Origin of the sequence: Palleniella muris (assembly GCF_004792655.1) — a bacterium.
GTDB classification, from domain to species: Bacteria; Bacteroidota; Bacteroidia; order Bacteroidales; family Bacteroidaceae; genus Prevotella; species Prevotella muris_A.
In genome coordinates this window covers 115,343-163,423 of record NZ_SRZC01000005.1, presented here as the reverse complement: position 1 = coordinate 163,423, position 48,081 = coordinate 115,343, and the positions used below count along the sequence as shown (strand labels likewise).

Genomic DNA, 48,081 nt, shown 5'->3' with positions numbered 1-48,081 from the left:
AATAATATAATAAACCTTTTGGAAAATACGCTGTATTTTTTGTATTTTAGCGAATAATTAACGAATATAAATTAGTTTGAACAAGTTCATTTTATATTATAAGAACCACAAAGAATGTTGTGGTAAAGCCCACGAGAAAGCCTGTGCATATCTCGGAGAGGGTGTGCAGACGGAGCAGCATTCGTGCTGTTCCGAGCAGTCCGGCGATGATTATCAGCACGGAGAGCCACCATATTGCGTTGAATCCGAATATGAAGGAGAATGCCGCCACGCCACCTGTCATGCCGCCTATTGCCGCCATGTGTGTGGAAACTTTCAGCCAGTTGTTGAACATAGCGCAGACAACCTGCACGAAGAGTGCCGCCACGATGATGGCAGACATGAAGTGCGGGAAATGCATCCACCGCATTATGTGGTAGCAGGCGAGATAGGAGAGTATGGAGATGATGTAGGGTATCATGCGCTTCTCCCGCTTTCCGAGGTGGTAGAGTGACCATCCGTGGTACTTGCGGTAGGAGTGTATGAGCACCGTCGGCAGCAGTATGGTGAAGAAATATGTTGTTATGATGACATACAGCTTATACTGCCACGGCAGGAGGCTGAGGTAGCTGAATGCGAACAGTGCTATCATTCCCACGATAGGAAGATAGAACGGTGTGAAAAGCAGTGACAGCATGCGTGCCACGGGTATTAGTTTCTTCTCTGTCATCTTGCTCTTTTTGGCGTGTGTGATGTATTGATGTTGCGTTTTGTTTCTTTATTCGTCGCGGTTGTAATCAGAGTTTTCCGCCTTTTTCCGGCAATTATTGCTTGTCCTCATCTGCTCCTTGACGAGTTCAACCTCCTTGGTAAGTTGCTCTGCGGTAGGCAGATAAAGGCGGTATTAGCTTGCAAGTATGGTCCTGTTGTCTTCCGGAAGGGTCATCTTCACTGCCGTATCGTTCTTTGCGGAACAGAGCAGTATGCCTATTGTCGGGTTTTCCTCAGGCAGTTTCTCTTTGCGGTCAAAGTAGTTGACGTACATTTGCAGTTGCCCGATGTCCTGGTGCGTGAGCTTTCCTGTCTTTATTTCAATGACGACAAAGCAGCGGAGGATTCTGTTATAGAGCACCAAATCGGCGAAGAACTCATCGTCTTCCAGCAACAAACGCTTTTGTCGAGCAACGAAAGTGAAGCCGTTTCCCATTTCGAGAAGGAACTGTTGGAGGTGGGTTATGATAGCGTTTTCCATGTCGCTCTCGTAATATTCCGCCTTGCGTTCCAGCCCGAGGAACTCCAGAATCATAGGATCTTTGATTATTTCTTGCGGCGTTTGTGGCACACGCTTTTTCCTTGCGACAGCCAGCACAGCTTCCTTGTCGTTGCTGAGCAGCAGGCGTTCATAGAGTTGTGAATGGATTTGGCGTTCCATTTCGCGTGCTGTCCATCCATTGTTGACTGCTTCAAGTTCATAATACTCCCGTTTGTCAGGGTCGTCCATTTGTATGAGCAGGCGATATTGTGTCCAGTTTAATTGCGAACGCACTGCGTTCACAATTGGGTAAAGCCTGTAGAATTGGCGGCAAAAGGCAAGTTGCCTATAAGAAAATCCGCTTCCATATTCCGGTTCAAGGCTCTTGGCAAGGTTTTTAATCAAGTAAGTGCCATAGTCGGCGCGCTCTTTCCCTTGCTGCTCCTCTTCAAAGATGCGCTGCCCGATATGCCAATACATCTGTACTCGGCAGTAGTCCACGCTCCGTACGGCATTATGGCGTGCGGAATTGATGATGTTTCTTATGTCTGTAAGGAATATTGGTTTTACAGGCAGTGCTTCTTTTCCCATGTTATAGATTATATGTAGAACTTTACTTGCTCCTATTATAATATGTATGCGTTTGCGACATAAAGTGAGAGGTATGAAAGCCTTATTTCCTCAGTCTTGCAGAAGGGATGCCCAGCTGTTCGCGGTACTTCGCTATCGTGCGGCGGGCGATAGGGTAGCCTTTCTCGGTCATGAGGGCGACAAGTTTCTCGTCGGAGAGAGGGCGTTTCTTGTCCTCGTTGTCAATGATTTCTTTCAGAGCCGCCTTGATTACCTTTGTCGCAGTCACTTCTCCGTCCTTTGTCTCGTAGCCTTCGGAGAAGAAATGCCTGAGGGGGAATGTGCCCCACGGTGTCTGCACGTATTTCTCACGGCTCACTCTTGAGATTGTGGAAATGTCAAGTCCTGTGCGTTCAGCCACGTTCTTCAGCACCATGGGTCGCAGGTCGTTCTCGTCTCCGCTAAGGAAATACGGGCGTTGCATCTTGATTATGGTCTCCATGGTGAGGACAAGGGTGCTGTTGCGTTGCCGCAGAGCCTCGATATACTGCCGTGCGCTCTCGACGTTGTTGCGTGTGAAGTCGTAAGCCTCCTTTTCCTCGCGCGTCATCTGTGTGCCACTCATCTCGTTCAGGAGTTCTTCGTCCTCCTTTACCACATGGAGTTGCGGCACGCGACCGTTGTTCAGCTCGAAAGAAATGTCACCTTCATAATCCACATGGACAATGAAATCCGGCGTAATCTGCTGCAAGGAACGCCCCTGAACCTCACCGAGAGCCGCGCCGGGCTTGGGGTTCAGCCGGTGGCGTATCTCACGCCTGATGTCCTCAGCCTGCTGTTCCGAAAGGCGGAGAGCCTTGGCTATGCGTTCCCAACGGTTGTTGCTGAAATCGTCATAGCATTCGTTGATGATGCGGTACATGAGCATTGTCTGCGGCGTTGCCGTCATTCTCTCCACCTGAACAAGGAGGCATTCCTTCAGGTTCCTTGTGCCTATGCCGGCGGGGTCAAACTCCTGAAGGCGTAGAAGGACAGCCTCTATCTCGTCAGGCTCCACGAACAGGTTCTCATATATGGCAAGCTCGTCGGCGATAGTCTGCAAATCCTTGCGCAGCAGTCCGTCGTCGTCGAGAGAACAGATGAGATATTCCATAATCCGGTGCTCTTCATCGGTAAGTTCCTCGAGGTTCATCTGCTCATTGAGGGTGTCGATGAACGACACCGTGTTCCCATCCTCCACCGTCCTTTCCTCACCATTGCCGCCATAAGGCAGCCTGTCGTCCTTGCCCATAAGGTCAAGAGCGTCGTTCAAGGCGTCCTCCCTCCGTTCCTCCTCGTCACTCTTTCCCGGTGTCTCGGAAGGCAGGTCCGCCGCCTCGCGGTCATCATAGTCCGGTTCGAGGGAAGGATTTGTGTCCAGTTCCCGCAGCACATTGTCCTCCAGTTGTGCAAGAGGCATCTCCAGCATCTTCACCACAAGCACTTGCTGTGCTGACAGATGCTGTTGCAGAAGCTGCCGTTGCTCCTGTTTCTGTATGTTGGAAAGGCTTTGTTTCATAGTGGTTGTTGGTTTGGGTTAGAGGTTGTTGCGGTTGTCATGATGCGGCATTACTTCATGATGAATCATGATGCAACATGATAAATCATGATGCAAAAAAACTTTAAGCCTCCCATTCACTTCCAGTAGCACTCCAGCTGCCGTGCCATGTTTGACAGTACGGTGGGGTCGTCATAAGCATATTTCTCCCAAATCTTCCTGCATGGCTCAAGCAAAGGGTCGTCGCAATCCTCCGGGTTCTGTACAAACGGGTCGCAACGGAGGTAGATTCCGAGGATATAGGCAACGTCCTCGGCGCGTATGTCAAGGAGTTTTGCCAGTTCTTTCACGTCAGGTGTCTCCGCAACCATTGTCGTCGGGATAAGCCGGAAGTAGAGGTCAAGAATCATGATGAGCATAACCGGAGTAATCAGCGGTCGTCCTGTGAGCTGCGCCGTGGGAGCGTTGACAGGGCGGAAATCCAGTTCGAAGGTCTCGTTCACCTTCACATCGTCATAGAATTCGCCGGCGTTTCCCATACCGTTCAGTGCGCGCAGCTTCCGGCAAGTCAGCGAAAGCCGTTTCGGGTTCCTGCCGACGGTCTCCATGAGCCTTTCCAGTGATGGTGGCAACTGCTGCCGCAGGGCGAACATCTTCTGGTAGATGACCTGCGGCGGTATGTGCAGTTCGAGAGCCAGTCGTACGGTGTCGCGCGAGTACATAGGCTTTATGCCTTCCGGTTTCTTCCGGTAAAGCTGTATCACGAGAGGCCAAAGTTCGTCTGTCCAAGTCATTTTCTGTGGGTTATGGGTTGTTTGTTTTTCTGACAAGTTGTCAAATAGTCAAGTTGCCAATTTCCCGAACTGCCTGTTATCCCTGCTGTGACAGGGCGAGTGCATACATTCGGATTTTCCTCACCATGGCGAGGAGACCGTTGGAGCGTGTAGGCGACAGATGGTCCTTAAGTCCTATGCGCTCGATGAAGTAAAGGTCGGCATCGAGTATCTCCTGCGGTGTGTGGTCGTTAAGGACACGGATGAGAAGGGCGATGATTCCCTTCACGATGAGTGCGTCGCTCTCCGCCTGAAGGTGGAGAAGTCCGTCGCGCATGTCCGCCTGCAGCCACACACGGCTCTGGCATCCGTCGATGAGATTGTCGTCGGTCTTGTACTTGTCGTCCAACGGTTCCTGCTCGTTGCCGAGGTCGATGAGCAGCTGGTATTTGTCCATCCAGTCGTCAAAGTCCTGGAATTCCTCGATTACTTCGTCTTGTATTTCGTTGATTGTCATGGTAGTTGGTGTTTTTTTTGTTGGGTCAGTAATGAAAATTTTGTCAATACTGACAGTATTGTCAGAGCTGTCATTGCTGACTGTACTGTCACAACTGACAAAATTGATGATGAAGATTCAGTGCTTTTTCAGCACAAAGAGCTTGTCGCTCGGGCGCACTTTCTCAGGCACGGGGATGCTCACGCGCTGACCTTTCTCCGCCTTTTCTACCGGTTGGAGGTCAAACCTTATCTCCTCACACTCGAAGCGCACGGCTCCCGTTGTGGGACCTGTGACGAGGAGAGTGTCACCGACGGCGATTTCCTGCGCCTCGACTTGGAACTCCGCCACACCGATTTTTGAGAAGTATTTTATGGTCTTCGCACTGTAGACCTTCCTCTCCGTAGCCTTGGAACCATAGGAATCGTTCCACTCGCCGAGGGTCTGTCCCTGATAGTAGCCGTCCCAAAAGCCACGGTTGAAGACACGCGCAAGACGCTCGTCCCACTCGTCTTTCCTTGCTTCGGAGAACTCCTTTGGGCAGTCTGTGCCGGCATTACGTTGGTCGGAGAGCACGGCATTTATCGCCTCGTTGTAGCATCGCACGACATTGTCCACATATTCCGGTCCGCGCGCCCTGCCCTCAATCTTGAACACCCGCACTCCGGCGTCCATCATACGGTCGATGAAACGGATGGTTTTGAGGTCTTTCGGCGACATGATGTACTTGTTGTCAATCTCCAGTTCGTTGCCCGTCTCGATGTCCGTCACACGGTAGCCGCGCCGGCAAATCTGCACACACTCGCCACGGTTGGCGGAGCGGTTGGCATTCTGCAGTGAGAGATAGCATTTTCCGGAGATAGCCATGCACAGCGCACCGTGGCAGAACATCTCGATGCGAAGCAAGTTTCCCGACGGGCCGCAGACATTCTGCTCCACAATCTGACGGTGGATTTCCGCCACCTGCTCCATGTTCAGCTCGCGCGCAAGCACGACAACATCGGCAAACTGCGCGTAGAATTTCGCCGCCTCGATGTTGGAAATGTTCAGCTGTGTGGACAGGTGCACCTCCTGTCCTATGGAGCGCGCGTAGGTCATGACAGCCACGTCGCTGGCGATGACGGCAGAAATCTTTGCCGCCTTTGCCGCATCGACTATGCGGTGCATGGTCTCGATGTCCTCGCCATAGATGACTGTGTTCACCGTAAGGTAGGATTTCAGCCCGTGCTCGTGGCAGGTCGCCGCGATTTCGTGCAGGTCGTCGATGGAAAAAGTCGACGCTGAATGCGCGCGCATGTTAAGTTGCCCTATGCCGAAATACACCGATTGTGCTCCGGCGTTTATGGCAGCGGCGAGGGACTCGCGCGAGCCTACGGGTGCCATTATCTCATATTTCATTCTGTTTTCGTTCATAATGCAAAGATACTATTTTTAATTGGAAATTAAAAAGAATAGTCTTGAAAAAATCATCCCCGGCACGTTTTTTTGCCTGTGCCTATGGCATGAAAAACCAAAGGTAACCTTTCATGGTGCGAATGGTTACCTTTTGCATGGTAAAAGGCAACACTTTACACTGCAAAACGTTACCTTTTGTCATGTGTTCTGTAATGTATTGTGTGCCAATGCTTTACCTGCGGTTTTTGTGCGGTGGCGTTTCTTTGGCGGAGAGTTCGGCTTCCTTTGTGCCGGACTTTATGGGAGAAACACACATTTCTCTTTATAAAAGCCTTGTTTTCACGGATTTTTAGTAAATTTGCAGGCAGAAAAGAACAAGTATTGGTACAAACACAACAATGTAAAGTGATTTGCACGTAGTTGCTTACCGTAAATTAATTCTCTACAGTCATTTACAAAGATGCGGGACATTTGGAATCCATGGCACGGCTGCATAAGGAAGAGCGAGGGCTGTGCGCATTGCTACATGTATGCCATTGACGGCTATCGCGGGCATGACGGCAGCGAGATTTATCGCACGAAGCAAGGCTTCGGCTACCCTGTCCAAAGGGACAGGAATGGGGCTTACAAGGTACGGAGCGGTGAGATGCTGCGTGTCTGCATGACCTCCGACTTCTTCCTGGAAGAGGCTGACGCGTGGCGTGGGGACGCATGGAGCATCATCCGCCAGCGCCCGGACGTGGTGTTCTTCCTTCTTACAAAACGCCCGGAGCGTGTGGCCGGCTGCCTGCCGCATGATTGGGGTGAGGGGTGGGAGAATGTTTTCTTCAACGTCACTTGCGAGAATCAGTTCCGCGCCGATGAGCGGATACCTATCCTCCACCGCCTGCCGTTCAAGCATAAGGGCATCATGTGCGCCCCGCTGATAGGCAGGATTGACATAGCGGACTATCTGCATGAAGGGCAGATAGAGCAAGTGCTGTGCGGCGGCGAGAACTACGAGGGCTCGCGCCCCTGCCATTATGAGTGGGTGGAACTGCTTAGCCGCCACTGCCGCAAGGCAAATGTCTCTTTTGTCTTCTGTGGCACAGGAAGCCGTTTTGTCAAGGACGGCAAGACTTACAGCATCCCTCGTGGCAGGCAGTCGGAGCAAGCCTTCCGCTCCGGCCTGTCGTTCGAGGGCAAGCCCTTGCGCTTTGACCTGCGCGACCCTTTGGGCTTTGCCATTCCGCAGCAGGACAGCCATAGCCCGCAATTCGGGAATCCCCGTTGCATCACCTGCGGGATGCACCTTGTCTGTGACGGATGTTCCGGCTGCGGACGCTGCAAGGCAGATGAATTGTAATAAAAGGTGACAGGAAAATGGCTGTGTCTGATTTCCGGGACTTTTGCCTGTCGTTGCCGGAAGGCGGAAGAGAGAATGCCTTTCCGAAACTTTGCTGCAGCATTTTTCTGCAAAGTAGTTCCTTTGTTTTATAGTTCAAGGTTAATGCAGTTTCAAAAGGATAACAGGACTCCTGCATGCCGTTATTTAATGACGAAAGTTACATTTTTTTCTGCATAAATTATTTGTCTCCAAATATTTTTAGTAAATTTGCAAGCAAAAGAAGACTATATATAATCTTATAAGGACAAACTAATTAATAATCTGAATATACTATGTCATTGTGGAGCAGACTCATAGGAGGCAGGAAAGCTGAAGATACGGAGAATTTCTTCAGCGACAATGCTGTATGTGTACAGCCCAATCCGGAAAATTATGCCATAATAGATATAGAAGTCGGCATAAAAGACCATAAAATCCATGACATAGGGGCACTGCGACATGACGGTGCGACATTTCATAGGGCTTCAAAAAGCGAATTGCTTGAATTCTTGAGGGATACGGATTACCTTTGTGGACATAACATCATACACCATGATGCCAAATACTTGTTTGGAGAAGGCAAGTGCGGATGGACATTGGTCGATACGCTCTACATCTCGCCATTGCTGTTTCCGGAACGCCCTTATCACAGGCTTGTCAAAGACGACAAACTGTTGGCGGAGCAGATGAACAATCCCGTCAACGACTGTGAGAAAGCGGAAATCCTTCTGCATGATGAGATTGCCCACTGGCATGCGTTGCCGGAGGAGAAGCGCATATTGTTCGCGTCACTGCTGAAGGGAAAGAAAGAGTTTGATGGTTTCCTGAGCATAGTCGGGGCGGAAGATGCTGGTGAAAGTCTCCCAGAACTCATAAAGCGACTGTATGCCGGAAAGATATGCCGGAATGCCGACATTGAATCCCTCGTAAAGGAGCATCCTTGCGGATTGGCTTATGCCTTGGCACTTGTCGACACGACGGACAGCCATTCTGTGACTCCGGGCTGGGTAATCCATAATTATCCGGAGGTGGAGTTTATCGTCAAAACCCTGCGTAACACGCATTGCAAGGAAGGCTGTGACTACTGTTCCACACAAATGGATATGCAGCACAACCTGAAAGTGTTTTTCGGCTATGACAAGTTCCGCGCCTATGAGGGTGAACCCTTGCAGGAAAGGGCAGCCAAGGCTGCTGTGGAGGGCAAGTCGTTGTTGGCTATATTCCCTACCGGCGGAGGCAAGTCGCTTACATTTCAGCTTCCGGCACTTATGGCAGGACATGCTGTCCATGGACTCACCATTGTCATTTCACCTTTGCAGTCCCTCATGAAAGACCAAGTCGACAACCTTGCCGACAGAGGCATTACGGACGCCGTGACGATTAACGGCATGTTGGACCCTATCACAAGGGCAAACGCCATACAAAGGGTGCAGGAAGGGGATGCTTCCCTGTTGTACATCTCTCCTGAAATGCTCCGCTCAAAAACCATTGAGCGGATTCTCATGATGCGTCATGTCGTAAGGTTTGTCATTGACGAAGCCCATTGTTTCTCTTCATGGGGACAGGATTTCAGGGTCGACTATTTGTATATAGGCACGTTCATAAAGGAATATCAGCAGAAAAAGCATTGCAAAGAGCCAATTCCGGTTTCTTGTTTTACGGCTACGGCGAAGCAAAAGGTCATACAAGACATTTGTGACTATTTCAAACAGACTCTGAATCTTGACTTGCAACTTTTCGCGTCCACCGCTTCAAGGACAAATCTTCAGTATTCTGTTATCCACGCCGACAATGATAATGACAAGTACCTCAAGTTGAGGGAGCTTGTGGCAAGCTCTGATTGCCCGACAATCGTTTATGTCTCACGTACGAAACGCACAAAAGACCTGGCTGCCAAATTGACCCGTGACGGTTACAAAGCATTGCCGTTCAATGGACAGATGGAGGCTGACAAGAAAATTGCCAATCAAGATGCTTTCATGACCGATAAGGTGCGGATTATTGTTGCGACATCTGCATTCGGCATGGGAGTGGACAAGAAGGATGTCGGTCTTGTCATCCATTACGACATTTCCGACTCTTTGGAGAATTATGTCCAGGAGGCCGGCAGGGCTGGGCGTGACCCAAGCCTTGACGCACGCTGCTATGTGCTTTACGGTGACAATGACTTGGACAAGCATTTCATACTCCTTAACCAAACGAAATTAAGCATCAGTGAAATACAGCAAGTATGGAAGGCTGTGAAAGTCCTTACCAAGCAACGCATGAATGTCAGTTGCTCGGCGCTTGAGATTGCACGTCAGGCAGGTTGGGATGATTCCGTTTCCGACATTGAGACGCGTGTCCGCACAGCATTGGCAGCACTGGAGCGAAGCGGATATTTGGTGAGAGGAAACAATGTGCCACATGTCTATGCCACAGGAATCACGGTGAAGAACATGGACGAAGCACGCAAGAGGATTTCGGAGTCACGGCTCTTTGACAGTGAGGAGATTGAGAAATCCGTCAGAATAATAAAGTCGCTGATTACACAAAAGCATATTGCCAAAGCCCAAGATTCGGAAGCCGAGTCGCGCATAGATTATCTTGCGGACATCCTCGGGCTAAGCAAAAGGGATGTAATCTCCGTTGTGGAGAGGATGAGGCTGGAGGGGATACTTGCCGACAGCAAGGACATATCAGCCTATCTGCTGGATGCCGGAGATACAGAACGAAAGTCACGGATGCTCCTTGAACGCTTTGCAAGGCTTGAACAATACATACTTGGCAGCATTCCTGACGAGTCATTGCGCATCTCATGTAAGCAACTGAATGACAATGCCGTGAATGCCGGCATAGGCACATCCAAAGAGAAAGATATCCGTACATTGCTCTATTTCCTTACAATCAAAGGCTATACACGCAAAAAGGAGGATGCTGCAAACAATATGGAGATACTACGCCTTGCCAATTCCGAAGCAACGATAAAGCGGTTTGAAAAGCGTTTGGAGATAAGCCGGTTTGCAATAGAATGGCTGTATGGCATTGCCTTGGAGAGGGAAAAGGGCGGTTCGGAAAACAAGTCCGTGCAATTTTCTGTCATAGAGCTTCTTGACAATATAAAGGAACATTCCTTGTCACTTTTTAATAGTTCTGACGAAATCCACCTTAAAGACGTTGAAGAGGCTCTCCTCTATTTGTCAAAAATCGGTGCTCTGAAACTGGACGGCGGTTTCCTTGTCCTTTACAATGCCATGAACATCAAAAGGATAAAAGACAACAAAGCCCGCTACAAGTTGGATGATTATAGGATGCTCAACGAGTTCTATAAACAGAAAATCCAACAAATACATATTGTCGGCGAATATGCGAACCTGATGGTAAGGGACTACGATGCTGCATTGCAGTATGTCAAGGACTATTTCCAGATGGATTACAGGAAATTCGTCTCAAAATACTTCAAAGGGGAAAGAGTAAGCGAGATACAGCGTAACCTGACACCGCAGAAATATGACCAGCTGTTCGGGCAGTTGTCCAAATGTCAAATGGAGATTATTTCTGACAAAGATTCACGGTGTATCGTTGTAGCGGCAGGTCCCGGAAGTGGGAAAACACGTGTGCTTGTCCATAAACTTGCCTCCCTGCTGCTTTTGGAGGATGTGAAGCATGAGCAACTCCTCATGCTGACATTTTCAAGGGCTGCCGCAACAGAATTCAAGCAGAGACTTATTGGATTGATAGGCAACGCCGCCCATTTTGTCGAGATAAAGACATTCCATTCCTATTGCTTTGACCTCTTAGGACGCATCGGCAATCTTGATGATGCAAAAGATGTGGTTGCGAAGGCTGCTGAGATGATTGCCCAGGGCGAAGTGGAGCCGAACAAAATTGGCAAGTCAGTGCTTGTCATTGATGAGGCTCAGGACATGAGTGTCGGGGAATATTCCTTGGTGAAAGCTTTGATGGACAACAACGAGGAAATGCGTGTCATAGCTGTCGGAGATGATGACCAGAACATTTATGAGTTCCGTGGTTCTGCATCTGAATATATGTACTGCCTGACCAAAGAGGACGGAAGCAGATTCATTGAGATGACAGAGAACTACCGCTGTGCCTTGAAGCCTGTGGACTTTGCCAACTGTTTCCTGAAATCAATAAAGAGAAGGATAAAAAACTCTCCCATTGTCTCTATGAGAAAGGAAGAAGGATGGGTGGAAGTCACATGTCATGACTCTATGTTCATGTATCAGCCACTTGCAGAAAATCTACTGAGTCATAGAACCAATGGAACCGCCTGTGTGCTCACTCAGACGAATGAAGAAGCTGTGATTGTGACTGCACTTCTACGGAAATATGGTGTGAACAGCAAACTGATACAGTCCATGGACGGCTTGCGTTTCGTGAATATGGCAGAGGTAAGGTATTTCCTGAAATTCATAGGGAAGCGGATAAAGACACCACTGATTACGGAAGAATTGTGGGAGGATGCCAAGAATGCAACCTTTAATGCTTATGGAAGAAGTACAAGTCTTGCATTATTAAGGAATTGCTTGGAGCAGTTTGAACAAACCAATAAGGCAAAGTATTTCACTGATTTCAAGGAATTTGTCTTTGAATCTGATGTGGAAGACTTTTGTGACATATCAGGTGCAGATGTCGTGGTGTCGACAATACATAAGTCAAAAGGCAGGGAGTTCGATGACGTATATATGCTTGTCTCTGACAGATATTCAAAAGATGACAGTCTTATGCGAAGATATTATGTAGGAATGACGCGTGCAAAGAATAGGCTTTTCATACACACCAATGGCAATTTCTTCAATCATCTGCAGACAGACAAATATATAATTGACCAACAACAATATGGCATGCCTGATGAAGTTATTCTGCAATTATCCCATAAAGATGTTTTCCTCGGCTTCTTCAAAGTCAGGAAAAAGGAGGTTTTGGCGTTGAGAGGAGGGGATGCTTTGGTCTACAAGGATTTCATGTTAGCCAGTGCCTCAACAGGAGAATATGTTGCAAAACTCTCACAAAAGATGCAGAACACGGTTTTGGAATGGGAGCGCAAAGGCTATAAAGTGGAGTCTGCCTCTGTGCGGTTCGTTGTGGCTTGGAAACCTAAAGATGCAGGAAAAGATGAGCCGGAGACAGCAGTCCTTTTGTCAGACTTGAAATTGTCACGTGGCAGATGATGTGTTATGGAGGGTTTATTGATATTATATTGTCAGTTTCTTCGTGGTATACCGTGAAGGGTTTGTATGAACATCACTTTGGCTTTGTTGCCGGATAGGAGTTGTCACAGCTTTGCCGTCACAGGGTTCTTGACGCCCTTCATGGTTTTGAGGAAAGCCTTGGCACTGCCGAAATTGAGGTGGAGGTCAAGGCGTATGGGGACATGGTTCTTGTCGTCGGTGACGAAGAAGCGGACAATCTCCTTCTCTTTCTTGCCTTCTGGCTCGATGTAGGCGAGTTGGAGGCAGTTGTATTTGTTGCCGTCATCCGCCTTGACGGTCTTGTTTCCGAGGTACTTTATCTTGGCGTTCTTCACCCCGCCGCCGTCAGCGATGGGGAAGACGATGGTGTATCCTTTCTTCCAGCCGTTGGTGTTGTAGTTGCGCGCTTTGAGGAAGATGGCGAGCATGTCGTAGACAGGCTTCTGGAAGCGGCGCTCCTGCTGCAGGCGTTCTCCGCGCGAGGTCAGTTCCTTCATGATTACATGCACGCCGTTGTCGTAGTTGTAGAATAGTTCGTCAACATAGTACCTCTTGCCCTCGCTTGCCCCTTTGCGGTAGTAGAGCGGCAGGCATTCGGGTGTGGTGTAGCAGAGGAGTGTGTCGCGCATACGGAAATAGCGGTCAATCTTCTGGCTGCTGCGTGTCGTTAGGGCGCATCGGAACGCCTTTTTCCCTTTGTATTCGCGTTCTTGGATTGTCATTGTTGCCGTTCCGGCGGTGAGCCATACGAACTGCCAGTTGAAGTACATCTTGTACTCCAAGGTCTCTCCTCCCTGGAATGCTTGTGCATTGCCGAACAATGAGTGGAGGAAGGTGATGATTATGAGAACTGATTTTTTCATTTCCGTAGCATTATCATTATGGTGCATAGTGCGAATTGGCGTTCTGTCATGACGGCAAAGCCCTTGTTGCCGAAGTCTTCTCCCCATGAGTTCTTGAGGATGAACAGCCGTTGTCCGTCCTTTGTGTGTCCCATGCCGACGATAGCCATGGCATGGTCGTCCGTAAGGCGGTGGCTTTCAAACAGTCGCTGGCGTTTCTTTTGCAATGAGGCGGTGTCGTTTGGAGTGACATTCCATGAGCCTTTCTTGTTTTCTGCGAAGCTTTTCCTCTTGTCTTTCCCGTCGTCCATGAATGCCATGCACCCTTCCCATGCCACGGGATGCCCGTTCTTCAGGCTTTCGGCGGTCATGGCAAGCAGTTCGCCTATTGGCACGTTCATGGCTTCATGCCCCTGTCTGTTGTCGGGAACCTCTACGGCGAAAGGGCGGTGGAAGGGGTGGTGGGTGAATGATGTGTAAGCCATCCAATCGCCGGGAAGGCAGAGGCTGCGGGCGAACTCCGGCGGAGTGTACTCCATTCCGAACATGAAGACATTGCGCGGAGTAGGGCCGAGGGAGTCGTCAAGAGAGCCTCCGACGGTTTCTTGAAGGCTTTCCAGTCCTCTGTTATTGTTGGAGAACATCCTTGCCATGCGGTCAATGCGACGCGCTTCGGCACGTGATGCGACACCGGAATTGCCATGGTACGCGTCCCATGCCACTATGCCGTAGGTATCAAGCAGGCGCATCGCTTCGGGGAGTGTGCCCCTCAATGAGATTTCCGTCCCTTTGAGGTAAGTTGTTGTCGCCTGTTCTTCAAGGCTTTTCCTTGCCAGCCACAATGGAGAAAGGTTCACGGAGTCCCCTTGTGCAAGGCGGTCGGTCTCGATTGTGGCAAGCATGGCGTAAATCCAGCATAAGTCTGTGGTACCCTGATCCTTTACCGGTGTGGTGGGAAGGATGATGTCTTTCTTGAAGGCGATGGAGCTTTTGGTATTGTCATCCCTATGCGAAGAGCACTCGCTCCTGCCGCAGGAGGCAAGAACGAGTGCTGACAATATGTAGAGACATATTCTTTTCATCGGGTCAGGTTGTGGGGATTGGTCAGTAATGTCAGTATTGAAGTTGTGTCAGTACTGACGGTGTTTTGTCAATATTGTCAGTTATGTCATTATTGAACTATTGTCTGTACTGCCAATACTGATAAAGAAAGCCTCCTAAAAACCTTATTTCATGTACTCAGAGAAGTCTGTGAGGTGCATGTCGCCCTTACGCTGCAGAGTGTCGTGCATAGCGAATGCAGCAGGGAGATTGTGGTGAGTCTGTCCGCCACAAGCAATCTTCAGGTATTCGCGGAGCAACGGGCGGTAGTCCGGATGAGCACAGTTCTCGATGATTTCGTGAGCGCGCTGCATAGGCGACTTTCCACGAAGGTCAGCCACACCCTGCTCTGTCACGATGACATTGACATCATGCTCCGTGTGGTCGAGGTGAGAGCAGAACGGCACAATGGCAGAGATTACGCCACCTTTTGCCGTAGATGCACAAGTGAAGATTGAGATATAAGCGTTGCGCTCGAAGTCGCCTGAGCCGCCGATGCCGTTCATCATCTTTGTTCCCGATATGTGTGTGGAGTTGGCATTGCCGAAAATGTCCACCTCGATGGCTGTGTTTATGGCGATTACTCCCAGTCGGCGGATGACCTCCGGTGAGTTGCTTATCTCTGAAGGACGGAGTACAAGGTGCTGCTTGAGGAAGTCAAGGTTGTCATAAACCTGCTTCAGGCACTCGTTTGTGACAGAAAGAGAGCATGTAGAGGCCTCCTTCACGCGTCCTTCGAGAAGCATTGGGACGATGGCATCCTGCAGCACCTCAGTATAGATGTTGAAATTAGGGACGGCAGGATCCTGTCCGAGAGCGGCGAGAATGGCGTTGGCCGTTGTGCCCACACCTGACTGCAGAGGGAGGAACTCCGGCGGAATGATGCCGCGCTTCATGTCGTTCACAAGGAACTGCGCCACGTTGCGTCCTATCTGTGTCGTCACAGGATCCTCGCCCTTGAAGCCGCGCGCCTCGTCAGGGATGTTGCATTCCACCACGCCGACAATCTTCTTGGCGTCGATTTCGACATAAGTCTTGCCGACACGGTCGGTCACATTCTTTATCATGATAGGCTCGCGGTAAGGCGGATCGAGAGGCTCATAGACATCATGGAGCAGACCTGCCTCCGGATGGTGGAAGGAGTTGAGTTCCAGAATCACCTTGTCGGCAAGGCGTGCCACTGTCGGTGAGATGCCTCCTGCCGAGGTGAGATAAGCCTTGCAAGTGGATTCTCCCTCCTCGATGGCGCAGACCTCGAGGATAGCGATGTCCACTTTGCCCATGAATCCGTAGCGCACCTCCTGTGCCATGTGGCTGAGGTGTATGTCGTTGTAGCGTATCTCACCACAGTTCACACACTTGCGGAATTCGCTGTTTGTGGTGTATGGCGCACGGTAGCCTATCGCTTTGGCAAGGGAGAGCACACCGTCGGTGCTCTGTCCTGTGGAAGCTCCCGTGAAAAGGTTTACCTTGAACTCGCGTCCTGCAGCATGTTCTGCCTCGGCAATGGCAGCAAGCTCTTTCGTGACAGCCTTCGGAGCGCCTGCCGGAGTGAAGCCGGAGAGTCCCAGTGTGTCACCATTCTTGATGATTTGTGCTGCCTCTAAGGCAGTAAGTCTTGTATAAGCCATGTCTTTATAATGATGCGTTATGTTTGAATTTTTGTGCAAAGTTACACATTTTTTTTACAATCTATGAACTTTTTACAGAGAAATTATGTAACTTTGCACTTAATATAATATAAACAGGCTTGACTGTCCCGGTTGCCGTTGGTGTGCGAAAGCATCGCGACGGTCGTGTGACAAGCCGCGTTTAACAGCAAGAAACAACAACTATCATACAATGAACCAGACTCTTCTCATTTACAATACGCTCCACAGGCAGAAGGAACGCTTCGAGCCGCTCCATGCCCCGAATGTGGGAATGTATGTCTGCGGACCTACTGTCTACGGCGATGCGCATCTCGGACATGCACGTCCGGCGATAACTTTCGACATCCTTTTCCGCTACCTGAAGCACCTCGGCTATAAGGTGCGCTATGTCCGCAACATCACGGATGTGGGACATCTCGAGCATGATGCTGACGAGGGCGAGGACAAAATAGCAAAAAAAGCACGCTTAGAGCAGCTTGAACCGATGGAGATTGCACAGTACTACACCCGCCGTTTCAACTCTGCGATGGAGAAACTCAATGTGCTTCCGCCGTCAATCGAGCCACATGCCACGGGGCATATCATTGAGCAGCAGCAGCTTGTGCAGCAGATTCTCGACAACGGATATGCGTATGTCAGCAACGGCTCCGTGTACTTTGACATCGAAAAGTACAACAAGGACTTCAAGTATGGCATACTCTCCGGCCGTTCTCTCGAGAACGTCAAGGACGCAAGCCGTGAGAATCTCGGCGGCGTGGGTGAGAAAAAGAACCAGGCAGACTTCGCCCTTTGGAAGATGGCGCAGCCGGAACACATCATGCGCTGGCCTTCTCCATGGTCTGACGGCTTCCCGGGCTGGCACTGTGAGTGCACCGCAATGGGAAGGAAATATCTCGGTGACGAGTTCGACATACACGGAGGCGGCATGGACCTCGTGTTCCCTCACCATGAGTGTGAGATTGCCCAGGCGCAGGCTTCCATGGGACATCCGGCGGTGAAGTACTGGATGCACAACAACATGATTACCATAAACGGCAAGAAAATGGGAAAGTCGTACAACAATTTCATCACGCTTGACCAGTTCTTCACAGGCAATCACGAACTTCTCTCGCAGCCTTTCGCACCGCTGACGATACGCTTCTTCATCCTCTCCGCACACTATCGCGGCACGGTGGACTTCTCCAACGACGCTCTGATAGCGGCGGAAAAGGGTCTTGAGCGTCTGCAGTCGGGTCTCAAAGACCTTATGCGCATACAGCCAGCAAAGGGTTCTCTGCCTGAGATTCAGAAATTTGTGGAAGAGCTTCCGCAGCGACTCTATGACGCAATGAACGACGATATGCAGACTCCGGAGGTCATTTCGCTCCTCTTCGAGGCATGCCGACAGGTGAACATCCTTGTCGACCGCAAGGCAAAAATCTCTGCCGACGACCTGCAGAAACTCTCAGAGACAATGCACCTGTGGATAGAAGACCTCCTCGGGCTGAAACCTGCCGAGGGCAGTGCCGACCCTACAAAGGAGAAAGCGTTCGGAAAAGCCGTGGACATGGTGCTCGAAATGCGCGCCAAGGCCAAGGCGGAGAAGGACTGGGCGACATCCGACCGCCTTCGCGATGAGCTTCAGGAGGCAGGATTCGTCATCAAGGACACTGCCGACGGCGCAGTTTGGTCGATATAAAAATTGGTCAGTACTGTCAGTTATGTCAATATTGTCAGTACTGACATCACGGACAATACTGACACTACTGTCACCATTGACAAAATTGTCAGAAACCCCAAAACCATAACCCAAAATATAATACAATGGCAAACCTTTTCAACATCAAGGACTACGTTGTAGTCATCACCGGCGGAACGGGCATCCTCGGCCGCTGCATAGCAAAGTATCTGGCACTCGAAGGTGCAAAAGTAATCATCGGCGGACGCAAGGAGGAAGTCGGCAATGAGATTGTCGCTGACATCCAAAGCGCAGGAGGCGCATGCGAGTTCGTGAAGATGGACGTCATGAACGAGGAGGCTGTGCAGGCTGCCTGTGACTATATTGTGGAGAAATACGGCAAGGTGGACACTCTCCTCAATGCTGCCGGAGGCAACATGGCAGGAGCAGTCATCGCACCCGACCAGACCTTCTTCGACCTGCAGCCTGACCAGTTCCAGGCGGTGCTGAACCTTAACCTCACCGGAACAGTAATCCCTACACGCATATTCCTCAAGCCTATGGTCAAGCAGGGCAAGGGAAGTGTCATCAACTTCTCGTCAATGTCGGCATTCCGTCCTATCACACGCGTCTGCGGCTACTCGGCAGCAAAGAGCGGCATCAACAGCTTCACGGGCTGGCTGGCACAGGAGGCTGCACGCAAGTTTGGCGAGGGAATCCGCATAAACGCAATTGCTCCGGGCTTCTTCATCACAGAACAGAACCGCACCCTGCTCACCAACCCTGACGGCTCTTATACTCAGCGCGGTCAGGATGTCATCCGTCAGACTCCGTTCTCACGCATGGGCGAACCTGAAGAGCTCTGCGGAACAATCCACTACCTCATGTCCGACGCTGCGAAGTTCGTTACCGGCACAGTGGCTGTTGTCGACGGAGGATTCAATGTGACAGCGATGTAAAGAAAAATTGTCAGTAACGTCAGTATTGACAGTACTGTCCATTCTGACAATAGTGACAATACTGACATTACTGACCCAAAACCCAAAAACAACCCAATATGGAAAAAACATGGCGTTGGTTTGGCAAGAACGACAAGATTACTCTTGCCATGCTTAAACAGATAGGCGTGGAAGGTATAGTCACCGCACTGCACGATGTGCCGCTCGGCGAAGTGTGGACACGTGAGAAAATCCGCGACCTCAAGGAATACATCGAGAGCTACGGCATGCGCTGGAGCGTCGTAGAGTCACTCCCCGTGACAGAGACAATAAAGTACGGCGGCCCTGACCGTGACCAACAGATAGAGGTCTACAAGGAGTCACTTGCCAATCTTGGCAAGGAAGGCATACACTGCGTGTGCTACAACTTCATGCCGGTGCTGGACTGGGCGCGCACCGACCTCCTTCACGACAACCCCAACGGAGCAAGCAACCTCTACTTCAACTGGGCGGAATTCGCTTATTTCGACATACATATCCTCAAGCGCGAAGGAGCTGCCGAGGAGTGGAAAGCCATTGTCGAGGGCAACGGCTCCAACGCTTCAAAGGCTCTGCAGGGACGTGACCTCATGGCAGAGGTGGAGGCTATCCGCGCGAAGGCTGACGCACAGTACGACCGCGAGCTTGTGGAGAACATCGTCATAAAGACCCAGGGCTTCGTCTCCGGCAACTTCAAGGAGGGCGACGAGAAGCCTGTCGAGCTGTTCCGCGAACTCCTCGCATTATATAAAGGTGTGACAAAGGATGACCTCCGCAATAACATGAAGACATGGCTTGAGGCAATCATGCCGATATGCGACGAGTATGACATCGACATGTGCGTGCATCCTGACGACCCACCGTTCCCAATCCTCGGTCTGCCACGCATCGTCAACTGCGAAGAGGACATACAATGGTTCCTCGACGCTGTGCCAAACGAACACAACGGTCTGACATTCTGCGCCGGCTCTCTCTCCGCCGGCGGTCACAACGACCTCACTCCGCTTGCCGAGAAGTTCCACGAAAGGACTCATTTCGTGCACCTCCGCTCCTGCTACATCTTCCCTAACGGCGACTTCACTGAGGCAAGCCACCTCGGCGGACGTGCCAACCTCATCGAACTCGCACGCATCTTTGAGAAGGAGGAGCAGCGTCGCATGCAGACTCGCAAGCCTTCCACACAGAAGCTCCCTATGCGTGTCGACCACGGCATGACCATGCTTGGCGACGAGGACAAGGGCTACAACGCAGGCTACTCATTCCTCGGCCGCATGTTCGGCTTGGCACAGGTGCAGGGCATCATTGCCACCGTGGACAATGAGCTTGGCATAAAGTACACACAGCCGGGCTTCTTCGGGTAGTAAGCACCGTGCTTTCTTTCTGCATGATGTAATGCTTTGACAATCAATGTGATAACCATGATGTAACAAAAGGTGACGCTTTGCCATGCAAAGTGTCACCTTTTGTTATGCAAATCCTTACCTTTTATGGGGCAAATCCTTACCTTCCGCACGGTGAATTGTCACTGCCGTTTTCTGATGTACCGTTGCGGAAATGATAAAAAACATCATTTGGCATGGCATTTTTGTATCTTTTTCAAAAAAAACAAGAAAAAAGACACAAATGTTTTGGGTGATTCGGATTTTTGTATTACATTTGCCAACAGAATTAACAATATAATATCATTAACCTCTTAAAACCACAGTATCATGAAAAAGTTACTTCTTTTAGCCGCAATCATCATGACTTCTGTCGGTGCCTATGCACAGCACGAAGTGGGTTCCATCACCATCCAGCCTAAAGTGGGCATGAACATTGCCAGCCTGACAAAGGCTGACGGTGCGGATAGCAGGATAGGTCTCGCTGTCGGCGCTGAGGCTGAGTACCAGATTGAAGACCGTATCAGTCTTTCCGCAGGACTGCTCTACTCCATGCAGGGAGCCACGGCCTCAGAGGACGGAGTGGATGAGACCATCAAACTCGACTACATCAACATCCCTATCCTTGCCAACATCTATGTCACGAAGGGGCTCGCACTGAAGGTCGGCGTGCAGCCGGGATTCAATGTCACGCACAAATACAAGGTGGAAAAGGGAAGTGCATCTGCCAGCGATGACATCGATGGCGTGAAATCATTTGACTTCTCCATCCCTGTCGGCGCATCCTACGAGTTTAGCAACCTCGTGCTTGACGCGCGCTACAACTGGGGGCTGACAAAGGTGTTCAAAGATGCCAACTCAAAGAACAGCGTGTTCCAAATCACATTGGGCTACAAATTCAACATGTAAGTCAAAAGCATAGAAACCCATACCACGGGTTCGAACATAAAATGGGATGAGGGGTTGTCCTGCATTCATTTGCAGGGTGACCCCCTCTTTGTGTACCTTAGTCCGCACGGTGGTTGCAAACCAACAGCCACCATGCAGATTCTTGCGAATCCGGCATGTGACAAATCCACCCAAACAAACGCAATGGTTCATGCCGTGATTCCTGCCATAATAAGCCTGTGTCCGCAACTTTTTGCCATTAAAGGGAAGGTTTTTCAAGAATATTTTGTAAATTTGCACTCTATAGCCGGCTGTGCACCATTGATCATGATGCCAATGCCATGCTGTGACATTACCATATACAAAATACAGCCATGCCTATGAACATTAATGACTGCAAGATAATCTCTTTGCCAAAGGAAGAAGACCCAAGGGGAAGCCTTACGTACATTTATGAGAATGTGCAGGTGCCGTTCCCTATCAAGCGCGTGTTCTACATCTATGATGTCCCTGCCGGCAAGGACCGCGGAGCGCACGCCCACAAGGAGTGCTGGCAGTTTATCATTGCTGCCTCAGGTGCACTTGAGGTGTTTCTCTCTGACGGAAAGGAGGAGCGGGTCATCACGCTTAACCGTCCGTATCAGGGGCTTCTCGTGCCGCCGGGAATATGGGCGCATGAGCGGGAGTTCACCACGGGTGCGCTGTGCCTTGTGCTCGCCAGTCATGATTATGACGAAGGCGACTATATAAGGCAGTTTGATGCGTTCCTGAAATGGAGGGGGCTGTGATGAAAGTGGTGCGCTACACTGCATGCCATGCCAAGGAATGGGACGCTTTTGTGGAAAAGGCGAAGAACGGGACATTCCTTTTCCTGCGCGGATATATGGACTACCATAGCGACAGGTTTGTTGACCATTCGCTGATGCTCTATGATTTCAAGGGGAAACTTGCCGCTCTTCTTCCTGCCAACGAGGTGCGTAATGAGGGTGGGGCAAAGGTTTTGCATTCCCATAAAGGTCTGACCTACGGCGGTTTTGTCCTCGGAAGAAAGTGCCATACGGCAGAGGTCGGCGAGATGTTCCGTGCCGTTGCGGACTATCTTTGTGAGAACGGTTTCCGCCAATGGCATTACAAGCAGATGCCGACCGTCTATCATCTCTTGCCCGCCGAGGAGGACAGCTATTGGCTTTGGCGCATGGGGGCAAGGACAGAGCACTGTGCGGTGATGACCGCTGTTGACCTCCGCAACAAGGAAAGGCATACAGCCTCGCGCAAAAAGACTTATTGCAACAAGTTGAGGCGTGAGGGTTACGGTGTGGAAATAGGCGCACCGTTGGCTGATTTCTGGCAGATTCTCACGGACAACCTGCGTGAAAGGTTTGACGCTGCCCCTGTGCACACCTTTGAGGAGATGACTTTCCTGCAGCAAAGATTCCCCGAAAACATCATCTGCTGTACTGTAAAATCCCCTGACGGTACGGTGGTGGGCGGCACGGTGCTGTTCATCACGCACCGGACAGTCAGGACGCAATACATCTCCGCCTCACCCGAGGGGAAGCGCACAAACGCGCTTGACTTCCTGATGCTCGCACTCATGGAGCATTTTTCAGAGTTTCCGCAGTACAGATATTTTGAGTTCGGCACAAGCATGGCTAAGGACGACACAGCCATTAACGAAGGGCTTGTCATGCAGAAAGAAGGCTTCGGCGGCAGTTGTGTGGCGTGCAGAAGCTATGTGCTGGAGATTCAAGAACCAACAAACAATCAATGACATCAAACAGTTATAAGAGCATATTGAAGGCAATAAGCCTTTTCAGCGGTGTGCAGGGACTGAGCATCCTGCTGAACATCGGCAGGGCGAAGCTGGCTGCCCTGCTTCTCGGTCCTGCGGGAATAGGGCTCAACGCCATATACAATGAGACACGCGAGCTTATCCATTCCTCCACAAACCTTGGTATGGACACAAGCGGCACGCGAGAGATAGCCAAGGCTCTCGGCGAGAGGGACAAGGAGGGCGGTGAGGCACGGCTTCACGATGCAGTGATGCTTACGCGCTCATGGTCAATGATATTCGCCATTGCCGGTTTCCTGCTGACATTCCTTTTGGCAGAACCAATCTCCTGGCTGACATTCTCTGACGGCAGCCATGCCAACGGCTACCGCATAATCTCTTTTGCCGTAGCCTTTTCCACCCTCACCTGTGGCGAACTTGTGGTGCTGCGCGGGCTGCAGAAACTCAAGCTCATAGCGACAGTCTCCATCGTCCATGTCATAGCAGGCATACTTACGACAATTCCGGTCTACTATTACTGGGGCATCGACGGTGTGGCGGCTGCCCTTGTGCTTATGACATTCTCCATGGCAGCAACGACGATGGCGTTCTCCTACCGCATAGAGAAGCCGCGTTTCTGCTTCAAGAAATCACATCTTGCCAAAGGAAAGACAATGCTCATCATCGGTCTGTCGTTCGTTCTTTCTGCCTTTATAGCATCAGGGTCGAAACTGACAGTGCAGTCGTACATTAACAGCCATGGCTCATTGGAGATGGTAGGGCTTTATAATTCCGGCGTGACACTGACACTTACGTATGCCGGAGTGGTCTTTGCGTCCCTCGATACAGACTTCTTTCCACGCCTGTCAAGCGTCTTCAATGACTTGGGGCAACGGTGTGTGACTGTCTGCAGGCAGATGGAAATGGGGCTGCTACTGATATTTCCAATTGTTGTATGCGCCATGTTCGCCATGCCGCTGATAGTCCCTCTGCTGTTCAGCAGCGAGTTCAATGCCATGATTCCCATGGCACAGATAGCATCGATAGGGCTTCTTTTCCGTGCGCTCTATATCCCTGCGGCACTGATACCGCTGGCTGCAGGAGAATCAAAGGTATATCTGATTCTGCAAGGGCTTTCATATCTCTCGTTCATTCCGGCACTTATCATAGGCTATGAGTTAGGAGGAGTGACAGGGACAGGTGTGGGGCTGCTTGTCAGTCATAGTACAGACATCATTGTTAACCTCATCTTCGCAAAATGGAAATACAATGTGTCCATAGGCAAACGATTGGCAGTGGTGCTTGCTACATTGACCACCTATACCGCTGTATGCTATGCTATTGCATACAGTCTGCATGGTATGGCATATATAACCATTGGCGCATTACTGTCTTTGGCAAGTGTGGCAATAAGCGGAATAATGGTTAAAAAGAAACTGAAGATAACAGAATAAAGCAGACAAGCATGATTTCCTCCGAGAGAAAAAGGCAGTTAAAGAAGCGGATAAGGGACATCCTTCCATACGGAATTGTGGCAGAGAAAAAGCGCATACGCTTTATGGAGATGTACGATGAATGTAAAGCGTTGGGCAATGATTTCCAATGGGACGAGGAATGCCTCTTCCGTCAGATTGTCTCCGTGGAGGGCTTCGGTGCCACTGGAGCAAGTGCCGTTGTCGACCTCATAAGGGAATATGACGGACAGAGCGTGCTTGGAACTGTTGATCCTGAAGGAAGTCTTGCCGATCCGGAGGATGATGCCGGAGAGATTGATTTCCTGCGTCTTACCGGAGGACTGTTGCAATTGGAGCAGGCGTTTGATAATTTAAGGACACGCAGCTTCTATTGGAATGATGCAGCTGTCAAACAGTTTATAGGACTGATAAATTTCTCCACACTGTTCCAAAAGCATGAGACTCTGCGTCCATGCTTCTTCAAGTTCCTTGACGAGATACTGGCATTGCGAATCAAGGATGCTAAGGACTGTCCCATTAACCCTGTGATGGGGCGGTTCTATGACACGGCGGACATATATTTCCTTAAGGACATGTCCCTTGATGAGTACAGGCATCTATGCCGCAGGATGCTTAACACCATATTCAACAGATTCCATAACGGCAAAGGTACATTTCTAATGCTCGACCAACTGTTTGCCGACTGCAACGGTAAGACAGAAGAGTTCAGGCAGTATGTTCCTAACCTTAAGCAAGTCATAGTCTATCGTGACCCGCGCGATGTCTACTGCATTGCCCACCGTCTTGACCTGCAATGGATGCCTCATGGATGTGCCGAGGATTTCATAACATGGACAAAGATAATGTATGGCTCTTTTTCACCTGACTCGGAAGAATATCTCTCGCTGCGTTTCGAGAATCTTATCCTCGACTATGACCATGAGGTGGGGCGCATAGAACAATATCTTGACCTTTCACCTGAATTGCATACGCGCAAACGGCAGTGCCTCAATCCCGATGTGTCTGTAAAGAGTGTGCGACAATGGACAAGAGAACCGCAACTTGCTGACGATTTCCGCAAGATAAAGGAGGCTTTCCCACATCTGTGCTATGAAGGATGAAACCCGACAATTTGTCAATTTGGCAACCTGCCAGCTTGTCAAAAAACAAGAAGATGAAACCAATCCTGCTTTCCATAATAATCCCTGTCTACAAGGTCGAGGACTATCTTGACCGCTGCGTGGAGTCTGTCATCGGGCAGTCGTTCAAGAACTGGGAGATGATCCTCGTCGATGACGGCTCCCCTGACAACTGTCCGGCAATGTGTGACAGATGGGTGGAGCGCGACAGCAGGATACGTGCCGTACACAAAACCAACGGCGGACTGTCCTCGGCACGCAACCATGGCATAGGAATTGCGGAAGGTGACTACATGACGTTCATTGACAGTGACGACGAACTGGCACCGGAAACGCTTGCACCTCTCGTAAAAATGCTTGCGGAACATCCTGAATACGACATCCTTGAGTACTCTGTCCACCAGGACTATATGCATCCTGACGACGGCGGGAACCTTTATGTGTTAAAGGAAAAGACATACCTAACTTTCAAAGATTATTGGAGTGATGCCTATGGCTATGAGCACTGCTGGTCATGTAACAAGATTTTCAGGAAAGGTCTGCTTGACAGCGATTCTTTCACTACAGGCCGTTACTACGAGGATGTGCTGCTTATGGTCAAACTTGCTACCATGAATCCTGTCATCCACACCACATCACAAGGACTTTATCTCTATCGCTACAACAGCAATGGCATATCAAAAAGCTATGATGCCGGTCTGCTGCAACTCCTTGAAGCACAGCTGTCTGTCGTCAACGTCCTTGCCACAGACCTCCGTGCACCCCGGTGGCACCGTCTGTACATGCGTCTCCTCAATGTGCAGATTGATGTCTGTAAAATCACAGGAGCCCTCCTTCTGCCCGACGTGCGTGTGGCTGTAAAGAATTATTTCGGCATGTCTTCCCTTGTCAAATCCGTGCTGCTGAACCTCTTCGGGCTGCGTCTCACCTGCCTCCTCTTCGGGCTGAGGAAATGCAAATGACATCATTTCATAAGGCGGACGCCCGGCTTGCGTTATTTTAGAGAGACAACCCATTGCCCGGTCTTGTCAGAACCAATGCGGCTGACGATGCCTTCACTGCGCAGAGTGGCGATGTCGCGTTTTACAGTCTTTTCGTTTACACCTAATTTTTCAGCAAGTTCCTTTATGGTGACATTGCCGTTTGCTGCCATAATCTCTATGATTTTCCTCTTGCGACCGTTTGGATTTACAGGGACATTTACAGGGACATTTACAGGGACATCGTCACTCATGCTCTTTTCGTATTCGGCAATCGAGAGTCTGAGACAGTACTCTAACTCACTGAACATGAAGTCACAGAAGATATTTTCGTCCTCTTTTTCGCGCGCATCCATAAGAGCTTGGATATAGGCAGCCTTGTGTTCCTTGTAAACAATGGTTGGGACAATATGCTTTTCCCATTGCAGCATATTCATCACCAGACGGCTCATGCGTCCGTTGCCGTCTGCCCATGGGTGGATTGTAACCAAACGATAGTGTGCACGGAACGACAATTCGTATGACGCCGGCACATCTTTGTCTGTTATGCGTTCACGTTCGGCATTGAGCCAGGTACAGAATTCCTCAAGCCTTGCAGGAACTTTCAGGAAATTCATGTACGAACGCCCGCCTGCATCGGCACTTGCATTAAGGAGGCGAAGGTCTCCTTTGGAAGCATCGAATGAACCTTGAAATGCGTTGTATTGAGCACCGGTGTTCTTCAGTACCAAAGCAGAAAGTCCGCAAAGAAGTTTCACATTCATGCTCTCACGATTACGCGCATATTGCATAACCTGTTCGTAAGCTGCTTTCAAATCGAGGTTCATCAGTTGTTCCATCACATTCTTGCCGGCAGGCGCAATGCCTTCATCGAAGAGAAGTTGGTTCTCTATCTCTGTGACTGTGCTTCCCTCTATGGCTGTCGAGTGAGTGATGATGCTGTACAGATAGAACTTGTTGTAGTCAATCTGCTGCTCGATGCCAAGCTCGCGGAAGCGGTGAAACAAGGCTGATATGTCTTTTTTGTCTGTCATGACGATATGATTTGTTGTTTTTTACTATATCAGAAATGCTGCTTAATAACACAGACGAACACTAAAGATTAGTTTGTAGTATGCTGATTTGTTTTCGGTTGGGTAAGATATAAGCGGTCTGATAAAACTCTTTTCACCTGTCCACAATGGCAAATGTAGTGATTTTTATTGTATCTGCCAAATATTTTTGAGAATACTACGAACCGGGTTTGAAATATTTCAGGTTTTATCTGTTCCTACGCAAGTTTGGGATAGTACGAACTGCCAAAGTATGCAATCTTTCTGTTTTGCCATTTTGCAGCCAAAACAGGATGATTGCTTGCAAAATGGCAGGTATGGCAGCGTTTTCGACAAACTGAAAATCCAACAAACGTTAAAATGCGAGTGGCGTCACGAAAGGTGGCACTTTGCATTGCCAAAGGTTACGTTTTGAGAAGCCGGGCGTTACCTTTTGCTATACAAATGGTTAGCTTTCATTATGTCACTCTTTGCATTCCGCTTTTTATTCCTGCAAATCTCTTTCCGGATTATGACAGCCAAGACAATCGGGACTTTTGCCCGCAATGCCGGCAGATTCTTTGCATTTGGCATTTTGCCTTGTGCAAAGCAACAATTCTTGGTAAAAGATTGGAAGATTGCGTATTTTTTTGTACTTTTGCATAAAATAGGCTGCACCTCGGCAATTCAGAGCAAGCTCTATTGCATTCGGCTTGCACTAATTTTGCATTCGGCTTGCATTATTTTTGCAACTGCCATAAAATAAACAAGGCGCCTTTCCGTTATTCAGTATAGGGAAAGTGCGCCCGCCTTTCCGTAAACTATTTTGCAGAAAAAAGAAAACACTATAATGAAACGAATCCTAATCATCGCTTTAATCAGCATCATTGCCATGACAAATGCCATGGCACAGTCGATGTCCGACTCGAAGGTTATCGAGTTCGTACAGAAAGAACAGAAGAAAGGGACATCACAGGCACAGATTGTCACGAAACTGATGCAGAAGGGTGTCAGTGTGACCAGGCTGCAGCAGTTGCGCAAGAAATATTCCAAGATGCAAAACGGCAGTCTCGGTGCCTCTTCCACACCAACAGAGGGCGCGGACAACCGCAGCCGGACAGCCAACGGCACGTCCAAGCGCGGTGGAAAGAGCGTGGAGGGAAAGAGCACCCTCGGAGGGGAGGAGTTCTATCCGGAGCTGAGCCGCCGCATGGATGGCGGGGATGATGATGAGTACAGCATGGATGACGGTGTGGATGCACTCAACGATTTCATGCCGGACTCTCTGACTATCCTCGAGAAAAAGCTGGAGAAAAAGCTGAAGAGCAGGCGCAAGGTGTTCGGACGTGACATCTTCAACAACAAGGACTTGTCCTTCGAGCCTAACATGAACATCGCCACACCGCAGAACTATGTCCTCGGTCCGGGCGATGCAGTGATAGTGGATGTCTACGGAGCGTCACAGAAGTCGGAAACTTACACCGTCAGCCCTGACGGCGAGATTGTCATCGAGGGCTTCGGACCGATACAGCTCAGCGGTCTCTCCGTGGCTCAGGCTAACCGCAAGCTGCGCTCCACACTCGGTTCTCGCTATGCTTCGTCAAAGGTGAAGCTGACCGTGGGGCAGACAAAGACCATCATGGTCAACGTCATGGGTGAGGTGAAGGCTCCGGGAACGTATACTCTCTCGGCTTTCGCAAGCGTCTTCCACGCTCTTTACATGGCCGGCGGAACCAATGAGCTTGGCACTTTGCGCGGAATAAAGGTGTACAGGAACGGCCGTCTGGTGTCAAATGTCGATATCTACGACTATATCCTCAACGGCAAACTGACAGGCAATGTGCGCCTTCACGACAATGATGTCATCGTCGTAGGCCCTTACGAATGCCTTGTGAACATCAGCGGTAAGGTCAAGCGCCCTATGTGGTACGAGATGAAATCTACCGAATCCATGAAGTCACTCTTGAAGTACGCCGGCGGATTCACCGGAGACGCTTACACAAAGAGTGTCCGCGACATCCGCAAGAACGGCAAGGAATATTCCGTATATAACGTGACGGAGTTCGATTTCGCATCCTTCAAGGTAGCCGATGAGGACTCTGTGACAGTCGATTCCATACTCCCGAGGTACTCCAACATGGTCGAACTGAAAGGTGCGGCGTTCCGTCCGGGCAAGTACCAGTTGGGTGGCGAGGTAACAAGTGTCCGCAGCCTTATCACCATTGCCGACGGACTGCGTGAGGATGCCTTCACACAGCATGCCGTGATGCACCGCATGAAGAAGGACCGCACTCTCGAAGTTATTCCGGTAGACATTCAGGGCATCATGGACGGCACGGTGGCTGACATCCCATTGTGCAACGAGGATGTGCTCTTCATCCCGTCACAAAAGGAACTGACAGGTGAGCGAAAGCTGAAAATCTATGGCGAGGTGTACTATCCGGGCACATACCAGTATGCTGACGGCATGACCGTCGAGGACTTCATCCTGCAGGCAGGAGGTCTCAAGAACTCCGCATCCACCACCGTCAAGGTCAACCGCCGCATGGCAGACTCCTCCGCTTCTTCCACCGGAAACGTGCGCACGGAGTCCTACGAGATGCAGCTTGTCGACGGTTTTGTGCTCGACGGCAAGGAAGGTTTCAAGCTGCAGCCGTTTGATGAGGTCTATGTGACACGCAACGCGGCATACGTGGAGCAGATGAGTGTCAGCATCGAGGGCGAAGTGATGTCCGCCGGACACTACGGCATGACAAAGGCTAACACGCGTGTCAGTGATGTCCTGAAGCTCTGTGGAGGCATAACGGCACAGGCAGCACCTAACGGTGTGTATATCATGCGCAAGTTGAACGAAGAAGAGAAACGCATACGCCTTAAGAAACTCGATGAGCAGCGTGCCTACCGCGCCTATGCCGGCAACGGTTCGCAGCAGCTTTCCGACGGCGGAAGCAAGTATCTTTTTGCCGACTCCCTCCTTATTGAGCAGTTCCTCCGTCAGGACGAGTACAAGGTGGCAGTGGACCTTCAGGCGTCCATCAACGAACCTGGAAGTGCAGGCGACATAATCCTCCGCGACGGTGACCGCATCATTGTGCAGGAGACAAACAACACGGTGAGAGTCACCGGTGCCGTGCCTTATGAGAACACCGTGCCGTTTGTCAAGGGAAAGGGCATAAAGTACTACATGGCACAGGGCGGTGCACGCGGTGCGAAGAACCGCCGCTGGGCGTACATCGTCTACCAGAACGGTTCCGCAAAGATGGTTCGCGACGGTGCTAAGGTGGAACCGGGCTGCGAGATAGTCCTCCCCGAGCGCAACACTCAGAGCACAGCGGCACAGAATGCTTCCATGTGGGTAAGCATCGGCTCCACCCTCGCAACAATGGGTGCTGTGATAGTCTCTGTGCTGAAGTGATGACGGAATGTGCCGGGGATGAGGCATGATGTATTCCCAAGGGCATAAGTAATCTTCTTAATCCGTATGAATCCGCATGAGAAACTATCATGTAGATTCACGCCAATAACAATCCCTTTCAGTGTGAGGCACCGTCTTACGGTGCAGACCGCTTGTCTGAGACACCCCACATGCAGCCATAAGCAGCATGTGGGGTTAACGAAGAGTCACCGTTTCACGGTGCTTTTTATAGTGTTTTGCTTTTTGTCAGATACAGCAAATTCGTCGAAGTCACATTAATATTAATTCTTTTGTCTTTATTTTTTTCTGACACCATATACAACAAAATCAGGGCACCGTTTGCCATGCAGCCGGTGCCCTGATTTTGTTATTTGTCATTAGTGTCCAAATACTTACAACGGGTTCTTGCAAGAACGTTTCTGACCTTTTCTTATCACGATTCCTTTGTAGGAGTCTGTGACACGTCTGCCGTCGGTGGAGAAGGCTGCGGAGCTGTCTGTGCCGGAGATTCCGGCAGTTATGGCACCGATTGCGGTGCTGCCGGAAGCGACAAGCTCAATTTCCTGTCCCACGGTGGTAGGAATGTCGTAGAGCCATGTCTCCGGGAGGTTGGTCTGCGGAATCTTCGCTTCGTTGACAACGATAGGTTCAGGCATGTTGTACGGCTGCATGAGTGAGTTGCTGTTTCTGCCCTCGGCAATGGCGATGCCTGTACCGTCAGCCATCTGCAGCGGTGTGTTGCTGCGCAGACGGAGGTTGCCGCCAATGGTGGACTTCACTTTCAGGCGTACTACCTTACCGCCCTTCCACTGCAATTCGGTCACCTCGAATCCGCCGCGTGAGCGCAGACCCTTCACCTCGCCGTCAGCCCATGCTGTCGGGAGTGCCGGGAGGAGGTGCATGAATCCGGCATGGGACTGGAGGAGCATCTCAGCGATTCCTGCACAGCAGCCGAAGTTTCCGTCAATCTGGAACGGCGCGTGTGCGTCGAACATGTTTGCGTAAGTTCCTCCGTCAGCATCGTTCATTGTGGCGTTAGGGTCCATGAGGCGCAGCTGGTTGCGGATGATTGAGAGTGCGTGGTCGCCGTCAAGCATACGCGCCCACAGTCCCACTTTCCATCCCATGGACCATCCGCGTGCCGCATCGCCGCGTCCGACGAGGGACTTGTGGACGCCCTGGAATATCTTTGTGTTTGTATATGGCGACACCTGATTGCCCGGATATGCACCCCAAAGGTGGGAGAGGTGGCGGTGAGAGTTCGTTTCCCTGTCCCAATCCTCCTGCCATTCCTGCACCTGACCGTATTTTCCTATCTTGTAAGGCGTGAGTTTGGTCTTCAGTTCGTCGAGTTGTGCCGCGAAATCAGCGTCAGTGCCGAGTGTGCGTGCAGCCTCAGCAGTGTTCTTCAGGACATCATAGACCATCTGGTTGTCCATTGCCACACCGCCGAAGAGAGCACAGTTCATCTCCTTGCCGTTGTCGTCGGTGTACTTGGCGAGTCCCGGATGATTCTCAGGAGAGTTGGACGGGCATACGACCATGTAGCCGGTGTTCGGGTCTTTCACGAGGAAGTCCTGGAAGAACTGTGCGCAGCCTTTCAGCACAGGATAGATTTCCGCAAGGTAAATCTTGTCTCCGGAGAACAGGTATTTCTCCCAAAGGTGGGAAGCGAACCATGCGTTGCATGTCGGCCATACGCCCACGGAATTGTTGTCCACAGCTCCTGTGGTGCGCCAGAGGTCAGTGTTGTGGTGCAGAGTCCATCCCCTTGCGCCATACATCTTGTCCGCAGTCTCTGCGCCTGTCACGGCAACATCCTTCACCATGTCGATGAACGGCTCATGGCACTCCGCGAGATTAGCAACCTCGGCAGGCCAATAGTTCATCTCCACGTTGATGTTGGCAGTATATTTGGAGTCCCATGCCGGGTACTGGCGTGCGTTAGGATTCCATATTCCCTGCAGGTTGGCAGGCTGTGTGCCCGGCTGTGATGAGGAGATGAGCAGGTAGCGTCCGAACTGGAAATAGTTGCTGACAAGTCCCGGGTCGGACTCTGTGGAGCGGAATTCCCGGATGCGTGTCTCCGTGTCTTTCTTCTCTTGTGTGGCGTTAGAGCCGAGGTCAAGGCTCACACGGTTGAACATCGCCTGATACTTCGCTGTATGTCCTGCGAGTGCAGCATCATAGGTCTTGTTTTTTGCAAGATAGTCCGTGATGTATGCGAGAGCCTTTGCATCTGCGTCGGCACTGATATCGTCATAGCTCACGAAGTTTGTTGCAGAAGAGATGATTATGGTTGCCGCTGTCGCTCCGCTGACCTCTATGGTCGGAGTGTTGTTCCTGCTTGCCACCAGTCCGCCCTGCAGGACATTCTGAGTGCCGGAGGTGCTCAGTGTGCCGCCGTCGTTCAGGACTTTTATAAAGGTGAAGCAGTTAAGGCGGTTGTCAATGTTCTCTGTCTTCTCCCTGTCAGGCACGAGTGAAGCCTCTATCATGCCGTCTTCGGTGATTCTGTTGATGCCCGTCTTCACCATGTTTGTCTTTATCGGTGCTGCGAAGCATACGTTGAAGTCCAGCTTCCCGGCTTCGGACGCTTCGAGGCGCATCAGTGTAACGTTGTCCTCAAATGAGGTGAATACGGTGCGTGTGTAGGTTACCCCGTCAAGGACGTATGTCGTTGTCGCTGTGGCTGTTGAAAGGTTGAGTGAGCGGACATAACCCTGCACATCTCGTGCGTTGTCGGTCTGTCCCGCCTCCTCATCATCGTAGCGTTGTCCAGGGAAGCCGAGGAGCACGCATCCTGCCGCCTGATACTGTGCACCGTGTGAACTTTTGGACATCCAGTTAGGTATGGCGAGTTTCTGTGCCGAGGTGTAATCCTTGTTGAAGATGTACTGCTGCACATGCTTCAGTACGGATTTCGCGTTCTCGTTGTGGTTGCGGTTAGGCGACTGTCCCCAGAATGTGTCCTCGTTAAGTTGCAATGTGTCCTTTGCGACGCTGCCGCTCACCATTGCTCCGAGTCGTCCGTTACCGAGTGGCAGGGCCTCCTCCCAATAGTTTGCAGGACGGTGGTACCACAGGCGGTTCTTGCTTTCGAGTATTGGTGGCGGTACAGGGCGTGTGTCAGAGGTCACGAATGATGTCTTGATTTCTGTTTCGAGGACATTTCCGGCGAGGTCCCTGACGGATTTTGCCGGCAGGGTGAGAGTGTAGGAAGTGGTGAGGTCAAGCTCTGAATAAGGGAAAGAGACCTTGTTGGCGTTCACCGTAGGGGCTATTTCCTGTGATGTTTTTGTCGCGTTGTTTGTGAGTACGGCAAGTGCACCGTCACTGACCTGCACCCCTTCGTTGAAGAGCATTATCACCTTTCCTGACGGCACGACCCCTGTTGCGCCGTCGGCAGGAGTGATGGATGTGAGTTTCGGAGCCTGAGTGTCATCGGCAAGGATGTTGACATATTTAAGGTTGTAGTTGCTGGTCTTTGTCGCCGACTGTATGAGCAGGCGTACGATGAGGCTCTCTTTGTCGTCTGCTTGGAGTTCGTATGTGGCGTCGTTGTATGTGTTCCAGTGTGCTCCCGATGTGTAGTCGTCAAGTACGGTCCATGACTTTCCGCCGTCGACAGAGTAGACCACGCCGAACTTTGTCGCGGAGCTTGAGCCGTCGCCTATGGAGAAGTTAAGGCAGACATTGGTGAGTGCCGTTGTCGGCATGGAGATTTCGAAGTACTGGTCGTGCTTCGTGCCGTCGGTGTAGTCTGTCTTGGCGGTGAACTTGTTGGTGGAGGCTGTGTTCAGGCGCAGCAGATAGTTGGGGTTGTTGCCGCTTGTTGTCACTTCCCATTTGCCGTCGGAGGTGTGCAGTGTGACCTTGCAGTCCTCCTGCATCATGGCGCACTCGTTAGGCAGAAAGTACGGCTGTGTCTGCGACCAGTACGTGTTGGGCAGTTTCGACCATCCGATGGTGTTCGGTGTGTAGGTGGCGGTGGAGCCTTTCTTCACGACATCATAGCCTGTGGAGAACACCCATTTGGCTACTGTCGTCCGTCCGGCTGCTGCGGTGGCTGCATGGAGGAGTGCTATCAGCAGCGCTCCCGTGTACAGCATGGCTTTGGCTGTTTTTTTCATTGTTGTAGGTTTTTGATTATTGAAAATAATATCTTCTGCAAAGTTCGCTATAATTGCCGTAAGAGATGTGCAGAATAAGTGCAAGTGTACTGTAAAAAATGCGCAAGAGGGTGAAATTCCTCGCTATTTGTCCGTTATTTCACCATTGACCATCTTTTATTCCAGGAAAATCAGTATCTTTGCATAAGAATAAGCATAATTGATAAAAATATTGATATGGCAGGAAAGAACATATATAATAATGCCGTCGAGCGGATAAAGGCTGCTATACTTAAGAGCCAATATACAGCGGCGAAACAGGTTAATGCAATACAGTTGTCATATAGAATTTATAGCAGAACAACTGAAGAAAGAATTGCCGGGACTGAGAGGGTTCAGCGCAAGAAATATACGTAATATGCGTAAATTTTGGGAGGAATGGCATGATTTGCTATCCAATTCTGCAGATTCAATTATGAGAGTTCAAAGTGTTCCGGATATGGAACAGTTGAGGAATCTGCTTATTCAAAGTAATGTTAAAGAGAACCACTCCGAGTCCGATTAATATGTTTTCCAAGAACAAAGTATAAAAATACTTATGCCACGACATCTGATACTCCATATCCTGTTCCTGCTCTGCCTTGTGCAGAGAAGCATTGCACAGATATCCGAGACTGTCTACAACACAGATTCGGGTGTGTCCCATTGGATTGTTTCTGATATTCTTCAGGACAGCAAAGGATTCATCTGGTTCTCGACATGGAATGGGCTGAACCGTTTCGACGGTTACGAGTTCAGGCAGGTGAAATCCTATCCGGGAGACGGTGCAGACATATGTTCGGAAGTGATACGGCAAATGGCACTTGACGAGACTGGGAACATCATTTGCATTACGGAGGACGGTTTTTTCAAGTTAGATGCCCGGACTTACAGACTGACATCAGGTTTTGGCAAGTCAAAGTACATATTTCCAAAGAACACGTGTCCGGTCTCTTTTCGCGACAGAGAAGGGAATCTTTGGCAGGTGGGACGCTATGGAGTGACGAAGGCAAGCAGTGCGGAGCATCCGGCACAGCTTGTAGAGGATACGGAAGGAGTGCAGGCGAGAGCGTTTCTTCTGGACAAAGGCTCTCGTCTGTGGCTTGCCACGAAGGAGGACGAGTGCATACGTCTCTATAACCGCAGTCGCAGGTTGGTGGGGTATCTTGGCAGAGATGGCAGATTTCACAGGGAGAAGACCCCATTCGGCTATCGTGCATACAGTATGATGCAGGCACGCAATGGGGACATCTGGATAGGGTGCAAGCCGGGAGCATTGCTGAGGCTGAGGAGCAGGCATGACGGCACGTATGAAATAAAGGAGTTAGGCAAGGAGGAGTTGCCATGCAATGTCATTTATCATATAGTGGACGACTCTGCCGGACGTCTTTGGTTTGCGACATTCGGCGGCGGTGTGGCATGTATTGAGTATCCTGCCTTGGAAGAACCGTCATTTGTGACTTTTCCGATGAAGGACATTGCGGACGGGAAGGTAAAGGTAAGGCGAATATACCCAACGCATTCAGGGAACATTGTCTGTGCCACGACCAACGGATTGATCTTGGGCATTGTCGATAAAAAAGACCTGCGGAAGACTGTTTTCCGTAGATTGGTGCGTAATGGAAATGATGAGGGGAGTCTTGCCGGGAATGCTCTGATGGATGTTGTCGGGGATAAGGCAGGGCGTATATTCATTGCTACGGAGAACAATGGCATAGATGTGACGGACGAGAAGACACTGTTCTCTGCGAAACCTTCATTCCGGCACTACAACACCGCCAATTCCTCACTTACCTCTGATGCTTGCCATGCATTGGCATTGAAGGATGCCGGCAGGCTTCTGATTGTATCCACAGACAGAGTGATGGACTTCTCACCTGAAAAAGACGAGACTGTGACTTATTCAAGCACTTTCTGGAATGCCGAGAGCCATTTCTCCGAGGAGCGTCCTCTGCAACTTTCTCCTGACTCATGGCTCTTCGGGCAGGAACAAGGGGCGTATATCGCTACACGGCGCAGCATGGATGTTCCGGGCTATGTCCCACCATTGTTGTTTACGGAACTGGCGGTCAGTGGGAAACGCTCGCGCCTTGATGTGTGCAACACTGATACGATAGTAATAGGCACGGATGAGAGGAACTTCTCTTTGTCGTTCGCTACGCTGGATTATACTGACAATTCTGAGATACTTTACCGCACGCGGCTTGACAGCGCACCGTGGAGCCATGCCTCAAAGGACCGCTCACTGACATTCTATGACCTGCAGCCGAGAGAGCACATCTTGGAAGTGCAGTCCACGGACCGTTACGGCCGCTGGGTGAAGAACACGCGTCGGCTTCTGATTGTGGTGAAGCCTCATTGGTATGAGACTCTTTGGGCAAGGTTTCTCGGTTGGCTTATAGTCGTGGCTATGATTACGGGAGCGGTGTACACAGTGTTCCATGTCCGTGAACTCCACCGTCAGCGTCATGAACTTTTGGAGAAGTATATGGCTCTCCTTGACAAGTCTGCCGGCAGTGGCGGCAACACTCCCGCCAAGGAGATAGTGGAGGAACTTCCTTCCGATATTCCTGCAGCGGACAGGAAATTCCTTGACCGTGTGAAGGAGTATATAGAGGAGAACATATCCAACAGTGATGCCAACATCGATGACATGGCATCCTTCGCCGCCACCAGCCGCAGCAATCTTAACCGCAAGCTCCGCTCCCTTGTGGGCATTACTGCCGCACAGCTCCTTATAGATGCAAGGATGCAGAGAGCTGCACAACTCCTCGGAGGGGATGAGGGAGTGGAGAAACTCAGTGTTTCCGAGGTGGCTTACCGCTGCGGATATTCCGATTCGCGGTATTTTGCTCGCTGTTTCAAGCAGAAATATGGTGTCACTCCTTCCTGTTTCTCTGCCGAGAGTGAAAAGGAATGATGGAGTTCTTTCCTGTCAATGTTTACGGTCTATAACAGCAATTACCATAACATCAATTATTGAAATTATAAGAAACAGGAACAAAAATGCCATAACCATTTGGCAATATGAAGAAAAAAACGTATCTTTGCCATATTATTTGTGGAATCATGAGCCTGATGTAATACAGATTAGAGCCATGTTTCCACAATATTAATGAGAACAAGGCGTTAATATAACATAAGGAGTGGAAGCGTGAGTTGCATATACCATGTATGATAACTGGATATATTTAAGAACATAATAAAAGCGGAGGCAATATGGCAAAGCACAAATATCCGATAGGAATACAGACATTTGACAAGATACGTTCTGACAATTTCTTGTATATAGACAAGACCGAGTTGATTTACAATTTGGCTCATGGCAATTCCCAGTACGTATTCCTCGGTCGTCCCCGTAGGTTCGGCAAATCGCTCCTTGCCAGTACCATGCACTGCTATTTTGAGGGCAGGAAGGATTTGTTCAAGGGGCTTGCCATAGAGAATCTTGAAAAGGAGTGGAAGAAGCACCCTGTTCTGCATTTCGACATGAGCAAGGCAAAGCACCTCAATGAGCAGGAACTGGAATATTACCTCTGCCTTCAGGTGGAAGAGTATGAGAGGAAGTATTGCTGTGATGACAATGTCATTGGAAGCGGCAACCGTTTTGCCCGCCTCATGAAGCACACTTACGAGCATACGGGCAGCCAGGTGGTGGTCATCATAGATGAGTATGACGCTCCGCTCCTTGATGTAGCCCATGAGGGCGACCGGCTGAAGAACCTGCGCCATATCATGCGTAACTTCTACAGCCCATTGAAAGCCAGCGACCCATACCTGCGCTTTGTCTTCTTCACCGGCATCACGAAATTCTCTCAACTGAGCATATTCTCGGAACTGAACAACATCACCAATGTCTCCATGTGGGACAAGTATGCAGGAATCTGCGGAATAACAAAAGAAGAACTCCTTACCGCAATGAGTGAAGACATAGACCTCTTTGCAGAGCATAACAGTCTCACCCGCGAAGAGGCAGTCAAAGAGCTGACGGAGAATTATGACGGTTATCATTTCTCTCCGCAATCGCCGGACATCTTCAACCCATACAGTCTGCTCAACTGCTTTGAGCGTATGGAGACTGGCAGCTATTGGTTTGCGTCAGGAACATCAACATATCTCATCGAGATGATGCGCAAATACAAAACACTGCCGTCAGAAATTGGCGGAATATGCAAGGCCACCGCTGATAATTTTGATGTGCCGGTGGAAACGATGCGTTCCATTATGCCACTGCTTTACCAAAGTGGCTACATGACGATAAAAGGTTATTCGCCATTGTCTAAGATATATACGTTGAGTATACCAAACAAGGAGGTTCGCACTGGGCTTATGAAAGCCTTGATACCCAATTACATAAATGCCGAACTGCCGACAACCGTAATCGGAGAATTGGCGGAAATGTTCTTGGAAGGAAATATAGAAGGTGCTCTTTGCCTATTGCAGAAATTCTTCAAGACAGTCCCTTACTGCAACGATATCGACCATGAGGGACACTGGCAGCAGATGCTTTATGTCGTGTTCTCCCTCTTCGGAGCCTACGGCGATGTTGAGGTCCATACCAGTGACGGACGTGTGGGTCTTGTCATGGTGCTGTGGGGCAAGCTGTACCTTATCGAGACAAAACTTGACAAGTCAGCCGGCGAAGCCATGTGCCAGATAGAACTGAAAAACTATGCGGAACGCTTCTCCCTCCTCAGCCTGCCGACAGTGAAGATAGGGATAAACTTCAGCACCAGGGAACGTGGCATAACGGACTGGAAGGTGGAGGAAGTGTGAGCGATACAAAAATATGACAGAAGAGATAGTCCGGGAAATAAAATCCCTCTATCACCGATGCTGGAAAAAATGTACAACGATTTCACAAAAAGGCTATGAGCACCGGACTGTCGGAACTGCATGTAAATATCTTGAAAACATTGTGCAGACATTATCCTGAGATAGAAAGCATCGTGCTTTTCTGTTCAAGGGCAAAGGGCTGCGCCAAACAAGGCTCGGACATAGACATCGCAATAAAGGGCGCACATGTTTCATTGGACACAATCATGCATCTATGTTCAGAATTAGAGGAAAGCACGCTCCCATTCTTTGTGGATGTGCTCCATTATGATACGATAAAGAACCATGCACTCCAAGAACACATCGGCAATGTCGGAATCACATTGTGAATGACCAGTAAAACGCAGAAGATAAATTATGGACAGAAACAAAGTCAGAGACATGGCAGAGTACACAATAGCCCTGACAAATGAGTTTGCCAAGGCACACGGACTCACGGACGAACAGGCATTCCGCTATATGGATCGCTTCGAAGGATTGGACTTCATCCTTGACAATTACGAAGCAGTCCACACACAAAGTTTCTTCGATATGGTCGAGGCAGTCGGAACTGTCTGCCGGAGGAATGGCGGAGAACTGCAACCCAACGACATCAAGAATTACGAACAGCTAAGAAAGATTTGAAGTATGAACATCACAGACAAAGAACTCAAATATATGATAGAGTGCGCCATGAGGGATTTGACAGAGATGCTTGTGGAAAAAAGGCAGATGACTGTCAAAGAAGCTTTGCGCACACTTTACACATCAGACACACTAAAGGCTCTGAAAATGCCTGCCACGGGACTTTACCATCAAAGCTCTCAATACATATACAGTTTCTTAGACAATGAAATAACGACAGCCAGGATGGCTTAACACACACAGCATACGATGGAATTATATCATGGAACAAACATGCGTTTCAAAGAAATAGACCTAAGCAAGTCAAAACAGGGCAAAGATTTCGGCAAAGGGTTCTATTTGTCTGCTGACTACAAGCAGGCGGAAGTTATGGCTATAACAAAAGTAAACCAACTCGGAGGAGAACAAACGATATTGTCATACTCTTTCGATGAGAAACTGTTTGATTCCAATGAACTAAAAGTAAAACGCTTTGAAGGATATTCGCAAGAATGGGCAGAATTCGTGTTTGCAAACAGGAGTAGCACATCACCAATGCCTGCTCATGATTATGATATAGTCATAGGTCCGATAGCCAATGACCGTGTAGGTTTACAGATTCGACGTTTTATGGAGCATGATATTGACATCAACACATTCTTGAACAAACTGAAATACATGAAGGGTGTGACGACCCAGTATTTCTTCGGAACAGAAAAAGCAACAGCACTGTTGAAACCTATAGATGCAAAATAATAACATGCTATCCTTCTTTGAGGTTATTCCCCACCATGACACCTGCACTCAAAGAACACATCGACAATGTCGGAAGAACTTTGTGGGGACATAAATAAAATACACTTGCCGATAAATTAAAAGCATAAAGTCAAATACAAAAACATGGAAGAAAAAGCTAATATAAAAGAAATAGACCTCATTGCACTGGCAACAAAAGTGCTGAAAGACCGTAAATCGCTGACGATAGCAATCATTGCAGGAGCGGTATTGGGATTGATTATAGCGTTCTCGTCACCAAGGTCTTATACGTCGAGTGTAATCTTGGCACCGGAGGTATCCGCCGGAGGCATAGGGCTGTCAAGCAACCTTGCTGACATGGCGTCATCATTCGGAATAGACATCGGTAAAGGAACAAAGAGCATGGATGCCATCTATCCTGAAATCTATCCGGAGATACTTACTTCCAACGATTTCATATATACATTGTTCAATGTTCCTGTCAGAACCAAGAATGACGATACGGAACGTACATATTTTGAACATCTTACGAGAGACACGAAGATTCCTTTCTGGCAATATCCGAAAATATGGCTTGTAGAGGCGCTGAAACCCAAGGAAAGTGTAGGTAAGGGTGGTGGTAAAGCTGATCCGTTCAGGGTTTCAAGATTAGATGAGGAAATGTGCAAAGCCATTTCACTGAGCATCGGATGCACGGTAGACAAGAAGACCAGTGTAATAACAATCACCGTCACCGACCAGGATCCTTTGACAGCGGCAATCATGGCTGACACTTTACAGCAGCGTCTCCAGAACTATATCACAGCCTACCGCACGAAGAAGGCACGCAACGACCTCGAATATTACACAAAGCTGCATACAGAGGCAAAGGCAAAATACCAGAAAGCACAGGATGCCTATGCTGCTTATTGTGATGCCAACCAGGATATGCTGCTCGAGGCATACATTACAAAGCGTGATGAATTGGAGAATGAGATGCAGGCGGCTTTCACCATGATGAACCAAATGTCCCTGCAAATGAACTCCGCTAAAGCGAAGATACAAGCTCGTACTCCGGCATATACTATCATCGAGTCGGCAAAGATGCCACATAAGCCGTCAAGCATGTCAAGAATGATGATACTCATCCTGACTATGTTTTTTGCTGTCATGGTGGATGCTGCGTGGGTGCTGTTTATAAAAGATTTGATAAATAATAGGAAAAAATAGGTGTTTTGCAGTGGGAATAATTCATAACAAGATAACAAAACGGCTGTCATCTGTTGATGGGCGAACATTGAATGTTGCAAAAAACACTGTGGCAACAGCAGTGATGAGAGTTTGCCTACTTGCCTGTTCGTTGATAATGGTGCCAATAACGCTGGATTATCTTGACACAGAGAATTACGGAGTATGGATGGCTATGACCTCCGTTCTCTACAGTTTTTCTTTTTTTGATATAGGGTTAGGCAATGGAATGAGAAACTATATGGCAGAGGCTTTGTCGGCAGGGAACAAGGAAATGGCACGCTCGTACTTCAGCACTGCTATGTTCATCCTGACAGGACTTGCCTTCCTCATTGCCATTGTCATTATTCCACTTGTACACATTATTGACATAAACACTCTGCTGAACATCAAAAGTGTAGGAAATAGGGAACTGGTAATGATTTTTTCCATGGCTGTTTTCTTCACACTGATACAGTTTGTCGCCAAAAACATCGGAATGGCATACATTGCGATGCAGCAGTATGTTGTGAATGATTTTATCATATTCATTGGAAATGTACTGTCTGTGATAGCTGTATTTATCCTTACAAAGACGACAGAAAGCAATCTTGCCTATGTCGTTGCTGCTTTTACAGGAATACCAGCATTGGCTTTTTGTATGGCGGCTGTCCCACTACTACGCAAGCATCCATATCTGAAGCCGAGATTCAATAGTGTGAACACCGATGTTGTGAAGAAAGTAGTAGGCAAAGGACTGGGATTTTTCACTATCCAGATTACCAGTTGTCTTGTTGTCTTCGGAGGAGCCAATGTATTCATCTCACATTACTGCGGTCCAGAGCAAGTCACGATTTACAATATCAGCTTCAAACTGTTCAATCTCTTGATAATAGCATATACCATAATATTGTCACCGCTCTGGAACGCGTATACCGACGCTTTGGTCAAGAATGACTATGAATGGATAAGCCGGGCTTACAGAAGGTCGGCAAGGATGCTGATGATGAGCGTGATCGCAGGTCTTCTCCTCCTTTCTGTCAGTGACTTTTTCTTCAGGAAATGGGTTGGCAGTACAGTGACAATTCCGTTTGAGGTGTCTGTATGTGTCTTGTTGTATGTCTGCTCGTTCAATTTCACGAACTGCTCATCATATCTTTTGAACGGGTTCAACAAAATACGGATTCAGATAGTGTCTTCTATCCTTCTGACAGTCATATACCTTGTTGCTATAACAACTGTCACAGGAAAATATGGAGTTATTGGCATTTCATTGTCCATGGCAGCTGTCTTTATTATAGAAGGATGCCTGTATGCATACCAGGCAAGGTTGCTTATTACAAAAAGGGCAAAGGGAATATGGAACAAGTAAACATTCATCATAAGATAAGCGTCATAACCGTTGTCTACAACGATGTCAGGAACATCCGCAAGACAATGGAGAGCTTCTTCTCGCAGACATGGGCGGAGAAGGAGTATATTGTCATCGACGGAGGCTCCTCCGATGGAACGGCAGACATCATCCGTGAGTATGCCGACAGGCTTGCTTTCTGGTGCTCAGAACCTGACGGAGGCATCTATGAGGCAATGAACAAAGGCATAGGGCATTGCACCGGTGACTGGATAAACATTCTTAACAGTGGTGACGTATATGCGTCGGCTACATCTCTTGAGGATGTGATAATGGAAGCTGGAGACAAGGATGCAGATGTCATCTTCTGCAACAGTATCGAGGTGCATCCGAAATTCAAATACAACCGTTTTGCGGACGATGACCCATCGCGTCTGGACTATATTCCGACATTCCGGCATGGTTCTTCTCTGATAAAGGCATCTGTGCACAAGAAATATCTTTATGATGTCTCAAAGAAGAAATCGTTAAAGTACTCACTTGACTGGGAGATGCTTCATCGTCTGTACAAGGACGGCTATACGTTCCGGAAAGCCGATGTGTTCCTTGAGGAGTATCTCCTCGAAGGTGTGTCGAACAGGCCATACAATAATCTTTGGTACAACTACAAGATTACTTCCGGTGGCGGGATACACTTGAAGAAACTGATGTTCATGCTTATACAGATGTTCAACATTATGAAAGCAAACAGTTCTGTCACAGCCTTCGCTTACAGTTTTGTACTTGAGTTTGTCATCAACAGCATCTGTCCGCATATCCCATTCTGGACATTGCGCCGTCCGTTACTGAGACTTGGCAAGGTGAGACTTGGTAAAGGGGCGTTCATCATGAGGAAATGCTATATTATGAACGCCAATTTCCTTGAAATGGGAGAATACAGCCACATAAACAGAGGATGTCTCATCGACGCGCGTGGCAAGATAACTATTGGGGACAATGTCTCCGTCTCGCATAATGTAAGCATTGTTACCGGAGGGCATGATGCCATGTCCCCGGACTTTATAGGGATTTTCAAGCCCATAGTCATCAAGGACTATGCATGGCTCGGTGTTGGCTGCACCATTCTTCAGGGAGTTACCATAGGACGTGGTGCTGTGGTGGCTGCCGGTGCTGTGGTGACAAAAGATGTCGGCGACTACGAGATTGTCGGCGGAATGCCTGCAAAAAAGATTGGAGACCGTCCGAAGAACCTTGGCTATAAATGTCATGGCTGGAGTTGGTTCACATAAAGCAATTGAATACAATGATATACTCCATTCCATATATGATATTCCTTGTCTTTCTTCTTGTTCTGGCAGTGATTGCCAGCGAAAAGAAGGAAGACAAGGCATTGTTCCATAATATTAACCGTTTAGGTATAGTCTCTTTTCTTGTATTCTTCGGATGCAGGGGATATATCTGGCATGATTGGACTGTATACGCACATTTGTTTGGCAACATCTCTTGGAGTGATTTGCTTTCGTACAACTATTTCAAGCATACGGAGCCGTTATGGCTTGTCTATGAGTTGGTTTGCAAGACAATAGTCGACAACTATTATTTTCTTGCATTTGTCTCAAGTCTTATAAACACAATCCTTCTTGTTCGTTTTTTCAGCAGGTATAGCATAAGCGTGCTTTTTGCACTGGCAACGTATGTGGCTTTCAGTGGTTTTGAAATCTCAATAAACCTCATGCGAAACTCAATGGCAATGTTCATTGTTCTGAACGCCTTGCCTTATATAGAAGAAAAGAAATTCTGGAAATATCTGTTGATGTGTGGTATTGCTATGGGTATACACTTGTCCTCCATCATCTATATACCTCTGTATTTCATTCTGAACAGACGTGTCAACAAGTGGGTGTTCTTTGCAGCCGTACTTATAGGCAATGCCGTGCTTTTCTCAAACATAGCATTTATATTGAAACTGGCTGAGGCGATAGGCTTCAGCAATGAAATTATCACTGCAAAGATTGAAATCTACTCCGATTTCGGAATGTTTGCAAGTTCACGCTTTGTCCTTCTCCAACGTTTCATAATATGCTTGCTGGTGTTCCTCTATTATGACAGACTGACAGAAATGTCAAGAAGCAATCAAATGTTCATCAATGCTTTGATGATATACATCCTTGGTTCATATCTGACAAGTGAGTTCTCTGAAATGAGTAACCGCATTGGAATCCTGTTCTCTTTCTCGTTCTGGATATTGTGTGGGTATCTTGTGAAATGTTTCTACTATGTCAATAACCGTCGCCTGTTCATGTTGTTTATCGGGTTCGTTCTGATGTTCAACACATATATCACCACATCGGAGAACATAAAAGAATATCAGAACTGGCTGTTCGGAACGGCAGAGTCTTACGAGGCAAAAAGGAATTTCTATAATAAGAATTTTGTGGAGACAAAACAAATAAACTCTGATAAGAAATGAAAATAGCATATATATCCTTGAGTGTCTTTACAGACTGTGACATTCCTCTTCTCAACGCTTTGGCAGAGAAAGGCGTGGACATAACATACTATTTGATCATGTCTGACAAGAACAAGTGTGGGACAGTCGTAAGTATTGATAAGATGAAACTGGAAGCAAAGGTCTATCCCGCATCTGATTATCCCGAACTAAAAGGACTAATGAACGAAGCAGGACTCAGGAACATGAGGATTGTCAACATGCCTGTAGCACATAATTACTCGTGGACATCATTCCTCCTTGCCTATAGATTCAGAAGAGAACTTAAAGCAGGAGGCTATGACTTGGTACATTTCACATGGCCTTTCGACTATTGCTTTTTTTTGTTGTATAGTTTGGACATGCCCAAATTGTTCACTGTCCACGACCCGATACCTCATTCCAGTGATGAGAAATTCATATATAATCTGCAACGTGGAGTTGCCATGAGACGGGCTGATTATTTCATGCTGCTTAACAATACCCAAAAAGAACAGTTCAAACAACGATACTCAATCACTGACGACAGAATATTCGACTCCAAACTGAGTATCTACACACATCTGAAAAACAACGAAGTGGGTGCATCACTTTACGACAAGCCTTATATCCTTTTCATTGGAAGCATCAACCCGCACAAAGGTATCAGGTACTTGTGTGAAGCAATGGAGGAAGTACATAAGGAACAACCTTCGTTGAAACTGGTAGTGGCAGGAAAAGGAACATTTGATTTCAATATCCAGGAGTATGTTGACCGGGGATATGTGAAGCTCATCAACCGCTTCATTGAGACAAATGAGCTCATTTCCCTCGTCCATCATTCACAATTTGTCTGCTGCCCGTATATCGATGCGACGCAGAGCGGCGTGATAATGTCCGCGTTCGCATTGGATAAGCCTGTATTGGCGACAAAAGTCGGAGCATTGCATGAAATGGTGGAGGACGGCAGGCACGGACTCCTTGTTGCTCCAAAGGACAGCCATGCATTGGCAGGAGCTATAATAAAGATGAACAGCAATACTGTCCTCGACCGGATGGCAGAGAATATTCTGCACGATTACCATCATGGCAACAATTCATGGGATTACTTAGCCGGCAAACTGATGGATAACTACAATATCATTCTAAACAACAGACGCAGATGAAACCACAGATAATAGCATTCTACCTACCTCAATATCATCCCACAGAACACAACAACCTATGGTGGGGAAAAGGATTCACGGAATGGACAAATGTAGCCAAGGCGAAGCGCCTGTTCCCTGGTCATTACCAGCCAAAAATCCCTGCAGACCTGGGATTCTACGACCTTCGCCTTCCTGAGACGCGCGAGGAGCAGGCTTGTTTGGCAAGAGAAGCCGGTGTGACAGGTTTCTGCTATTACCATTATTGGTTCGGCAACGGTCATGAAGAATTGGAACTGCCATTCAAGGAGGTTGTGGAATCAGGCAAACCGGACTTTCCCTTCTGCTTGTGCTGGGCTAATGAGTCATGGTTCAAGAAATTCTGGAATAATGATGGCTCATTGGTCGACAAGAAGATTCTTGCAGAACAGAAGTACTGTGGCGAGGAGGATGACGTGAAGCATTTCTATTCCCTTCTGCCAGCATTCAAAGACAAAAGGTATCTTAAAGTCAACGGAAAACTTCTCTTCCTTATCTACAAGCCACTGGAGTTCGAGGAGGCGGAACGCTTCATGTCCCTTTGGCAGCAGCTGGCAAAGGAAAACAATCTGCCGGGATTCCACTTCTCCGGATTCACTTATTTTGCGGACACAACAGGTGAGGACATACTGGGCAGTGGCTTCGACAGTGTTGTCTCATGCCGTCATAACAGAGATA

At 49.0% G+C, this 48,081-nt stretch carries 35 protein-coding genes and 1 pseudogene (1 of these 36 running past the window's edge); 25 read left to right on the top strand and 11 right to left on the bottom strand.

Translation table 11 applies throughout. From position 1 onward, the window contains the following. Positions 1 to 91: 91 nt before the first annotated feature. From E5358_RS04520 to E5358_RS04495, 6 genes are all read right to left on the bottom strand, one after another. Positions 92 to 709 (bottom strand): hypothetical protein, encoded by a 618-nt coding sequence (locus tag E5358_RS04520; RefSeq protein WP_135939095.1) that lies wholly within the window; start codon positions 707 to 709, stop codon positions 92 to 94. Positions 710 to 883: 174 nt separating this feature from the next. After that, positions 884 to 1,822 carry a PDDEXK nuclease domain-containing protein gene (locus tag E5358_RS04515; RefSeq protein WP_135939094.1) on the bottom strand — a complete coding sequence of 313 codons (939 nt, stop codon included), beginning with the start codon at positions 1,820 to 1,822 and terminating at the stop codon, positions 884 to 886. A gap of 82 nt (positions 1,823 to 1,904) precedes the next feature. Beyond that, positions 1,905 to 3,359: an RNA polymerase factor sigma-54 gene (gene rpoN / locus E5358_RS04510; RefSeq protein WP_135939093.1), complete on the bottom strand. Its 1,455-nt coding sequence runs from the start codon at positions 3,357 to 3,359 to the stop codon at positions 1,905 to 1,907. 116 nt (positions 3,360 to 3,475) lie between these two features. Further along, positions 3,476 to 4,132 carry a hypothetical protein gene (locus E5358_RS04505; protein ID WP_135939092.1) on the bottom strand — a complete coding sequence of 219 codons (657 nt, stop codon included), beginning with the start codon at positions 4,130 to 4,132 and terminating at the stop codon, positions 3,476 to 3,478. 76 nt (positions 4,133 to 4,208) lie between these two features. Beyond that, positions 4,209 to 4,628 carry a SufE family protein gene (locus E5358_RS04500; RefSeq protein WP_135939091.1) on the bottom strand — a complete coding sequence of 140 codons (420 nt, stop codon included), beginning with the start codon at positions 4,626 to 4,628 and terminating at the stop codon, positions 4,209 to 4,211. Positions 4,629 to 4,745: 117 nt separating this feature from the next. Next, a complete protein-coding gene (locus E5358_RS04495) occupies positions 4,746 to 6,005 on the bottom strand; it encodes a peptidase U32 family protein (RefSeq protein WP_479682766.1) in 1,260 nt (419 codons plus the stop codon). 457 nt (positions 6,006 to 6,462) lie between these two features. On the opposite strand from E5358_RS04495, the gene E5358_RS04490 reads away from it, so the two are divergent. Beyond that, positions 6,463 to 7,347, top strand: a complete 885-nt coding sequence (locus E5358_RS04490) for a DUF5131 family protein (RefSeq protein ID WP_135939089.1) — start codon at positions 6,463 to 6,465, stop codon at positions 7,345 to 7,347. Between the two features lie 314 nt (positions 7,348 to 7,661). Next, positions 7,662 to 12,542, top strand: a complete 4,881-nt coding sequence (locus tag E5358_RS04485) for a RecQ family ATP-dependent DNA helicase (RefSeq protein ID WP_135939088.1) — start codon at positions 7,662 to 7,664, stop codon at positions 12,540 to 12,542. 104 nt (positions 12,543 to 12,646) lie between these two features. Here the strand turns inward: E5358_RS04485 and E5358_RS04480 are convergent, their stop codons facing one another. From E5358_RS04480 to E5358_RS04470, 3 genes are all read right to left on the bottom strand, one after another. Then, positions 12,647 to 13,426, bottom strand: a complete 780-nt coding sequence (locus E5358_RS04480; protein WP_135939087.1) for a DUF3108 domain-containing protein — start codon at positions 13,424 to 13,426, stop codon at positions 12,647 to 12,649. Continuing rightward, entirely contained in the window at positions 13,423 to 14,487 is a 1,065-nt protein-coding gene (locus E5358_RS04475) for a C1 family peptidase (protein ID WP_135939086.1), read from the bottom strand. The genes E5358_RS04480 and E5358_RS04475 overlap by 4 nt, the downstream gene beginning before the upstream one ends. A gap of 144 nt (positions 14,488 to 14,631) precedes the next feature. Next, positions 14,632 to 16,137, bottom strand: coding sequence for a butyryl-CoA:acetate CoA transferase (locus tag E5358_RS04470; protein ID WP_135939085.1), 1,506 nt, complete (start codon positions 16,135 to 16,137; stop codon positions 14,632 to 14,634). A gap of 211 nt (positions 16,138 to 16,348) precedes the next feature. Between E5358_RS04470 and cysS the strand changes: the two genes are divergently transcribed. From cysS to E5358_RS04425, 9 genes are all read left to right on the top strand, one after another. Further along, positions 16,349 to 17,836 carry a cysteine--tRNA ligase gene (cysS, locus tag E5358_RS04465; RefSeq protein WP_135939084.1) on the top strand — a complete coding sequence of 496 codons (1,488 nt, stop codon included), beginning with the start codon at positions 16,349 to 16,351 and terminating at the stop codon, positions 17,834 to 17,836. Between the two features lie 125 nt (positions 17,837 to 17,961). Further along, on the top strand, positions 17,962 to 18,774 hold the full coding sequence (locus E5358_RS04460; protein ID WP_135939083.1) for an SDR family oxidoreductase: 813 nt from the start codon (positions 17,962 to 17,964) through the stop codon (positions 18,772 to 18,774). A gap of 98 nt (positions 18,775 to 18,872) precedes the next feature. Then, positions 18,873 to 20,153 carry a mannonate dehydratase gene (gene uxuA, locus E5358_RS04455; RefSeq protein ID WP_135939082.1) on the top strand — a complete coding sequence of 427 codons (1,281 nt, stop codon included), beginning with the start codon at positions 18,873 to 18,875 and terminating at the stop codon, positions 20,151 to 20,153. Between the two features lie 348 nt (positions 20,154 to 20,501). Beyond that, complete coding sequence (locus E5358_RS04450; RefSeq protein WP_135939081.1) at positions 20,502 to 21,080, top strand: porin family protein; 579 nt, start codon at positions 20,502 to 20,504, stop codon at positions 21,078 to 21,080. A gap of 353 nt (positions 21,081 to 21,433) precedes the next feature. Then, positions 21,434 to 21,847, top strand: a complete 414-nt coding sequence (locus tag E5358_RS04445) for a sugar 3,4-ketoisomerase (protein ID WP_338400490.1) — start codon at positions 21,434 to 21,436, stop codon at positions 21,845 to 21,847. Next, entirely contained in the window at positions 21,844 to 22,830 is a 987-nt protein-coding gene (locus E5358_RS04440) for a GNAT family N-acetyltransferase (protein ID WP_168354582.1), read from the top strand. The genes E5358_RS04445 and E5358_RS04440 overlap by 4 nt, the downstream gene beginning before the upstream one ends. Further along, positions 22,827 to 24,284, top strand: a complete 1,458-nt coding sequence (locus E5358_RS04435; protein ID WP_135939079.1) for an oligosaccharide flippase family protein — start codon at positions 22,827 to 22,829, stop codon at positions 24,282 to 24,284. Before E5358_RS04440 ends, E5358_RS04435 begins: the two co-directional genes overlap by 4 nt. Before the next feature lie 11 nt (positions 24,285 to 24,295). Next, positions 24,296 to 25,405: a hypothetical protein gene (locus E5358_RS04430; RefSeq protein ID WP_135939078.1), complete on the top strand. Its 1,110-nt coding sequence runs from the start codon at positions 24,296 to 24,298 to the stop codon at positions 25,403 to 25,405. 53 nt (positions 25,406 to 25,458) lie between these two features. Continuing rightward, positions 25,459 to 26,385 (top strand): glycosyltransferase family 2 protein, encoded by a 927-nt coding sequence (locus E5358_RS04425; RefSeq protein WP_168354581.1) that lies wholly within the window; start codon positions 25,459 to 25,461, stop codon positions 26,383 to 26,385. Between the two features lie 32 nt (positions 26,386 to 26,417). On the opposite strand, the gene E5358_RS04420 is transcribed toward E5358_RS04425, so the two are convergent. Then, complete coding sequence (locus E5358_RS04420; protein WP_135939076.1) at positions 26,418 to 27,437, bottom strand: Fic family protein; 1,020 nt, start codon at positions 27,435 to 27,437, stop codon at positions 26,418 to 26,420. 847 nt (positions 27,438 to 28,284) lie between these two features. Between E5358_RS04420 and E5358_RS04415 the strand changes: the two genes are divergently transcribed. After that, positions 28,285 to 30,849 carry an SLBB domain-containing protein gene (locus E5358_RS04415; RefSeq protein ID WP_135939075.1) on the top strand — a complete coding sequence of 855 codons (2,565 nt, stop codon included), beginning with the start codon at positions 28,285 to 28,287 and terminating at the stop codon, positions 30,847 to 30,849. Between the two features lie 392 nt (positions 30,850 to 31,241). Here E5358_RS04415 and E5358_RS04410 read toward each other — a convergent pair whose 3' ends face one another. Then, positions 31,242 to 34,982 (bottom strand): glycosyl hydrolase family 95 catalytic domain-containing protein, encoded by a 3,741-nt coding sequence (locus tag E5358_RS04410; protein ID WP_135939074.1) that lies wholly within the window; start codon positions 34,980 to 34,982, stop codon positions 31,242 to 31,244. A 216-nt stretch (positions 34,983 to 35,198) separates the two neighbouring features. On the opposite strand from E5358_RS04410, the pseudogene E5358_RS04405 reads away from it, so the two are divergent. The 13 genes and pseudogenes from E5358_RS04405 to E5358_RS04345 form a co-directional block, all read left to right on the top strand. Next, a pseudogene (locus E5358_RS04405) lies at positions 35,199 to 35,418 on the top strand (DUF1016 N-terminal domain-containing protein); the annotation flags it as partial. Positions 35,419 to 35,559: 141 nt separating this feature from the next. Continuing rightward, positions 35,560 to 37,920, top strand: a complete 2,361-nt coding sequence (locus tag E5358_RS04400; protein WP_135939073.1) for a two-component regulator propeller domain-containing protein — start codon at positions 35,560 to 35,562, stop codon at positions 37,918 to 37,920. Between the two features lie 299 nt (positions 37,921 to 38,219). Further along, entirely contained in the window at positions 38,220 to 39,776 is a 1,557-nt protein-coding gene (locus tag E5358_RS04395; RefSeq protein WP_135939072.1) for an ATP-binding protein, read from the top strand. Positions 39,777 to 39,871: 95 nt separating this feature from the next. After that, entirely contained in the window at positions 39,872 to 40,165 is a 294-nt protein-coding gene (locus E5358_RS04390) for a nucleotidyltransferase family protein (protein WP_135939071.1), read from the top strand. A gap of 28 nt (positions 40,166 to 40,193) precedes the next feature. Then, positions 40,194 to 40,460 carry a DUF3791 domain-containing protein gene (locus E5358_RS04385; RefSeq protein ID WP_135939070.1) on the top strand — a complete coding sequence of 89 codons (267 nt, stop codon included), beginning with the start codon at positions 40,194 to 40,196 and terminating at the stop codon, positions 40,458 to 40,460. 3 nt (positions 40,461 to 40,463) lie between these two features. Then, positions 40,464 to 40,694 (top strand): hypothetical protein, encoded by a 231-nt coding sequence (locus E5358_RS04380; RefSeq protein WP_135939069.1) that lies wholly within the window; start codon positions 40,464 to 40,466, stop codon positions 40,692 to 40,694. Between the two features lie 15 nt (positions 40,695 to 40,709). Continuing rightward, the gene (locus E5358_RS04375) at positions 40,710 to 41,195 is read left to right on the top strand and encodes a DUF3990 domain-containing protein (protein WP_135939068.1); all 486 of its coding nucleotides are present in this window, start codon (positions 40,710 to 40,712) and stop codon (positions 41,193 to 41,195) included. A gap of 144 nt (positions 41,196 to 41,339) precedes the next feature. Further along, positions 41,340 to 42,404 (top strand): Wzz/FepE/Etk N-terminal domain-containing protein, encoded by a 1,065-nt coding sequence (locus E5358_RS04370; RefSeq protein ID WP_135939067.1) that lies wholly within the window; start codon positions 41,340 to 41,342, stop codon positions 42,402 to 42,404. A gap of 10 nt (positions 42,405 to 42,414) precedes the next feature. Next, positions 42,415 to 43,773, top strand: a complete 1,359-nt coding sequence (locus E5358_RS04365) for a lipopolysaccharide biosynthesis protein (protein ID WP_135939066.1) — start codon at positions 42,415 to 42,417, stop codon at positions 43,771 to 43,773. Then, positions 43,761 to 45,041: a glycosyltransferase gene (locus tag E5358_RS04360; RefSeq protein ID WP_277821154.1), complete on the top strand. Its 1,281-nt coding sequence runs from the start codon at positions 43,761 to 43,763 to the stop codon at positions 45,039 to 45,041. The genes E5358_RS04365 and E5358_RS04360 overlap by 13 nt, the downstream gene beginning before the upstream one ends. A gap of 14 nt (positions 45,042 to 45,055) precedes the next feature. After that, on the top strand, positions 45,056 to 46,222 hold the full coding sequence (locus tag E5358_RS04355) for an EpsG family protein (RefSeq protein WP_168354580.1): 1,167 nt from the start codon (positions 45,056 to 45,058) through the stop codon (positions 46,220 to 46,222). Then, entirely contained in the window at positions 46,219 to 47,385 is a 1,167-nt protein-coding gene (locus E5358_RS04350) for a glycosyltransferase family 4 protein (RefSeq protein ID WP_135939064.1), read from the top strand. The genes E5358_RS04355 and E5358_RS04350 overlap by 4 nt, the downstream gene beginning before the upstream one ends. Next, positions 47,382 to 48,081, top strand: the 5' portion of a protein-coding gene (locus tag E5358_RS04345; protein ID WP_135939063.1) for a glycosyltransferase WbsX family protein. 386 nt of this gene lie beyond the right edge of the window; 700 of the gene's 1,086 nt are visible here — the first part of the coding sequence; it begins with the start codon at positions 47,382 to 47,384; its stop codon lies off the right edge, out of view. Before E5358_RS04350 ends, E5358_RS04345 begins: the two co-directional genes overlap by 4 nt.

Coding starts and splice junctions, on each gene's coding strand:
- E5358_RS04520 (WP_135939095.1), bottom strand. CDS start 709: ATGACAGAGAAGAAACTAATACCCGTGGCACGCATGCTGTCACTGCTT.
- E5358_RS04515 (WP_135939094.1), bottom strand. CDS start 1,822: ATGGGAAAAGAAGCACTGCCTGTAAAACCAATATTCCTTACAGACATA.
- rpoN (WP_135939093.1), bottom strand. CDS start 3,359: ATGAAACAAAGCCTTTCCAACATACAGAAACAGGAGCAACGGCAGCTT.
- E5358_RS04505 (WP_135939092.1), bottom strand. CDS start 4,132: ATGACTTGGACAGACGAACTTTGGCCTCTCGTGATACAGCTTTACCGG.
- E5358_RS04500 (WP_135939091.1), bottom strand. CDS start 4,628: ATGACAATCAACGAAATACAAGACGAAGTAATCGAGGAATTCCAGGAC.
- E5358_RS04495 (WP_479682766.1), bottom strand. CDS start 6,005: ATGAAATATGAGATAATGGCACCCGTAGGCTCGCGCGAGTCCCTCGCC.
- E5358_RS04490 (WP_135939089.1), top strand. CDS start 6,463: ATGCGGGACATTTGGAATCCATGGCACGGCTGCATAAGGAAGAGCGAG.
- E5358_RS04485 (WP_135939088.1), top strand. CDS start 7,662: ATGTCATTGTGGAGCAGACTCATAGGAGGCAGGAAAGCTGAAGATACG.
- E5358_RS04480 (WP_135939087.1), bottom strand. CDS start 13,426: ATGAAAAAATCAGTTCTCATAATCATCACCTTCCTCCACTCATTGTTC.
- E5358_RS04475 (WP_135939086.1), bottom strand. CDS start 14,487: ATGAAAAGAATATGTCTCTACATATTGTCAGCACTCGTTCTTGCCTCC.
- E5358_RS04470 (WP_135939085.1), bottom strand. CDS start 16,137: ATGGCTTATACAAGACTTACTGCCTTAGAGGCAGCACAAATCATCAAG.
- cysS (WP_135939084.1), top strand. CDS start 16,349: ATGAACCAGACTCTTCTCATTTACAATACGCTCCACAGGCAGAAGGAA.
- E5358_RS04460 (WP_135939083.1), top strand. CDS start 17,962: ATGGCAAACCTTTTCAACATCAAGGACTACGTTGTAGTCATCACCGGC.
- uxuA (WP_135939082.1), top strand. CDS start 18,873: ATGGAAAAAACATGGCGTTGGTTTGGCAAGAACGACAAGATTACTCTT.
- E5358_RS04450 (WP_135939081.1), top strand. CDS start 20,502: ATGAAAAAGTTACTTCTTTTAGCCGCAATCATCATGACTTCTGTCGGT.
- E5358_RS04445 (WP_338400490.1), top strand. CDS start 21,434: ATGCCTATGAACATTAATGACTGCAAGATAATCTCTTTGCCAAAGGAA.
- E5358_RS04435 (WP_135939079.1), top strand. CDS start 22,827: ATGACATCAAACAGTTATAAGAGCATATTGAAGGCAATAAGCCTTTTC.
- E5358_RS04430 (WP_135939078.1), top strand. CDS start 24,296: ATGATTTCCTCCGAGAGAAAAAGGCAGTTAAAGAAGCGGATAAGGGAC.
- E5358_RS04425 (WP_168354581.1), top strand. CDS start 25,459: ATGAAACCAATCCTGCTTTCCATAATAATCCCTGTCTACAAGGTCGAG.
- E5358_RS04420 (WP_135939076.1), bottom strand. CDS start 27,437: ATGACAGACAAAAAAGACATATCAGCCTTGTTTCACCGCTTCCGCGAG.
- E5358_RS04415 (WP_135939075.1), top strand. CDS start 28,285: ATGAAACGAATCCTAATCATCGCTTTAATCAGCATCATTGCCATGACA.
- E5358_RS04410 (WP_135939074.1), bottom strand. CDS start 34,982: ATGAAAAAAACAGCCAAAGCCATGCTGTACACGGGAGCGCTGCTGATA.
- E5358_RS04400 (WP_135939073.1), top strand. CDS start 35,560: ATGCCACGACATCTGATACTCCATATCCTGTTCCTGCTCTGCCTTGTG.
- E5358_RS04395 (WP_135939072.1), top strand. CDS start 38,220: ATGGCAAAGCACAAATATCCGATAGGAATACAGACATTTGACAAGATA.
- E5358_RS04390 (WP_135939071.1), top strand. CDS start 39,872: ATGAGCACCGGACTGTCGGAACTGCATGTAAATATCTTGAAAACATTG.
- E5358_RS04385 (WP_135939070.1), top strand. CDS start 40,194: ATGGACAGAAACAAAGTCAGAGACATGGCAGAGTACACAATAGCCCTG.
- E5358_RS04380 (WP_135939069.1), top strand. CDS start 40,464: ATGAACATCACAGACAAAGAACTCAAATATATGATAGAGTGCGCCATG.
- E5358_RS04375 (WP_135939068.1), top strand. CDS start 40,710: ATGGAATTATATCATGGAACAAACATGCGTTTCAAAGAAATAGACCTA.
- E5358_RS04370 (WP_135939067.1), top strand. CDS start 41,340: ATGGAAGAAAAAGCTAATATAAAAGAAATAGACCTCATTGCACTGGCA.
- E5358_RS04360 (WP_277821154.1), top strand. CDS start 43,761: ATGGAACAAGTAAACATTCATCATAAGATAAGCGTCATAACCGTTGTC.
- E5358_RS04355 (WP_168354580.1), top strand. CDS start 45,056: ATGATATACTCCATTCCATATATGATATTCCTTGTCTTTCTTCTTGTT.
- E5358_RS04350 (WP_135939064.1), top strand. CDS start 46,219: ATGAAAATAGCATATATATCCTTGAGTGTCTTTACAGACTGTGACATT.